Origin of the sequence: Pantanalinema rosaneae CENA516, from assembly GCF_050753385.1 — a bacterium.
Taxonomy (GTDB): Bacteria; Cyanobacteriota; Cyanobacteriia; order Leptolyngbyales; family Leptolyngbyaceae; genus Pantanalinema; species Pantanalinema rosaneae.
In genome coordinates this window covers 1-54736 of the sequence record NZ_JBLZFZ010000046.1, presented here as the reverse complement: position 1 = coordinate 54736, position 54736 = coordinate 1, and the positions used below count along the sequence as shown (strand labels likewise).

38 protein-coding genes are annotated in these 54736 nt (G+C 49.6%); 20 read left to right on the top strand and 18 right to left on the bottom strand.

Annotation, left to right across the window (positions count from 1 at the left end; all coding sequences use genetic code 11):
* Together ACN4EK_RS22800 and ACN4EK_RS22795 are read right to left on the bottom strand one after the other, a co-directional pair.
* The coding region (locus tag ACN4EK_RS22800; RefSeq protein ID WP_431660605.1) for a cobyrinate a,c-diamide synthase at window positions 1–722 on the bottom strand (722 nt) is incomplete at its 3' end.
* Window positions 723–798: 76 nt separating this feature from the next.
* A complete protein-coding gene (locus tag ACN4EK_RS22795; protein WP_431660604.1) occupies window positions 799–4377 on the bottom strand; it encodes a GAF domain-containing protein in 3579 nt (1192 codons plus the stop codon).
* A 167-nt stretch (window positions 4378–4544) separates the two neighbouring features.
* On the opposite strand from ACN4EK_RS22795, the gene purQ reads away from it, so the two are divergent.
* A complete protein-coding gene (purQ, locus tag ACN4EK_RS22790; RefSeq protein ID WP_431660602.1) occupies window positions 4545–5258 on the top strand; it encodes a phosphoribosylformylglycinamidine synthase subunit PurQ in 714 nt (237 codons plus the stop codon).
* A gap of 107 nt (window positions 5259–5365) precedes the next feature.
* Here the strand turns inward: purQ and htpG are convergent, their stop codons facing one another.
* Entirely contained in the window at window positions 5366–7423 is a 2058-nt protein-coding gene (htpG, locus tag ACN4EK_RS22785; RefSeq protein WP_431660601.1) for a molecular chaperone HtpG, read from the bottom strand.
* A 287-nt stretch (window positions 7424–7710) separates the two neighbouring features.
* Here htpG and ACN4EK_RS22780 point away from each other — a divergent pair, with 287 nt between their 5' ends.
* The 3 genes from ACN4EK_RS22780 to ACN4EK_RS22770 all read left to right on the top strand — a co-directional run bounded on the left by ACN4EK_RS22780 (window position 7711) and on the right by ACN4EK_RS22770 (window position 11467).
* On the top strand, window positions 7711–8724 hold the full coding sequence (locus tag ACN4EK_RS22780; RefSeq protein WP_431660600.1) for a response regulator: 1014 nt from the start codon (window positions 7711–7713) through the stop codon (window positions 8722–8724).
* A 101-nt stretch (window positions 8725–8825) separates the two neighbouring features.
* Window positions 8826–10208, top strand: coding sequence for a bifunctional UDP-N-acetylglucosamine diphosphorylase/glucosamine-1-phosphate N-acetyltransferase GlmU (gene glmU, locus ACN4EK_RS22775; RefSeq protein WP_431660599.1), 1383 nt, complete (start codon window positions 8826–8828; stop codon window positions 10206–10208).
* 101 nt (window positions 10209–10309) lie between these two features.
* Window positions 10310–11467 carry an SIS domain-containing protein gene (locus ACN4EK_RS22770; protein WP_431660598.1) on the top strand — a complete coding sequence of 386 codons (1158 nt, stop codon included), beginning with the start codon at window positions 10310–10312 and terminating at the stop codon, window positions 11465–11467.
* Here ACN4EK_RS22770 and ACN4EK_RS22765 read toward each other — a convergent pair.
* Complete coding sequence (locus ACN4EK_RS22765; protein ID WP_431660597.1) at window positions 11457–11708, bottom strand: hypothetical protein; 252 nt, start codon at window positions 11706–11708, stop codon at window positions 11457–11459. The genes ACN4EK_RS22770 and ACN4EK_RS22765 overlap by 11 nt on opposite strands.
* A 395-nt stretch (window positions 11709–12103) precedes the next feature.
* On the opposite strand from ACN4EK_RS22765, the gene ACN4EK_RS22760 reads away from it, so the two are divergent.
* On the top strand, window positions 12104–12598 hold the full coding sequence (locus tag ACN4EK_RS22760; RefSeq protein ID WP_431660596.1) for a DUF6364 family protein: 495 nt from the start codon (window positions 12104–12106) through the stop codon (window positions 12596–12598).
* Between the two features lie 70 nt (window positions 12599–12668).
* On the top strand, window positions 12669–13631 hold the full coding sequence (locus ACN4EK_RS22755) for an alpha-isopropylmalate synthase regulatory domain-containing protein (protein WP_431660595.1): 963 nt from the start codon (window positions 12669–12671) through the stop codon (window positions 13629–13631).
* Window position 13632: 1 nt separating this feature from the next.
* Here the strand turns inward: ACN4EK_RS22755 and ACN4EK_RS22750 are convergent, their stop codons facing one another.
* The 3 genes from ACN4EK_RS22750 to ACN4EK_RS22740 form a co-directional block, all read right to left on the bottom strand.
* Entirely contained in the window at window positions 13633–14499 is an 867-nt protein-coding gene (locus tag ACN4EK_RS22750; RefSeq protein ID WP_431660594.1) for a fructosamine kinase family protein, read from the bottom strand.
* Between the two features lie 46 nt (window positions 14500–14545).
* Complete coding sequence (locus ACN4EK_RS22745) at window positions 14546–15328, bottom strand: hypothetical protein (protein WP_431660593.1); 783 nt, start codon at window positions 15326–15328, stop codon at window positions 14546–14548.
* Window positions 15329–15433: 105 nt separating this feature from the next.
* On the bottom strand, window positions 15434–16729 hold the full coding sequence (locus ACN4EK_RS22740) for a M16 family metallopeptidase (protein WP_431660592.1): 1296 nt from the start codon (window positions 16727–16729) through the stop codon (window positions 15434–15436).
* A 273-nt stretch (window positions 16730–17002) separates the two neighbouring features.
* Here ACN4EK_RS22740 and fbp point away from each other — a divergent pair, with 273 nt between their 5' ends.
* The 4 genes from fbp (at window position 17003) to opcA (ending at window position 22637) form a co-directional block, all read left to right on the top strand.
* Entirely contained in the window at window positions 17003–18061 is a 1059-nt protein-coding gene (gene fbp / locus ACN4EK_RS22735; RefSeq protein ID WP_431660591.1) for a class 1 fructose-bisphosphatase, read from the top strand.
* A 24-nt stretch (window positions 18062–18085) separates the two neighbouring features.
* A complete protein-coding gene (gene tal, locus ACN4EK_RS22730) occupies window positions 18086–19231 on the top strand; it encodes a transaldolase (RefSeq protein ID WP_431660590.1) in 1146 nt (381 codons plus the stop codon).
* Window positions 19232–19669: 438 nt separating this feature from the next.
* Window positions 19670–21199 (top strand): glucose-6-phosphate dehydrogenase, encoded by a 1530-nt coding sequence (gene zwf, locus ACN4EK_RS22725; RefSeq protein ID WP_431660589.1) that lies wholly within the window; start codon window positions 19670–19672, stop codon window positions 21197–21199.
* Window positions 21200–21293: 94 nt separating this feature from the next.
* Entirely contained in the window at window positions 21294–22637 is a 1344-nt protein-coding gene (gene opcA / locus ACN4EK_RS22720) for a glucose-6-phosphate dehydrogenase assembly protein OpcA (protein ID WP_431660588.1), read from the top strand.
* A 13-nt stretch (window positions 22638–22650) separates the two neighbouring features.
* Here the strand turns inward: opcA and ACN4EK_RS22715 are convergent, their stop codons facing one another.
* Both ACN4EK_RS22715 and ACN4EK_RS22710 read right to left on the bottom strand, forming a co-directional pair.
* A complete protein-coding gene (locus ACN4EK_RS22715) occupies window positions 22651–23460 on the bottom strand; it encodes a DNA/RNA non-specific endonuclease (RefSeq protein WP_431660587.1) in 810 nt (269 codons plus the stop codon).
* 69 nt (window positions 23461–23529) lie between these two features.
* On the bottom strand, window positions 23530–24330 hold the full coding sequence (locus tag ACN4EK_RS22710) for a DALR anticodon-binding domain-containing protein (RefSeq protein ID WP_431660586.1): 801 nt from the start codon (window positions 24328–24330) through the stop codon (window positions 23530–23532).
* 381 nt (window positions 24331–24711) lie between these two features.
* Here ACN4EK_RS22710 and ACN4EK_RS22705 point away from each other — a divergent pair, with 381 nt between their 5' ends.
* Window positions 24712–25407 (top strand): Crp/Fnr family transcriptional regulator, encoded by a 696-nt coding sequence (locus ACN4EK_RS22705; RefSeq protein WP_431660585.1) that lies wholly within the window; start codon window positions 24712–24714, stop codon window positions 25405–25407.
* Here the strand turns inward: ACN4EK_RS22705 and ACN4EK_RS22700 are convergent.
* The 3 genes from ACN4EK_RS22700 to prfC form a co-directional block, all read right to left on the bottom strand.
* Window positions 25366–26409, bottom strand: a complete 1044-nt coding sequence (locus tag ACN4EK_RS22700) for an endonuclease/exonuclease/phosphatase family protein (protein WP_431660584.1) — start codon at window positions 26407–26409, stop codon at window positions 25366–25368. The two genes, ACN4EK_RS22705 and ACN4EK_RS22700, sit on opposite strands and share 42 nt — an antisense overlap.
* A 5-nt stretch (window positions 26410–26414) precedes the next feature.
* On the bottom strand, window positions 26415–28880 hold the full coding sequence (locus ACN4EK_RS22695) for a zinc metalloprotease HtpX (protein ID WP_431660583.1): 2466 nt from the start codon (window positions 28878–28880) through the stop codon (window positions 26415–26417).
* 79 nt (window positions 28881–28959) lie between these two features.
* The gene (gene prfC, locus ACN4EK_RS22690; protein ID WP_431660582.1) at window positions 28960–30588 is read right to left on the bottom strand and encodes a peptide chain release factor 3; all 1629 of its coding nucleotides are present in this window, start codon (window positions 30586–30588) and stop codon (window positions 28960–28962) included.
* Window positions 30589–30782: 194 nt separating this feature from the next.
* On the opposite strand from prfC, the gene ACN4EK_RS22685 reads away from it, so the two are divergent.
* Entirely contained in the window at window positions 30783–31133 is a 351-nt protein-coding gene (locus ACN4EK_RS22685) for a DUF4870 domain-containing protein (RefSeq protein ID WP_431660581.1), read from the top strand.
* A 349-nt stretch (window positions 31134–31482) separates the two neighbouring features.
* On the opposite strand, the gene ACN4EK_RS22680 is transcribed toward ACN4EK_RS22685, so the two are convergent.
* Window positions 31483–32094, bottom strand: coding sequence for a hypothetical protein (locus ACN4EK_RS22680; RefSeq protein ID WP_431660580.1), 612 nt, complete (start codon window positions 32092–32094; stop codon window positions 31483–31485).
* A gap of 810 nt (window positions 32095–32904) precedes the next feature.
* Here ACN4EK_RS22680 and ACN4EK_RS22675 point away from each other — a divergent pair.
* The 7 genes from ACN4EK_RS22675 (at window position 32905) to ACN4EK_RS22645 (ending at window position 43406) form a co-directional block, all read left to right on the top strand.
* The gene (locus tag ACN4EK_RS22675; RefSeq protein ID WP_431660579.1) at window positions 32905–34494 is read left to right on the top strand and encodes a CheR family methyltransferase; all 1590 of its coding nucleotides are present in this window, start codon (window positions 32905–32907) and stop codon (window positions 34492–34494) included.
* 147 nt (window positions 34495–34641) lie between these two features.
* Window positions 34642–35658, top strand: coding sequence for a chemotaxis protein CheW (locus ACN4EK_RS22670; protein WP_431660578.1), 1017 nt, complete (start codon window positions 34642–34644; stop codon window positions 35656–35658).
* 295 nt (window positions 35659–35953) lie between these two features.
* Window positions 35954–37414: a methyl-accepting chemotaxis protein gene (locus ACN4EK_RS22665; RefSeq protein ID WP_431660577.1), complete on the top strand. Its 1461-nt coding sequence runs from the start codon at window positions 35954–35956 to the stop codon at window positions 37412–37414.
* 37 nt (window positions 37415–37451) lie between these two features.
* Window positions 37452–39881 carry a hybrid sensor histidine kinase/response regulator gene (locus ACN4EK_RS22660; protein WP_431660576.1) on the top strand — a complete coding sequence of 810 codons (2430 nt, stop codon included), beginning with the start codon at window positions 37452–37454 and terminating at the stop codon, window positions 39879–39881.
* A gap of 40 nt (window positions 39882–39921) precedes the next feature.
* Complete coding sequence (locus ACN4EK_RS22655; protein ID WP_431660575.1) at window positions 39922–40941, top strand: pentapeptide repeat-containing protein; 1020 nt, start codon at window positions 39922–39924, stop codon at window positions 40939–40941.
* Between the two features lie 18 nt (window positions 40942–40959).
* Window positions 40960–42156: a chemotaxis-specific protein-glutamate methyltransferase CheB gene (gene cheB, locus ACN4EK_RS22650; RefSeq protein ID WP_431660574.1), complete on the top strand. Its 1197-nt coding sequence runs from the start codon at window positions 40960–40962 to the stop codon at window positions 42154–42156.
* Window positions 42157–42329: 173 nt separating this feature from the next.
* The gene (locus ACN4EK_RS22645; RefSeq protein ID WP_431660573.1) at window positions 42330–43406 is read left to right on the top strand and encodes a hypothetical protein; all 1077 of its coding nucleotides are present in this window, start codon (window positions 42330–42332) and stop codon (window positions 43404–43406) included.
* 80 nt (window positions 43407–43486) lie between these two features.
* On the opposite strand, the gene ACN4EK_RS22640 is transcribed toward ACN4EK_RS22645, so the two are convergent.
* Window positions 43487–44110 carry an HPF/RaiA family ribosome-associated protein gene (locus ACN4EK_RS22640; RefSeq protein ID WP_431660572.1) on the bottom strand — a complete coding sequence of 208 codons (624 nt, stop codon included), beginning with the start codon at window positions 44108–44110 and terminating at the stop codon, window positions 43487–43489.
* A gap of 454 nt (window positions 44111–44564) precedes the next feature.
* Between ACN4EK_RS22640 and ACN4EK_RS22635 the strand changes: the two genes are divergently transcribed.
* Complete coding sequence (locus ACN4EK_RS22635; protein ID WP_431660571.1) at window positions 44565–47582, top strand: GAF domain-containing protein; 3018 nt, start codon at window positions 44565–44567, stop codon at window positions 47580–47582.
* A gap of 7 nt (window positions 47583–47589) precedes the next feature.
* Here the strand turns inward: ACN4EK_RS22635 and arsS are convergent, their stop codons facing one another.
* The 4 genes from arsS to ACN4EK_RS22615 all read right to left on the bottom strand — a co-directional run bounded on the left by arsS (window position 47590) and on the right by ACN4EK_RS22615 (window position 54717).
* Window positions 47590–48732 carry an arsenosugar biosynthesis radical SAM (seleno)protein ArsS gene (gene arsS / locus ACN4EK_RS22630; protein ID WP_431660570.1) on the bottom strand — a complete coding sequence of 381 codons (1143 nt, stop codon included), beginning with the start codon at window positions 48730–48732 and terminating at the stop codon, window positions 47590–47592.
* Window positions 48733–48841: 109 nt separating this feature from the next.
* Window positions 48842–49489: a response regulator gene (locus tag ACN4EK_RS22625; protein WP_431660569.1), complete on the bottom strand. Its 648-nt coding sequence runs from the start codon at window positions 49487–49489 to the stop codon at window positions 48842–48844.
* A 69-nt stretch (window positions 49490–49558) separates the two neighbouring features.
* Window positions 49559–50740: a hybrid sensor histidine kinase/response regulator gene (locus tag ACN4EK_RS22620; protein WP_431660568.1), complete on the bottom strand. Its 1182-nt coding sequence runs from the start codon at window positions 50738–50740 to the stop codon at window positions 49559–49561.
* A 20-nt stretch (window positions 50741–50760) separates the two neighbouring features.
* Window positions 50761–54717, bottom strand: coding sequence for a PAS domain S-box protein (locus tag ACN4EK_RS22615; protein ID WP_431660567.1), 3957 nt, complete (start codon window positions 54715–54717; stop codon window positions 50761–50763).
* Window positions 54718–54736: the final 19 nt, after the last annotated feature.

Genomic DNA, 54736 nt, shown 5'->3' with positions numbered 1-54736 from the left:
AGATGTGTATAAGAGACAGGATGGGGGAAATGGGGGAGATCAGGAGTGGTTTTGAGCAGGGGGGTGAGAGCTGACCAGTCGAAGCAGGTTTCTCCCAAGTGAGCTAATTGGTCGATGACTGATTGTAAGTTGGAGAGTTCGGTGGTGGGAACGAGTCCGAGGTGGCGATCAGGAATCTGCACTCGATCGTCTCGCCGTAATACACCCAAAATTGGCATCTGTAACGGGGATAGGGCAGACTTGAGGATTTCTAAATGTCGATCGCTACCAACTCGATTCAACACGACTCCGGCTAACTGAATCTCTGGATCAAAAGAACGATACCCGTGGACTAATGCCGCGATTGAGTGCGACATTCGACTACAGTCCAATACGAGTAATACTGGCAGGTTTAACAAGCGGGCAACATGGGCAGTGCTGGCAAACCCAGGGCGATCGGCGGCTCCATCAAATAACCCCATTACCCCCTCTACCAACGCATAGGAAATATCCTGGATATGACGGGCAAAACACTGCTGCACATAGGCTTCAGAGGTCAAAATGGGATCAAGATTCCGACACGATCGTTGCGTCACATACTGATGAAACATCGGATCAATATAATCCGGTCCCACTTTAAACGATTGCACCGTCACTCCCCGACGGTTTAAACAAGCCAATAAAGCGAGTGTTACTGTGGTTTTACCAACACCGCTACGCTCACCGGCAACAATAATGGACATGAGTTAGCCAACAAACCATCAACATTAGATTTTGACACTACCGTATCCTACGACTAATTAAGCTTGGCTATTTCGATCAGTCGTCGGGATTGAAACTCATTCTGAAGTGCAGGATAAAGTTGGTTTGTCCAGGGACACTTTTAACTCGAATGGTAGCCCCCAAGCGTTCGGCTAACTTTTTGACTAATGCTAACCCAAGTCCAGTGCCACCGTGTTTCCAGGGGTCATGATTGGGAATGCGGTAAAACTTGTCAAAAATGCGATCGTACTCTGAAGGCGAAATCTCAATACCTGAATTGCTGATCACAATCTCTAACCCTGCTGGCACAGCCTGGGCAGCAATTGTAATCCTTTCTCCGAGAGGAGTGTATTTACAGGCATTATGCAGCAGTTCAGTCAAAATCCGTCTTAAGTAGGATAGATCTGTGATGAATGGCGGGAGATCTGTAGCAATGTGAATCATGAGTTGTTGTTGTTGCTGGTGAACTCGTTCAGTAAACGCTTCTGCCAAATGGGCAAGATAGAATTGTAGGTCGATGCTAGTGGGGTGAAGCGGTTCAATATCTGTATCAAGTCGAGCCAGATCCAGTAAATCATTAATTAAATCAATCTCTCGCTGTCCTTCCTCTCGTAGAACGTGGAAGTAGCGGTTGATCAGTGATGATTCATCCGCCAGGATACCTAGACGATTGAAGCTAATTTCCAACATCTGAGTTGCCAGTTTAATATTGGACATGGGAGTACGCAGTTCATGCGATACCGTACTGAGAAAGTCATCTTTTAGCTGATTGAGCCGCTCTAACTCCTGCACCTGGGCTTGGGCAGCTTGATACAGACGCGACTGGCGCAGGGCGATCGCGCATTGGACTGCCACCTGCTGCACTAGCCGAATTTCCTGCTCATTAAACATCTCATGGCAGGGTTTAAATAACCATAAATCGCCTAACACCCCTTCGTTATCCACAATCGGCATTGCCAGGATAGTTTGCCGCGGTTGTTCTGGTCGAACTAAATTCGCTCCAATTAAACTGAAGTGGCAATACTGCCCTTGAAACAGTTGAAGGTAGAGATTGGGATCAGAACTATCAGCAAAGGTACAGATAGTATCTTTAGCAATAAATCGAGCCTGGGTGTATTCGCATTTCACGGTAAAGACAGTGCGATCGCTGCTGTAAATGGTAGTATCGCAACAATCCGCTTGCATCGCCGTTGCTAATTCCTGCACCACATGCTGAAGAATTTTCTCTTCATCCAAGCTGTCACGTACCTGTTCAGTGATCCGTTTGAGAATAGCGGCAAAATCTAAGGCTTGCTGGAGTTGCCTCGTGCGTTCCTGTACTTGCCATTCCAGATCTGTATTCAGGGTTCGCATTTGCTGGTACAACTCAGACTGTTGAATCGCGATCGCCATGCGGGCGGCTAACTGCGTCATCAATTCACCCTCTAAAGGTTGCCAATTACGAGGAGAACGACACTGGTGGGCAATTAATAAGCCCCAGGTTTGGTCGGCACACAGAATGGGAACAACCAACTCGGCTCTTACCTGTAGCCGTTCCAGCAGGGCAATGTGACAGGAAGAAAATCCTACAGCATAGATATCTGAAACCACAGTGATAGAGTCGCTGTGATAGGCTTCTCCCTGGGTTTCAGCGAAATACGCATCAGTCATTGCCATCTCTTGCAGCGCGAACCATCCCAGTGCTACCGACTCAGCAATCACCCCTCCTGTCCAATCTGGATTAAAGCGATAAATCAGGACGCGATCGGTCTGCAAATATTGCCGCACTTCAGTCACCACCGTATGCAGCATCTGATCAAGATCGAGGGACTGCCGCATCTGTTGGCTGATCTGGTGTAGCACTCGTTCTTGCTCGACCCGTTGAAGTTTAGCCTGCTGCAATTGTTTAGACTTGGTAATATCCTGTTTGATCGAAATAAAGTGACTAATCTGGTTATGACGATCGCGCACAGGTGTAATCGTTTCTGCTTCGATGTATAGACTTCCATCCTTCCGGCGATTAATCATTTCGCCTCGCCACGGTTGCCCAGAAAGAATGGTTGTCCACAGGGACTGATAGAAAGCAGAATCCTGTTCCCCCGAGTTGAGCAGATGACCAGGATAGTGACCGATCGCTTCCGCAGGGGCATAGCCTGTCATGGCAGTGAACGCAGAATTTACCCATTCGATCTGCCCACGCTGGTCAGTAATCATAATGGCATCGGCACAGGCACTTAACGCTGCACTTTGTAAGCGCAGTTGCTCCTCTGTTTGTAGGCGTTTGCGGATATCTTTGGCGATCGCGAAACTATACTCTTCCCCAGCAAATTCGACATACCGGGCGGTCACTTCCACGGGAATTAATTCTCCAGTTTTGGTCTGGTGGTGAGAAATTAGAGTGAGGTGCTGCTGTTGTTTAATTAATGCCCAAACGTGCTCCCAATCTGCTTGAGGAAAATTCGGATCAATCTGCTCCAGTGTCATCGTTTGCAATTCTTCCCGCGAGTAGCCCAGGGAAGTGCAGGTTGTAGCGTTGACCTGACGAATGCAGGATTGGCGATCGATCCAGGTGGCAGAAACCCCCAGATGTTCCAGGGAAAGATTGGTTAGCCACAGCGACGTTTCCAACCGCTTCCGTTCACTAATATCAATACAAGACCCAATAAATCCAGCGAACTTACTATCAAGGGTAAATCGGGGAGTTCCCCGATCTAGCAGCCATCGATATTCTCCATCAGCTCGTCGTAGTCGATATTCCATTTCAAACGGCTGGTGTGCCTGAAACGCGGTTAGGTAAGTCTCTAAACAGGGTTGCAAATCGTCGGGATGAACGCCGTCTGCCCAGCCATTCCCCAGTTCCTGTGCCAGTGTGCGTCCAGTAAAGGTGAGCCAACTCTGGTTAAAGAAGTTACATAGACCAGTCACATCAGACATCCAGATCAGCACTGGGGCAGCGTCAGACATCACCCGAAAGCGGGCTTCACTCTCCCGTAATGTTTCTACCTGATAGCGATAGTGGCGATCGAGCAGGGCGATACAGTCAGAGGTGGCAGCAAGAATCTGCTCGTAACATTGCAGTAGCGGCATTGCACCAGGCGTAGGTCTGAAGTTGGATGGCTGTGGTTGCCAGGTAGCCTGCTGAATGGCGAACCCCAGATGTAGTGCTACCTGCCGTACATATTTCACCTCCCAGGATTGCCAATTACGAGGGCTCTGACAATGATGAACAATCAGCAATCCCCAAAGTTTACCCTGGCTGACGATCGGAACCACGAGATTCGCCTGTACCTGGAGCCGTTCCAGTAGTTGCACATGACAGGGAGCCAATCTGCTATTGTGTACATCGGTAATGCTGGTAATCTGTCCTTGCTGGTAGCGCTCAATCCAAGTGGTATTAAAGCAAGGGTCGTAGATCAGTTGTCCAACGATCGGTATCCAGTCTGAACCCACCGACTCAAAGGCAACGATGGCATCCTGTTCAGGTAGCAGACGATAGATCAGAACGCGATCGGCCTGAAGCATTGCCCTTACCTGATCGATCGCGACTTGAAGCAGATCGTCTAAGTTTCTGCCTTGCTGAATTTGCCAGGTAATTTCTGAGATGCTATCAAGCAGTCTTTCTAAAGACAGTTGAGTGGAGGTAGAGCCTGTAGACATTCCAGAATCCCAAGGTGCTGAGTAGTTTTTCTGACGCTATAGGTTATCATTCCTACAGCCAACAAATTTTTAACACGAATTAATCTATATTAAGGGAATATTCCTGGCTGGCGATCGGCGGAATCATTACCTGTTAGCATGGTTCAGTTGGCGTTGAGGCAACGGTTGTGTCGAATTCAGTCAAATTTGGGGTGATTGTGTTTCCAGGGTCGAACTGCGATCGCGATGTTGCCTATGTCACCCAAACGCTACTGCACCAACCGACTCGCATGGTCTGGCACGAGGATAGTGATCTGTCTGATCTGGATGTGGTGATTGTGCCGGGTGGCTTTAGTTATGGGGATTATCTGCGGTGTGGCGCGATCGCGCGGTTTTCTCCCGCGATGCGATCAACGATCGACCATGCCAACCAGGGCAAGTTAGTATTAGGCATCTGTAATGGGTTTCAGGTGTTGACTGAAGCCGGATTGCTACCCGGGGCATTAGTTCGTAATCGGGATTTGCACTTTATCTGCGATCGTGTTCCCATGAAGGTGGAGCGGCATGATTTGCCCTGGACGCAACAGTATCAGGCAGGGGCAGTGATTACGTTACCGATCGCCCACGGAGAAGGTAGCTATTATGCGGATGCTGACACCCTGGCAGAATTGGAAGCGAATCGGCAGGTAGTATTCCGCTATTGTGCGGTGGATGGCACAGCCGATCTACAAAGTAATCCAAATGGTTCTCTGAATCAGATTGCGGGGATCTGTAATCGGCAGGGGAATGTATTAGGCATGATGCCCCACCCTGAACGTGCGGCGGATCCGCAATTGGGGAATACTGATGGCATCAAGTTGTTTAAGGGATTGTTGTCAGCCGCGATCGCAATGGTCGTTTAAATGCAAAACAGGTAGAAAAGAATATTCTTCCCTACCTGAAACTGAATTAATTGATGCAGCGATCGATTTAGGGTTTACCTTGATCGATCGCTGATCTTTAGTTGGTTCTACTTTGCCCGATCTGTGAGGCTGGTCAGAACTTTATTCGATCGCTCCACAAAGGTCTTCATGCCTTCCGCATCAAAGCCTTTCTGTGCCATCAATGCCAGGTCATAGACATGATGACAAATCATATCCGACAGTTCGGCTGAGGGTGATTTGCCTTCGCTTTGAATCACTGCCCCTTGATTGATCGCAATTAAGTTCTGGATCAAGGGATGGGAGGTATTCACCAACAAAATGTGTTCCTCTGGGAACTGCACACTTTGCTGTTGCAAGAAGGCATTCATTTCCTGCATCCGGCGCAGATGTTCGGGTAGCAGGACGATCGCGGGGGGCGCACCTTGCGGATCAGTGGATTTGAGGGCTTCCGTCCGAATCGTCAGTTTCGGTTTGTTGAGGGCGGCAGTAAACAGGTCTTTGATCTGTTCGCTGCGGGTTTTGTTGGTAGCTGGATCAACAATTTCCGCTTCTTTCTCTTTATCGATCAGCGTATCATCCAAATCCGCATCGACCCGTGAGAACTTGACATCCGAGTGTTCCCGTTCCAAGAAGCTGACAAAGTGGCTATCGATGAAGGAGTCCAGAAACAGCACTTCTAAGCCCTGAGTTTTATGCAGTTCTACATAGGTCGCCTGGGTAACTTCATCAGTGCAATAAAACACCCGATTGGGATGCCGTTCTTTGTTGCGTTCTAGATACTCTTTCAACGTGGTGTAGGATTTCCCATCCAGGCTGGGACTGGGAGCCGCTTGATTAGTGTCCTGCCACACATCTCCTTCCGCCGTCTGCACTTCAACTTTGGGACTATCAGACTGAGCGCTGAGGTTAGCGGTTGTGCGATAGATCAGGATGTCTTCGACCTGTTTCTTGAATTTGTCGTCGTTGATCGAACCGAACTTGATGAACGTGCCCAGATCTTGCCAGCAGCGCACATATTCTGCCCGATCGTCCCGGTACAGTTCCTTCAGGCGATCGCCCACTTTCTTGGCAATATAGTCAGCGATTTTTCGGACAGTGCGATCGTTTTGCAAGAAGCTGCGGGATACATTGAGGGGGATATCACTACTATCAATTACCCCCCGTAAGGGTAGCAGAAACCGAGGAATCACTTCTTCACAGTTATCGCTGACGAAGACTTGATTGCAGAATAGTTTGATCTGCCCTTTGGTGACATCTACATCCGGTTTCAACTTCGGAAAGTAGAGAATGCCATTCACCACAAAGGGATAATCAGTATTCAAATGTACCCAGAGCAAGGGTTCTTCCTGGAACGGATAGAGATACCGATAAAACTCCAGGTAATCTTCTTTGGTGAGAGAATTGGGTGATTCTTTCCAGGGGGCTTTCTGCCGGTTAATTTGTTCTGGAGCTTTGGGTGCTTCGGCGGGAGCCGCTTCCGCTTCTCCTTCAGCCGGGGCTTCGGGTGGCGCTTCCTTCACCTCTAACTTGATCGGATAGGGCATGAAGTCACAATAGGTTTTGATCAACTGCCGAATCCGATAGGGTTCCAGATATTCCTGTTCTTCGTCCTGGAGTAATAGGGTGACGGTCGTTCCGCGACTTGTGCGGGTAGACTGACTCAACTCAAACTCGGTAGAGCCATCACACGACCAATGAACTGGCTGGGAATCAGGTTTGTAGGACAGGGTATCAATATCAACCCGTTGCGCCACCATAAACGAGGAATAAAAGCCCAAGCCAAAGTGACCAATAATTTGTTCGTCACCCGCCGCTTTATATTTCTCAACAAATTCCTCGGCACTGGAAAACGCCACCTGATTAATGTAGCGCTTGACTTCATCGGCGGTCATACCAATGCCAGTGTCGGCAACAGCTAAGGTTTTTGCCGCTTTGTCCAGGGTGATCACAATTTCCGGCTCACCCAGATCACCGGAATATTCTCCAGAATGCGATACCATTTTTAGTTTCTTGATGGCATCCACTGCATTAGAAACCAGTTCGCGTAGGAAAATCTCGTGATCGGAATAAAGCCATTTCTTGATAATTGGGAAAATATTCTCGGTATGGATGCTGATATTGCCTTTTTCCAGAATGTTTTCCATACAGATCTCGCCTCAGCTCGCTTAAAGATTGGTCAGAAGGGGGTCAATGACTGTTATCTATTGTAATGAGCAGGGCATTCTGATTCGTAGATACGGATCTCCCTACCTGTACCCCTTAATATCACTGTCGATATCGGTTCGCTCATCGTTAATCTCCGTAAAAAACCTGTTTTCTCAGTCATGCGAATTGCTCATACTAAAATAACTACGCTGCCGAAAAATCGACAGGATATGCTCCGTCAGGCTTTTTCAGGTACTTCTACAATTCATTGCATGAGGTATTCTCTGTGAACCACCTCGATTCAGACCGTCCAAGAGTCCTTGTTGTTGATGATCATCCTTCTAGTCGGATGACCGCCGTTGCCTTACTGTCCGTAGAAGGCTATGAAGTGTTGGAGGCCGACAGTGGCCCCGCTGCCCTGGAATCCGTAAATACCTGTAATCCCGATCTAATCCTATTGGATGTGATGATGCCGGGAATGGATGGATTTGAGGTCTGTCGGCGGTTAAAGCAGGATGAGCAAACTCGGCTGACCCCGATCGTGTTTGTCACTGCCCTGGACGATCGCCGCGCTCGACTGAAAGGGATTGAAGCTGGAGGCGACGACTTTTTAACCAAACCCTTTGATCAACTGGAACTATCCGCCCGAGTAAAATCCCTGATTCGGCAAAAGCGGCTGAATGAAGATCTGGATCATGCGGAAAAGGTACTGTTCTCGATCGCCCGAACGGTGGAAAGCCGGGATCCAAATACTGGCGACCATTGTGAACGGTTAGTCGATCGGGGCAAAGCCTTTGGCGAATTTTTGGGACTTTCCCGCACCGAAATTCGGGATTTAATGTGGGGCGGTTATCTGCATGACATTGGTAAAGTCGGGATTCCGGATGCGATTCTGCTGAAACCCGGCAAATTTACCCCCGAAGAATGGGAAACCATGCAGCAGCATGTGTTGATTGGCGAGAAGATCTGTCAGCCGCTGCGGACGATGCGTGGCGTGGTGCCAATTATTCGGCATCACCATGAGCGCTGGGATGGCTCTGGCTACCCAGATGGCTTAGTAGGTGAGGAAATTCCCCGGTTAGCCCAAATTTTCCAGGTGATTGATATTTATGATGCCTTAACCAGCGAACGTCCTTATAAGCGTGCGTTTACGCCAGAGGAAGCTCTAGAGATCATTGAGCAGGAGATGCAAAAAGGCTGGCGTAATCCTGAGTTAATTGCTCAATTTAAGGAGTTTATTCGGACTACCGAAGCGCCGGTTGTGCCATCCTCGCGGGAAGAAGTCGCTGTTAGCCGCTAGTCGTTTACCCGTAGATTCCCTAACCCTGGTATAAGTTATAGACGGAGATTCTGCCCAGTTAGGCAGGATGTTTGGATGGAAACTAACAGGCAGAGAGCAGCATGGTAGCAGTAGCAATATTGGCGGCAGGTAAGGGAACCCGGATGAAGTCGGATTTACCGAAGGTGCTGCATTCCCTGGGGGGACGATCGCTGTTGGAGTGGGTACTAAACGGCATTTCTGAGGTGCAGCCTGTGCGTCGTCTGGTGATTGTGGGCTACCGGGGCGAGTTGGTTAAACAGGCGTTGCTTCAAGCCGCCGATCGCTTACCGGCTGAACCAACCTTAGAATTTGTCGAGCAACCGGAGCAGTTAGGGACAGGTCATGCAGTGCAACAATTGCTACCCCATCTAGCAGGTTTCCAGGGAGATTTACTGGTATTAAATGGCGATGTGCCGTTATTACGTCCGCAAACCCTACAACGCTTACTGCAAACCCATCGAGAGCAGCAAAATCCTGCCACTATCCTGACTGCCCATCTGCCTGACCCCAAGGGGTACGGGCGGGTGTTCTGTAATAGCGATAATATCTTGCAGCAAATTGTCGAAGATCGGGACTGTAGTGCAGCGCAAAAGCAGAATCGTCGGATTAATGCCGGAGTTTATTGTTTCCGGTGGGCTGATTTAGCAGAGGTACTACCCAAGCTGACGGCAGACAATGACCAGAAAGAGTATTACATCACAGATGCGGTCAACTACCTGAATCCGGTGACGGTCGTGGATGTAGACGACTACCAGGAAATTCTCGGGATTAACGATCGCAAGCAACTGGCAACCGCTTACAGTATTCTGCAAACCCGGATCAAAGATGACTGGATGGCAAAGGGAGTCACCTTAATTGATCCGGCGACGGTGACGATCGATGATACGGTTCAACTTGCCCCCGATGTCGTGATTGAACCGCAGACCCATTTACGGGGCAAAACCGTGGTTGGGGCAGGTAGCCGGATTGGACCGGGTAGCCTGATCGAAAATAGTCAGATTGCCGCTAATACAACAATTATGTATTCGGTGGTGACAGATAGTAGCGTAGCGACAGGAACTCGGGTGGGGCCCTATGCCCATCTACGGGGACATGTGGAAACAGGGGCGGATTGCCGGATTGGGAACTTTGTCGAACTGAAGAATACCCAACTGGGCGATCGCACGAATATTGCCCACCTCTCCTATCTGGGGGATACCACCGCCGGAACTCGCGTCAATATTGGGGCGGGGACAATTACCGCCAACTACGATGGCGTGAACAAACATCGAACTCAGATTGGCGATCGCACGAAAACGGGGTCGAATACGGTACTGGTTGCGCCGATTACAATCGGGGAGGATGTGACGATCGCGGCTGGCTCCACGGTGACCGAGGATGTCCCGAATGATTGCCTGGTGGTTGCCCGGACCCGTCAAGTCTTGAAACCAGGTTGGCGATTGCAAGCAAAATCAGACGGCTAAATTCCCGGCTGGAAATCCTGCGTCTGTGGGATGTTTGAGCGCGATCGCCGGGGCACACTAAGGGTATGACTGATTCCCATCCTTGCTGGTAGCCGTTACTCGTGACATCCCAACCTATTTCATTTCGTGCGATCGAGCCGTCTGATCCCACTAGATTTCCGCATTTAATGTTGAAGGAAATTTATCAGCAGCCGGAGGTCTTGCGGACTTGCTTAGCGGCTTACTTGACGAGCGATCACAATGATCCGATTAACTTAAATCTACCGATCGAGCTTTACGCCGATCTAGATCAAATCCATTTAATCGCCTGTGGCACCAGCCGTCATGCTGGATTAGTGGCGCAACATTGGCTAGAACAAATTGCCGGAATTCCTACGCGCATTCGATCGGGATCGGAGTTCGTGTCGGCTCCATTACCGTTGACTGCCAATACACTTACGATCGCAATTACGCAATCCGGAGAAACGGCGGATACCTTAAAGGCATTGACGATCGATCAAACTCACCGCTCAGAATTAGGCGATCGCTGGCAGGCGCGGCAACTGGGCATTACGAATCACCCTGATAGTTCCCTGGCTCAATGCGTTAATCACACTCTGCTCACCTTAGCAGGGACGGAAATTGGGGTAGCGGCTACCAAAACCTTTACCACGCAATTAGCGGTACTGTGTTGCCTGATGCTGGATCTGGCAGGGCGACGAGGGGCGATCGCAAGTGACTCATTACACCAGTGGATTACGGCTTTAAAGCGATTACCGGATCAGATTGCCCTGATGCTGGAACAGGAGGACGCGATTAAGGAACTGGCGCAGCAGTTAGTCGAGTGTCGGCATTGTATTGTTTTAGGGCAGGGGGTGAACCGGGCGATCGCGCTGGAAGGAGCGCTCAAGCTGAAGGAAACCACCTACATTCATGCTGAAGGCTATGCCGCAGGGGAATTTCTACATGGGCCGATCGCCTTACTGGATCAGCAAATTCCTGTGATTGCGATCGTGCCAGAAGATAATAGTCAAGCGGCAGTGCTAGAGACTGCCCGTAAAGCTCAGATGTCTGGAGCTAAGGTGATTGGTATCGTCAGCGATCATTCAGTGCCTGCGGATCTATTTGAGGAATGCCTGGTTTTACCTGCGATCGCGAACGAACTCCTCTCACCATTTCTGACGGTAATTCCTCTACAGCTATTGGCTTACCACATGGCAGTGTTGCGGGGCTTGGATGTCGATCGTCCCCGCCATTTAACTAAAGCCATTACTGCCTGAGCCTGTAGGATGGGGAGGGTGAGTGATAGGTAGGGCGATCGGCTGTATTCAATATGCCTGTCAGTAGCATGATCGCGATCGCAATCGTGACGATCATCCAAAAAACATTCGGCATTTCATTGCCAATCTGACTAATATGATGCCACTGTTCGCAGACGCGGCAGTATTCCACATCCTGACGATCGGGATGAATCGTGATCTGACAGGGAGGGGTATGGCAATCTCGGAACGGACAGTTCATAGCATTCTCCTGAATCGGGCTGAAAATGGCAGCGATCGATCTTCCTCACTCACTGTGGCTGACCTCAGTGGTCGCCAAGCAATTGTTATGTATGACAGTGTATATCAATTTTATATACTTGAGTAATACTGGCAAGCCGTATTGTGGTATACAGAAATAAATTAGTAAACCAGTTATGGATTAGAAGTGGTGTCAGGAAGTCGGTGCATTAAGACGTTCTTCTGCTTGTGATTACCTGAGTTTCAACGGCTTTTAAGGTTTGATCCAGAATTGTAAATAAGTGATGAATCAATGGGTTGATCGCTATCTCTCTAGACAAGAGTTAGATACAATTGATAGCCGTGTAAAGCATATTTCGCTGACCTGTATATCACACGGAGTCCTTCGCAGCCGACATGGACAGAAAGCCAGAGAAAAAATTAGTCAGCTTCCGCTTACCTGAGGACTTGATCCAACAACTCAAGGAACGGGCGGATCAGGAGAATACGTCGGTTACAGAACTGGTTTGTCGATTTTTGAACCAGGGATTGCAAACCAGTACCGACGATCGCATTACTAAGTTGGAGGCAGAAATTCAAAAACTGCGACAGCAGCCCAGTCCAACCAACAATGTCATTCCTACTCCGGTGTATATGTTGCCGCCTAACCTGGTAAATCCTGATAGTGACAATGAAATCAAACAACGGATTGCCAATTTAGAGGCCCGGATGGAAAAGGTGGTCACAAGTGCCAGTAGTATCCCTGCGTATTTCGCCAAACTAGAGACGTTAGTTGAGGAGGTGCAAACGGTCTGTCAGGAAGCCCAATTGGGAACTGCCAATTCAACCACCACTCAAACGGTTTGTCCTGTTGATCCTTCGTCCTCATCACCCGATCATCCACCTGAATAATTGTTCGCCAAATTTGTGATGAGTAACTAGCCGATCTTGCTCTTACCCATCGATCAAAGGTATTTCACCTATGCCTCAGAGGGTTTCCTGCACTGCCCTGGTGACTGCCAACGTTTTTCAAAATGTGTTGGCAAGACATGATCCACGGTGTGAATATCACATCGATTTGCTGCGGCGGTTGGCTTTGCGATCCGTGAAATGGTACATGACGGAAATCGACTGGCGTATGGCACACAACTGCTGGACGCTATTTGGCGTAGAAGTGGATCAAGTGTGTGCAGCGGCTTACATGGGGATGTTGAATTTGATCCAACCCTGCCGCCTGGATCAGCAAATTCAAGAATTGTCTGGAAGTTATCAAATCAATTTTTATGATGCGCTGCGGTTAGCCTGTGCGATCGATCGCAATGTGGATGTGATTGTGACTCAAGAACCCCATCAATTTGCCCAAACGATCGAAGAACATTATCGGGTACAACGAGATGGCTATGTTTATGTCAGTATTCCTAGCTATGATGCCGAAACCGATGACCTGATTGAGATGCAGATTGGGGTGTTTGCGGTGGGTGCTTTTTTGCTGAGTTTGGATGAACTGGCACAGGATCGACAACCGAAGCCTCAGGGCTTTCAATATTTCCGCTTAGAGCAATTTGAGTTTTTAACTCGGCATGATGCTAATGCCGCCACTCTGACGCTACGTGATCCAGTGGGACAATTACTGACGATGACGGCGAACGGGAATAGCCCATTAGATGCAATTCAAGCGGCGATCGATCAAATTGTCGATCAGTGCTATCCCATCCCACTCCGGCGGATCATTCGGTTCTTGGTGACACCGGAAACATTGGTCGGAGCCGATTCACCCGTTGAAGTTGTGGTGGGAGTAGAGTGTGATGAGTTGAGGTTTGAAAAAAGTGCCCGGAGCGGCAACTGGAACCGAGCGGCGGCGGATGCTTACATTAAAGTAATTAACTCGATTTGCGAGCACTTGAAACTGCCAATCCCCGATCGCGAAGATCTGCGGCGGGATTAAATCACCTCAATAGCTGCTCGATCATGCGGTTGGCTTGCCCTTCGTAGCTGCCGCCGAACAGATTGAAGTGGTTGAGGATGTGATAGAGGTTATAAAGTATTTTACGCTGTTGATATCCGCCATCCAACGGAAACGCCTGGTTGTATCCCTGGTAGAAGGCGGCGGGAAACCCTCCAAACAGTTCGGTCATGGCGAGATCAACTTCGCGATCGCCGTAGTACGTGGCTGGATCGAAGATCACAGGTTCCCCAGTCTGGGTGACGGCAGCATTGCCTGACCACAAATCACCATGAACAAGAGACGGTGAGGGTTTATGGTCGGCTAATAATTTGGGGATAGCCGCTAACAACTGTTTACCTTTCGGGAAGTTGCCGCCTCGCTGTTGCCCTAATTGCAACTGATAGCCAATCCGGTGTTCTGTCCAGAATTCTGTCCAATCGGTTGTCCAGGGGTTAATTTGAGGCGTGGAACCGATCGTATTGTTTTGCTGCCAGCCAAACCCAGAATCGCTGGTATGACGATGCATGGCGGCTAGTTGATGCCCCATCGCTTCCCAGGCAGCAGTGCTATTCGCCCGACCAAGTTCCAGCCATTCCAGCACCAAATAGGCAGAATTTCCGGTGATCCCCCAGCAAATTGGTTGAGGGACTCGGATGGTTTGGGTGGCGACCATTTGCTCTAATCCGGTGGCTTCCGCCGTAAACATCGCTAATTGGGATGCCTGATTCAGTTTGACGAAATAGGTACGATCGCCATCCGATACCGCATAGCCAGAGTTGATGCACCCACCTCCGATCGATCGGGGATTGTTGATCTGAAACGGTTTATCGGTAACCTGGCTAATTTGCGCGGCAATGTCATTCCACATAATTTACTCAGGGCTGATTAGCTTCAGACATCAGCATACAGAACGATCAGGCTTGTTTGAAGAAGCGAATAATTTCGCGCACATGTTCCAGCATTTGCCCATCGGTGCTGAGTTGGGCGATCGCGGTCCGGGCTTCACGGGAGAGGCGATCGTGGTCAGCTTGGTTGGTGGCTTTCAAGTCCTCGTGGGCAGAACTGAGTTGACTTAAGTCCTGGCGGAGCGCTATGAGAGTGCGTTGTTGAGTAGCAACCAGACTATCGGGATGTTCAGCGTTCAGTTGATATTCCACCGTCTGGAGGTGATCGCTGAGTTGATGAACGCGATCGCGCAGTTCGACAATATCTTCGCGAGGATACTTAAAGGTTTGTCCAATGTTGCTCAATCGAGCAGCTAGATACTCATACAGTCCAATGGCGGGACGTAAAGCGGTTAATAATAAGGCGGCTCCAGAACTGTAATACCCGATCGCGCTGATTCCAGTCACGGCGAGTAAATAGAGTCCGAGTGCCGAAAATAGATGTAAGGCAATCGCTGCCCAGAGCGATCGTTGTGCCAGTTGTTGCACATAGCGAAGTTGTTGGCGATCGACGCTGATTCCGATCGTTTGGGATTCACTGGCTTCTGCTAACACCGCTTTAGCGCCGAAATGAATATTCCAGGGTACGGTCACGATCGCCAGCAACCACCAGAAACTAGCGGCACCAATCAGCCAATCGAGAAAATTTCCGGCGGGAATGTGCAGCCAGTGCAGGACGACGAATACTAATAACACCAGGATCGCCAGGACAAACGTAAAGCTGAGGAAGCCAGTCGTTTCGCGGGAATTCATACCAATGACCTGTAAGGGAACTCTACTTCCATCATGAACTCAGGTCATTCAGGCAACAGAATCCTGCTGTGGCAGTTCGCCAAGCTTCACGGAGTCGATCGCAGACTACGATTCTGGTTTGATTACGACAACGCCATAGACATCGGCAGATAAATACTGCTGGGCTGCCAGTTGTAAGGCATCTGCCTCGATCGCTTGAATGTAGCCGGGATAGTGCAGCGCTGGAGTCAGATCCCCTAACAGCGTGTGATAGTAGCCATAGAGTCCTGAGCGATCGCTGGGAGTTTCATTGCCAAAGATAAAATGATTGGCCACCCGCGTCTTAACTCTGGCGATCTCAGCAACAGTAATTAAGTCTTGCTGAAGGCGGCGAATATGATCCGCGATCGCGGCTTCCACAGTCGGGACATTTTCAGTCGGCAGTTGGGCTGAGATATAAAATGCCCCCTGATGCTGGTAAGTAATGTTACTAGCGGAAATATTCGATACTAAGCCGCGCTGTTCCCGCAAATCTTGCACCAGCCGGGAGGTACGCCCATGCCCCAGAATGGCAGCAATCATGTCCAGCGCATAGGTTTGTTCCAACAGGTTTAGTCCCGGAACCCGCCAGGTCATAATCAATCGGGCTTGTTGCAAACTGGGATCGGTGACTTCCCGCCGCATCGTGGTGGTAAAGGGAGCTTCGGGCAACCAGGAAAAATTACCCGGATGGCTGGGATGGTCTTTGCCTTGAGTCGCCTGGGTAAAGCTATCTTCGACAATCTGAATCAATTGCTCAACCGGGAGATTTCCCACTACAGCGGCAGTCATCGATCGCGGTTGATACCATTCAGCATGGAAATCCCGCATTTGTTGGGGCGTTAGGTGTTCGATCACCTCCGATGGACCGAGTACCTGGCGACGATAGGGCAACTGCTCAAAGGTGATTTCGCTAGTATGTTGGAAAGTGCGACGACGGGGATTATCCTGCGATCGGCGGATTTCTTCTAACACCACATGCCGTTCCCGCTCAAACCCATCATCGGGAATGCGAGGATTCATTACGACATCGACTTGCAGGGGAGCCAGATCCGCGAAGTCCTTAGGAGCAGTGGTGATGTAGTAGTGGGTGTAGTCCTGACTGGTGGCGGCATTGGTGACAGCCCCCCGTTGTTCGATCAAACGCTCAAATTCTCCACTTTGCAGACGATCGGTGCCCTTAAACACCATGTGTTCCAAAAAATGGGCCATGCCATTAATCGGATCGGGTTCTATGGCAGAGCCAACCTTGAGCCAAATATTCAGGTTAACGGCGGCAACGGGCATCTGTTCTGCCACGATCGTTAGACCATTGGCTAACTGATGGACTGTAGGTGCATTGAGAGGTTGGGTTACGGGAGTTTTGAGCAGGGTGGCTGTCATGCTATGCCCCAGAAAGGGTGTTCTTTACCCATCTTAACTCTATCCACCCTGGCAACTCGTATCTCTGATTGACCTTTAATCTATAGTTCATCTAAAGTTAGCCACCATTCTGAGAATGCCTCCCTAAGATAGAAGGTGGAATGCCGGGGGGATTAGACACTAAAGATAACCGTGAAGAAATCGCAATGAAACAAAGGTGATCCAATTGAGCGGGTCTGGATGGTTCGTTGCTATGCTCCGGATTCCCTGAGTTGTCTATCGGGAGGTTATATAGTGGTTGACGCTCACCCATCGCTAGACCATGAATACGCTCTGGATCGTGACTGTACGACCTTGGCGCGTCATGTTCTTCAGCAGTTACATAGTTTTGCCCCAGATGCTCAAGATTTGAGTGCCTTAATGAATCGGATTGCGCTGGCGGGTAAGCTGATTGCTCGTCGCCTCAGTCGCGCAGGTCTGATGGAAGGGGTATTGGGCTTTACGGGGGAGATGAATGTGCAGGGCGAGTCCGTCAAGAAGATGGATGTTTATGCCAATCAAGTGTTTATTTCCGCGTTTAAGCAAAGCGGCTTGGTCTGCCGGTTGGCATCCGAAGAGATGGAAAACCCGTATTACATTCCAGAAAACTGTCCGATCGGGCGGTATACGCTGCTTTATGACCCGATCGATGGTTCTACAAATCTGGATATTAACAGCAATGTAGGATCAATCTTTTCCATTCGGCAACAGGAAGGGATGGATACCGATGGAGCCGCCCAGGATCTCTTGCAAGATGGTCATAAGCAACTGGCAGCAGGTTACATCCTGTATGGACCCAGTACGATGCTGGTCTATTCAATGGGGCGAGGGGTACATGCCTTTACGCTTGATCCCAGCTTAGGCGAATTTATTCTATCCAACGAGGATATTCGGATTCCTGAACACGGCCCGATTTACAGCGTCAACGAAGGCAATTTCTGGCAATGGGATGAGTCGATTCGGGACTACATCCGCTATGTGCATCGGCATGAAGGCTATACGGCTCGCTATAGCGGCGCTCTAGTCGGGGACTTTCATCGAATTTTGTTTCAAGGGGGGGTGTTTCTCTATCCTGGGACGGTGAAGAAGCCAGAAGGGAAACTGCGGTTGCTCTATGAAACTGCTCCGTTGGCGTTTCTAATTGAGCAGGCAGGGGGACGCGCCAGCACTGGGACGCAAAATATCATGGATGTGGTTCCCGAAAAACTACATGCCCGCACCCCATTGATCATCGGTAGCCCAGAGGATGTGGCGTTAGTGGAATCATTTATTACCGAACGGGCACGGGAACAGGAAGAAATTGCGCGGCGCTAGCCATTTATTGACGGAGCAAGAATTATGACGACAAATCATTTAGCTGAGATTGGAGCATTAGGTCAAAGTATCTGGATGGATAACCTGACCCGCGATTTAATTCGATCGGGTGACTTAAAGCAAATGATCGACACTCGATCGCTGCGGGGGATCACCTCGAATCCGGCGATATTTGAAAAGGCGATCGCGGGCAATGCGATTTACGACGACGCGATCGAAGCGGGGATGCGAGCCGGAAAACCCCTGCAAGACATCTACGAATCGCTGATTTTTGAAGATATTCGCCATGCCTGCGACATCTTTGCTCCGGTGTACGAATCTTCGGGTGGCTTAGATGGCTATATCAGCATCGAAGTACCGCCGATTATTGCCCGTGACACCCAAAAGACGATCGAGGAAGCGCGACGCTATTATCGAGAGATCGGCAAACCCAATGTCATGATCAAAATTCCCGGTACTGCTGAAGGATTACCGGCGGTGGAGCAGGCAATTAGTGAGGGGATCAATGTCAATGTGACGCTGCTGTTCTCCGTACCCAGCTATGTTGAAACCGCCTGGGCGTATATTCGGGGTTTAGAAGCTCGGGTGGCAAAGGGTGAAGATATTAGCAAATTGGCATCGGTTGCTAGTTTCTTCCTCAGTCGGATTGATATCAAGATTGATGATTTGATCGATTCCCGATTAAAACAGGGGTCGCCCGATCAGAATGTGCGAGCCAAACTGGAAGCGATTAAAGGAAAAGTAGCGATCGCTAATGCAAAAATCGCGTACCAGGAGTATAAGAACATCATCCAGAGCGATCGCTGGCAAGCTCTGGTCGCTAAAGGAGCCAATGTGCAACGTCTCCTCTGGGCTAGCACCAGCACCAAAAACCCGAACTACAGCGATGTTATGTATGTAGATGAACTGGTGGGTCCAGAAACCGTAAATACCTTGCCACCTGCGACGATCGAAGCCTGCGCTGACCATTGTGATGTGGCAAATCGGATTGAGTCCCATGTGGATGAAGCCTATCGCTTAATCGAAAGTCTCAAAGACCCGGAGGTGAATATCGATCTCGATTGCATTATGGATGAACTGCTGGCTGAAGGAATCGACAAATTCATTCAACCGTTTGAATCCCTAATGCAATCCCTGGAGAACAAAGTCAAACAGTTAGCTACGGTCTAAGGAAGTTTAAACAGGTCGGATCTGTCATGATCAGCATTCAACGATCCCCCTACCCCCCTTAACAAGCTACCGTGGGCACACAAGTGATTAAACCTAGCCAAAGTCCTGACGAACCGCCCCCCAGCCCCCAATTCTGGGAGAGCCAAACCCGTTCAAAGTCCGCCAAAATTGGGGGCTTAAAGCCCTGCGGGCATACCAGAAAAGGGGGCTAAAAGGATGCAAACGAAGTCAGACTCGACTTGTGTGTATACCATAGCCCTTAACAAGGGGAACCGAGCCACTCAAAGTCCCCCTTGTTAAGGGGGACTTAGGGGGATCTCAAAGTTTGCTTCTGCTAATCTCTCAGCAAGGAATTAGATTAAGTTATCTCTTCCTTACCTTCCCCATTTCCCCTAACTCCCTTACTCCCTCCCCCATCACTCACTCAACTAGCTACTTATGGTCACTCTGCTCGAAAATCCGTTACGGGTTGGCTTACAACAAGACCGCGTACCTGAACCCCAAATTCTGGTGATTTTTGGGGCATCGGGTGATCTGACCCAACGAAAACTGATTCCCGCTCTGTATCAAATGCGGCGGGAGCGACGTTTACCCGCTCAATTTACGGTAGTGGGAGTGGCGCGGCGAGAATGGAGCCACGATTTTTTCCGCGAACACCTGCGGGAAGGCGTAGAACAGTTCGGCAGCGGTCTAGGGGCTGAGGCAATCTGGGAAGACTTTGCCAAAGGAATTTTTTATTTCCCAGGAGACATCGATCGCCAGGAAAGCTACCAGCAACTTAAAGCCTTTCTCAGTGAACTGGATGCCCAACGCGGCACATTAGGCAATCGCGTCTTTTACCTATCCGTTGCCCCCAAGTTTTTTGGCGAAGCGGTGCAACAACTGGGTGCCGCCGGGATGTTGCCAAATCCTCACAAACAACGGATTGTGATTGAAAAACCGTTTGGGCGGGATTTAGGGACAGCTCAAGCCCTGAATTATGTCGTGCAAAATGTTTGTACCGAAGAGCAAATTTATCGGATCGATCACTATCTCGGTAAAGAGACAGTGCAAAACCTAATGGTATTTCGGTTCGCGAACGCCATTTTTGAGCCACTCTGGAATCGCCAATTTGTCGATCACATTCAGATCACAGTGGCAGAAACCGTAGGGCTAGAGGGACGGGCAGGATACTACGAAACCTCCGGTGCCCTGCGGGATATGGTACAAAACCACATCATGCAACTGTTCTGCTTGATTGCGATGGAACCCCCCAGTGGGCTGGACGCGGACAGCATTCGCAATGAAAAAGTAAAAGTCCTGCAAGCCACCCACCTAGCCGATCTCCATGACATCAGCTTTTCTGCCATCCGGGGACAATACACCAATGGTTGGATGAAAGGGAAACCTGTACCGGGCTATCGAGAAGAGGAAGGGGCATCGCCGGAATCGACGACACCCACCTATGCAGCTCTGAAGTTGTATATCGACAACTGGCGCTGGAAGGGAGTACCAATTTACATGCGGACGGGTAAACGAATGCCCCGGAAGCTGACGGAAATTTCGATTCAGTACAAGGAAGTGCCGTTCCTGATGTTTCAATCGGCGGCGAAACAAGTCAGTCCCAATACGTTGGTGTTAAGGATTCAACCCGATGAAGGCATTTCGCTGCGGTTTGAGGTGAAAACACCGGGAAATTCACTCCGTACCCGATCGGTGGATATGGATTTCCGCTATGACACGGCCTTTGGTCAACCCAATACCGATGCCTATAGTCGCCTGTTAGTGGATTGTATGTTGGGCGATCAAACCCTGTTTACCCGAGGTGATGAAGTTGAAGCGTCCTGGCGCATTCTTACCCCTTTACTATCCGTTTGGGATGCACCAGCACCACCCGAATCGATTCCGCTATATGAAGCGGGAACCTGGGGTCCTGTCGAAGCCGAATTGTTGCTGAACCGGGACGGTCGAAACTGGCGCAGGTTGTAAGGCAATGACTCTGGGCGATCGCCCTGCGGCTAATGCCGACGCATTCTATAGTTCAGACTGCTAACCTTCACTATTACCGACGAGTTACTAACCTATGACCACCACTCCCCTTGTTGCCCTGCAAAAACCCAAAGATATTTCCCTGGATGAAATTGAGGCTGAACTGAGTGCGATTTGGCATAGCCAGAGCGGTGAGAAAGGCACACCGGTTGCCACCAGAGCCTCAACCTTTAGCATGGTGATCTATGAGCCAGAGGAGTTTCAGCAGTTGCTAGCTGTGCTGGGCTTTTATAAAGGTGCGATCGATGGCATTCACGGCCCTATCACCAAAGAAGCGGTCGAACTGGCTCAGAAAGCTTATGGGCTGAAAATTAATGGTCGGGTTGACCATGAAACCCTGGCTCGCTTGCGGCAAGAAGTAGCTGATTTGCCGCCTGAACGCCTGAAGATTACCAATCCGAACATGCGGGGCTTCAGTGTCAGTGAAGCGATCGCGGCTCAAAATCCCTGTCGCATTATTACCCTATGTCCTACGTTGGGGGCAGATGAGGGGGTAACGGCGGAAGTGTCGGCCTATTGCCCAGTCCAAAAAAGTGGCAAAAGTAATTTAATTTGCTGCGAATATATTACCCTACGCGGTACGAAAGCCGCGCTGAATCGAGTGGGGGATCTGGTGACATCGCTGATGATTCCGGATTTACCTAAGTTTGTCTGGTGGAAGGCAACTCCAAATCCAGAGCAAGAGTTATTTAAACGCCTGGTTGATCAATGTCATTGTTTGATTTTAGATTCTTCGTATCACAGCAATCCGGAGTCAGAGTTTGTCAAGATTCAGGAGTTGGTGAACTCCAATACCTATGTGGCTGATTTGAATTGGCATCGTCTGTCCGTTTGGCAAGAGTTGACGGCTTCTGCCTTTGATCCGCCAGAACGGCGATCGGCATTAGTGGAAGTAGACCAGGTGACGATCGATTACGAAAAAGGCAATGCAGCTCAAGCGTTAATGTTCCTGGGTTGGCTGGCAAGTCGCCTGGGTTGGCAACCAATTTCCTATACTGAGTCCGGTGGAGATTATGACCTGAAACACATCACCTTTACTGGACATAACAGCCGCAAAATTGAAGCCGAACTCGCGGCGATTCCAACGGCCGATCCCGGTGAAATTATTGGTGATTTAATTGGTCTACGACTGGCTTCTACTAATTTGCAAGCGGACTGCTGTACCATCCTCTGTTCGGAAACTACCGGGTGTATGCGGATGGAAGCGGGGGGTCGCGCCCAGGAAGCCCGAACTGAACAGGTAACGGCTTCTAACGATCAAAAGGCGGAATTCCTCTTAAGCCAACAATTACAACGCTGGGGACGGGATGTGTTGTACGAAGAGAGTTTTGATGTGGCCGTACAAATTGTGCAATTGCGCGGCAAGAGCAATCAATAGGTAACTGTCCTTTCTATTCTGCCTGATCTATCCGACTCTCCAATGCCCGTTGGATCTCGGTTGATACATTGGAGAGAAAGTCGTAGCCGGTGGCGGTTTCTAATTGATCTACGCTGACCCGAAACGATCGCCAGTTGCGTTCCCGAATGCCCTGATTATTGGGGATATCCACTGCAATCACGCGGGTCGCATTGGTAATGGCATCAACTCCCAGCCCCGGACGATCGAGTACGACAATAATCTTCCAGGTACGGGCAGGCACTTCCACGCGATCGCCCGCGATCAGTTTCTTCCTACCATAGCCCCCGGCAATGATGTAAAGCTCTTTCCGCTGCTTGACCAGATCTCGACAATAGCTCTCCAGTTCTTCCCAGGGTCCCTGATTGTTGTCCGGAGCCTGCGGCATGATGTTGGTCATCAAAAAGGTGGCAGAGTTGTCGATCGGTGTCGCAGTCCGATCAGCCGATGGGGTTAAATGACCGCGATCGAATCCGGTATTGATGTAGTCTACGGGAGTCACCCGATACCAATCTTCCGGCAGAGTAAAGTCAGGACGGAAATCATTCCGACGCGGCACAGCCCCGAGCCAATCTCGATTCAGTTGCCAACTGACCCAATTGGCTCTGCCCTTCTGACTGTTGTAGGACAAGGCATACTGGGGTTTTTCCATCAAGTAATTATCCGATGCGCCAGTGCTGGGAATAGCTTTACTAGGATTGCCTAACATGAGATGAACACTCGTGCCTGCGGGGGGTTTGAGCAGTGTGCAGCCTACCGCCAACACCAACAACACGATCAAGCCTAACCATCCTCGTTTTGCCATCTTCTTCTCACTGTCTGCGATCGTTCCCAGTGCCATTATCAGCGATGTCTGATCGATCGCCCGATCTCGTTACAATTCCGTAGGCGCTGGAATTCCCAGGCTGTTTAACAAACTTTGCAAGACCTGTTGCGTGATCCACAATAATCCCAGGTGGGCGGCTTGGCGATCGCGAGCCTCGGAACTGCGATCGCCCCAGATGGGATAGGCACGATGGGCAGCCTGAACGCTTTGAGCCAACTGTTCCGCTTGCTGCATCAGCAGTTTAGAAGTCAGCGATCGCGCCTCAGCCCACTGGTCAAATACCGTACAGATCTGGCTAATTAATTGCCGTTCCGCCGCCTGGTGCGGGTATAACTGCCCGGTGGGAGTCAGCCAACCCAGGGGATAGGGTTCCAGCCATTGCCAGCCGGACGGATCAGGTGCAGAGATGTGTAGGGTGATCAATCCAGTCCGATCAGCCAGTCGGAGGAGGGAGCAACAACGGGCGTGGGCGTATTGCCAGGGGAAGGGGTTGGTGGATAGGGGAGATGGGGGAGGTAGGAGAGGTAGGAGAGGGGGCATCAGGTGATTGAGCCAGACGGCGATCGCACGATCGTGAATTTGGAACAATAGATCCTGGTTTGTCGTCACCTGGACGGTGATTCCCTGCCAGATCGCGGCTGAGTGATCGTTCGGATTCCAGTCCTTGCCATGCTGGTGATTGATGATTTGGGCAAGTTCAGTAGCAACTTCAGTAGCAGCTACTCCGTACTGAGGGGCGATGCGGTGAGCGATCGCGGACAAATACAGGATTTCTATCGGGTGACGAATCCGCTTCAGTGGCGGCAGGTTGACCGCAACAGCCTGATCTTTCGAGGTAGAATCACGCACTGCCCAGCCCGGAATCCTAGATTTTTCCTGAAGATCACTCTGGAGGCTAGTGATTCTTTGTAGTATAATTCTTGACAGCGCTCTGGCTGTTGGGTTGGTATAAGACAAAGTAGTCTACACTTTACGGCTAAAGTTGCTTAGGATTTCGGGATACTTTGGTTCTGGTTAAACGCTGGCTTCACGATTTCTCCTCCTAGAACCCCATTTTCATTCCTCACGTTGCTAAGATTGCTCATGAAAATGTCAAGTCTATGTCAGAGACGTGAAGTTAAACTAGTGCTACCTGCGTGTATCTGGCTTACACTGAGTCTACCTTCCTAGCCAACTTTTTAGCTGAGAGTTGATTCGCCCCCTCTAGTCCACCCCTAAAGCCCCAAACTTATGTATTCAGTATCTTCCAATACTTCAGAGGCATCTCGTCCTTTTCTCACCTGGCAGCGCATCATTGACTGGTCACAGGAACATTATCGGGTGCGTACCTTTGCCAAGGATGAAAAAATTCCTGCCCGTCCTGGGCTACTGTATCTCGTCCAACGGGGAGCTGTGCGGCTGGTAGGGAGTGCCCAAACAAATGCCACAGGCAGCAATTCTTCCCGGTTAGCCCGAATTAGTCCCGAAGAGGCGTTTTTAGGCTTTGTTGGGGCGGGTCAACCCTTTGAAATTGTGGCTCAGTCTCCGTTCACCCTTCAGAGTTATGCCCATGTAGACCAGACCTCCGTACTTTGGATGTACTGGCATGATCTGGATAACTGGCCCCATTTCCGGCGGGAAGTGATGGATGCCTTCCGGCATCAGCATCAGCGTAAACTGCTTTGGCTCAGTACGTTGGGGCAACGCCGCACGATCGATCGCTTGCTTGGCTTCTTGACCCTGTTAATTGAAGAGTTTGGCGAACCTTCCGATCAGGGATATTGCCTGCCCTTTCCCCTGACCCATGCCCAGATTGGTAGCGCGATCGGATCTACGCGGGTAACGGTGACTCGGTTAATGGGTAAACTGCGGCAACGGGGTATGATTCGCACCCAGGGCGATAATTTAATCTGTATTCCTTCCGATTCCTCCCTGAATCGAGCTTAGATACAGTCGCAATTTTACCTCCAGGGGTAGATGGTCAGAACCAATGTCATCCCCGATCGCTCGGTCTGTCACAATCAATGACTGACTATGTAAACAATGGTCGATCGCAATCCGGAATAGCGGTGGCCAATGGGCATTCCAGGTTGGTTGTAGCCCAAAGCTCTGTTGAGAGTTCAGCAATTGACTGTCCTGTAACAATTGGCGGAACCGTCCTGACCAGGGAGTGGTATTAAAGTCGCCAATCATCACCACTTGCCGTCCTTGCTGAAGCTGTTGCTGACTCCAGGCGGCTCCTGCTGTCAATTCAACCTGCTGAAATGCCGATGTTTCTGCATTGCGGGGGCGGGTGGCTTGAAAACTTAACAGGGCGATCGAGTGTCCTGCCCAGGTAATCACTGTCTCCAACATCGGACGCGCCGAATCCGCCGGGAGGTGAATGATCTGAGTCCTTTGTACTGCGATCGCTGCCATTGATTGCCGATTTAATAACAACGCACTGCCATGACTATTGTCACGAGGTACGGCAGCGACGATCTGATACTGGTACAGACCTGCTTGCAACTGAGCCAGACTGGTCGGCGTGACTTCAATCAGCCAGATTAAATCAGCCGTTTGGGCATTGATATAGGCGATCGCCTGCCCCATGTGTTCCGGCTGCTCCCGATCCAGGGTGAGATTAAGCAGGTGGAGAGTCGGCTCTGAGGCTAATGTTCTAACCTGATGGGCTGGTAGAAATAAGGGAGCAAATAGCCCCAGGTTAAGGAACAGTGGCAGAACCCAGATCAAGCTCCAGCGTTGCCGCCGCCAGCCACCCAGCAGCAAAGCGGCTAGCAACATCCAGCAGTATTGCGGACGGGGATGATCCAACAGTTCCCACCCCCACCACCAGCGTCCCGCACAGCCTAAGATCGTCGCGATCGCCGCCAGACCTGCTAACCCATAGATCCCCCCCCTGACGAACTTGAACCAACGTGGGCGATCGACGGAAAACCCGGTGATCATGCTTATCAGTGACCACCTCGCAAAATTAAATAGATGCCCAGGAAGCAGGTCAGTCCCCCCAAGATGGACGACCAGATCGGGTGATAGCTCCGGTGAACCCGTCCTCCCACCGTTCGGAGCATATCCACATCAATCCAGGGGGTTGCTCCCCGCCGAAACCATCCTGTGACCACCACATCTTGAGGAATCAGGTCAGTGGGACGAATCGGTTGAGCTAATAGGTTCCCAGCCGGCCCCCAAACGGGAGTGCCGTGTAACTTGACTAATCCCGTCGCGGTTTGTAGCAGTAGGTCCTGATTGGCACCATTGTTCAAGCGGGTCTGCCGCCCTAACAATTTGCCTTCGAGCCGAATCGGTGACTGAGCAATCGGTAGGCTCTGAGGTTGGGTCAGCAAACTCACCAGGGAAGGAGGCTGAGTGGAGGAGCGCAGAGAGGGCGGGGGCAGTTCCGGAAACAAGGGGTTGACTCGAATAAAAGTTCCTAAACCAAAGCCGATCAGGGTTAAACCGACCAGCGTTGCTTGATCACTATAGAGCCAGGAAATCTCACTGATACTGAGACGATCGCCAATCCAGCCCACAATCCACAAGAGCGCTGCAATTCCTGCCCCAAAGAAGGCTCCAAAGAATGGCGCTCCTTGCAACCATAATGTGCGCCACTGTTGACCGGACAAGACCGTAGATTGTTTGACGGGAGTCAGTGAATCTTTGCCCCAATCCAGTTCGGGATCTAACCCCCAATGACGGGCATAGAGTGTGAGGAGATACAAGCGATCGCCGGTCGGGGGATGGGATTGACTGATCGATAGCCAGCTAGCAAAGGGATTGAGGCGATCCCACTGCATCACCGACTCTAGCCGCACATAGGGGTACAAACTACCTAACGGCAATGCCATCTGGTAACTCAAGGGAGACGCTAACTCAAACCCTTCCAGTAAATAGCTAGTCTGCTGCTGGTGCTGAATGGTTTTACTGGTTGCGATCGCCAGTTTCAGGAGTGCCCGGACATAGCCATTGGGATTCCCGGTCAGTTCGGCAGCTACGCGATCGCTGTAGTACACCCGCCGTCGGGACAACCATAGCCCGAACCAGCGAAGACACCAGTACACGCCGTAAGAGATGCCTGCTCCCAATCCCGCGAGGCTACGAATGATCGGAGTTTGACTGCGATCGCCGGACTCCGCCAGTACCCGATAGAGTGTATAGGGCAATTGCATCAAGGTCGTGATTAACGACATTAAGGGCACTGTCCAGTGGGCTAGATGCCCAACCTCCCCGGCATAGAGCGTCGCAATCTCATCATCGCTCAAGTGTTCCAGTAGTCCCTGACTGACCACAATCCGCGTCACCCAGGGCAGACAACCATAGCTAAAGATGATCGGTTCCTGAGCCGGTAGAATGCCTAGGGCAGGTAGGGGTAAATTGCGTTTGCGGCAGAAGCGGAACAACGATGCCGATGTCTCTGGACTATAGGAGCCCAGTTGACTGAGCGATAGCAGTCTCAAGCCATACAGAGCCGTTAATAAAGCATCTAATAGCCAACGAGAGGCAATCAATAGTATCCCCAGGAAAATGACGATCGACCAGACCGGTGGCTCCGACATTTCTCGCTGGAAGTAGAGATACGGCAGTTTAGTTAAGGTAATTGCCCAACCCGTAGTCACCCAATAAATCGACTGTTGCAATGCCAAAAATATGCCGATCGCCGTGATCACCTGGATCAGCACTAACCGCCAGATTTTGATCTTGCCCAGCGATTTCGCTAACTTTGCTCGCCCCGCCTGCCGCCAAACGGGTTGATAGAACGAGGGGGGAGCGTCGATCGCGTCCGGGGTCGGCTCTGGTTCAACCAGGGGCTGGCGAACCGCAGCAGACTGAGAGAAGCCCGCCGATCGCGGCGATTGCGTCACTGGCAGATCGATCGGTGGCAACGGTGTTTCAGCCATAGTCTCCGGAGTTTCTGGTACTTCAGGAGTAACTGGCGGCGGCGATGCTAACGGTACGAATCCGGTTAAGTCGGCACTCACTTCGGCGGCAGGAGGGGGCGGGGTTGCCTCTGGATCGAACGGCACAAATCCCGTTTGGTCAGCATTGACCGTCGGCACATCGGGGCGTGGATGATAGCTCGCGATCGTCACATCCGATAAATCCGATGGGGCATTGGTCTGTCGTTTACGGAGCTTAGCTAATGTTGTGGCGACCCATTCCCGCAATTTGGGGTTGGGGCTGGTTTGCAGCGACTGACACAATGCGGTTGCCTCGGTGAGCCGACCACTACGGGTGTAGGCAACCACCAATCCCATCTGTGCCTGTATTGTGAGGGGATGCTCTGCCGTAGTCGCTAATCCAGCTTCCAGCAACCGGATGGCAGTCGCATAATCTCCTTGCTTATAAGCAGCCAACCCCGCCTCCAGGGTGGCAGTTCGGTCAGCGTCCATTTCCGGTGACGACGACTCAGGAAAAGGCGGCATATGCAATTCTCCTGATTATGAGAACGATAGGTGTCAACCTGACGATCGTTTGACACCCTAGAAACCTTTCCAAGATACTTTAGGATGCCGTAGGTTCTCTCCCTGAAACTACGGGGGCGATCGTGTTCAGTTGTAACCCAGGGTGGTCTGCCTGTACCTGATGCAGGTTCCACTCATTGCGGAATAATAACACTGGACGATTCCAGCTATCCTTCACCGTTACGGTATTAAACAAGCGTCCAACTTTTTCTAAAGCGTCCCAACCGCCGACTACCCAGCGAGCCACGTTATAGGGCAAGAGTTCCAGGTTCGTTTCTACCCCATATTCATTTTGCAGCCGGAATTGCACTACTTCAAATTGCAGTTGTCCAACCGCCGCCAGAATCGGGTCGCGTTTGCCTTCATCAGCGGAATACATAATCTGTACTGCCCCCTCTTCCTGTAACTCAGACACCCCTTTACGGAAGGGTTTGAATTTGGACGGGTTAGGATTCTTCAAGTAGGCGAAGAGTTCCGGTGAGAAGCAAGGAATGCCTTCGTACTCCAATTTTTGCCCGACATAGATCGTATCCCCGATCGCAAACATACCTGGATTGTTCAAACCAATCACATCCCCCGGATAGGCGGCATCAATTACTTCTCGATCCTGGGCAAAGAGTTTTTGCGGACGAGATAGGCGCACTGTTTTCCCTGTCCGAGCATGGTTGACCACCATATCTTTCTCAAATTTCCCGGAGCAAACCCGCACAAACGCCACGCGATCGCGGTGTTTTGGATCCATGTTGGCTTGGAGCTTGAACACGAAGCCAGAAAACTCAGGATAGCTTGGCTCAATTACCCCCTGGGTACTGTCATGCACTCCCGGCTTCAGGGCGTAGTCCAAAAAGGCATTGAGGAACAGTTCTACCCCAAAGTTGGTCATGGCACTGCCGAAGAATACAGGGGTCATTTTGCCGTGATGCACCAGATCGAGGTCTAACTCAGATCCCAATTCCTCCAGCAACTCCAGGTCATCCTTGAACTGGTAGTACAGGTCTTGTTCCAGTAATTCTTCAATCCGGGGATCCCCCAGATCAATTACCGTATCTCTGGCTTCCCGCTGTCCGTGTTCACTGCGTTCAAATAAGTGGATTTGCCGCGATCGCCGATCGAAGACCCCTTTAAACCGATCACCCATGCCGATCGGCCAATTCACCGCATAGGTGTGGAGTCCCAACTCCTGCTCAATTTCATCCAGCAGTTCCAGGGGTTCCCGTCCGGGGCGATCGAGTTTGTTGACAAAGGTAAAAATTGGCAGTCCCCGCATCCGGCAGACTTCAAACAATTTGCGCGTCTGGGGTTCCAAGCCTTTTGCTGCATCAATCAACATCACCGCATTATCGGCGGCGGCAAGGGTGCGGTAGGTGTCCTCACTAAAATCCTGGTGTCCCGGTGTATCCAGCAAGTTGATCTGACACTGTTGATATTCAAACTGCAATACCGTGGAGGTGATGGAAATTCCCCGTTGTTGTTCCATTTCCATCCAGTCCGAGGTGGCATGACGTTGTGCCCGTCGGGCTTTCACAGCCCCCGCCTCATGGATCGCGCCTCCGTACAGCAGCAGTTTTTCGGTCAATGTCGTTTTCCCCGCGTCGGGGTGCGAAATAATCGCGAAATTGCGACGACGATCGACTTCAAGTTGCAGTTCAGTCAACAGATCACTGGACATACGGGATAGCGGTAAAGGACACGAACAGATCGGGAAAACTCCTTATCTATACTAAGCTAATCTACTACCTGCCCTGGAAACCTCCCCTTTTGTAGTACGGTTATTTCTTCCTTTAAGTCATGAGGGTTCGGAAGTCAATATGATAGCGTCATAATGAAGGCAAAAATGGCTAATCCAGCAAAGGAGAATGCTTCATGTATGACTCTGGTTCCTATGATCTCGACAAGCGCAAGCTCTTATCAGCACTGTGTCATGGTTCCATCTTCATTAGCCTGCTCGGAGTATCCGTTGGGATTCCCATTGCCATTCTGTTCGTATCCGAAGATCCGGTTGTGAAGGCAAATGCCAAGGAAGCGCTCAACTTTCACTTTAACGTCTGGCTTTACGGCATTATCTTTGGGGTACTGACGATCGTGCTGATTGGGTTTCCACTGTTAGCGATTCTGCAAGTGATCAACGTAGTGCTGCCCGTGTTCGCGATTCTGCACACCCTGTCAAAGCCCAACGATCCGTACCGCTACCCGTTTATCTTCCGGCTGTTGTAATCTACCTAGTTGCTTACAGACAGAATTCAGAGGGTCGCCGACTCAATTCCCCTGAATTCTGTCTGCCGCTATTTTAAATACAAAAGTGCCCCGTAGTTGGGGTGCTACAGGGCATTGAGGTACAGTTAAACGCTTGATTAATAGTGTGCCGAAGATTAACAGCTAGAGGCATCTACCCTGTGACGATTTCTTGATTGTCCTTGGAATCGAAGGATGGTAGCGGAGAGGAGCGTATCCGAAACTGAAACCGGCCCGCGATCGCTGACTCTAGCCCTTAAGCTGAAATGAAGACAAACCTCATGCACTAGCACAGGCAGCCAACGGCTGCTTTTTTATTACGTGGCAGTGTTTAACCAACTACTGCGATCCAATGCCATAGGGCGATCGCCGCATAGTAACCTTCATGGTTAAATACCCAGTACACCATCCAGCCGATCGCCAAGCCAATTAAAGAAGCCGTTGACAATAGCCAAAATGCCTGCCATTCATCTAACCCTAACGTTTGAATATCCAGCCTTGCCAGGGATTCAGCCGCCATAATCAACAGAATTTGAATAAATACGTGCAGCCAGAACAGCATCACAGCCGCCAGACTTGCCATCATGCAAATGGTTAAGAACGCCACAGTGTCCGATCGAAACCAGTGGGTAATGAACCGGGTAAAGCTGGTGAGCGGCGACATAAACAGAACAGACAATAGAAAAATCCAGCCAACGGTCATGATGATGCCCAATAGATTCCGTTGCACCGCGAGTTCGATCACGGCGAGGCAAGTGTAGTGATGTAAATCAGTTATTGGCTCTCGCAGAGCAATTATGCGTTCTAACAACGGACAGACCCATCCAAGTTGGCTGAGTCGGGGGGCACTGGGACTCGATAGATACCAGCCAAACACGGTGTATGAGATCAGCAGTAGGGTCAATGACTGCAAGGGATACTTTTTAGAGGCTGATGGTTGCATACGCCAGGGACTCCTGAAAATCAAGCCGTGTGAGTAGCAACCTCTATTTTGACCAGAAATGTCCCGGTTGGTACTCACGACCAACGGAAGGGGAACTCAACATCATCCCCAGCCCCAATTATTTTATGATAAAAGAAAAAATGAGATCGGGAAACCTGAACCCTAATCCTACAGATCAGAGTTCAGGCGCTTTTGGACCTAATCACGATTAAACCAAGCCGATCGTGCAAATTTTGTGCAATTCTGCCCATGCCACCAAAGACTTAATTAAAAGATCAAGATTCCTGTTGTTTAGCAAACCTATCTAAAGCTAGTTCAATTTTTATATCCAAACTAACGTGTATTCCAGATGACGTTAACTAAATTTAGTCCCTCATTCCGACTAACGGGATTGAGTATATCTAAATAATTAAACTTATATTATTTTTTATTATTCTCTCCGTGTTCCCATCCAGACTAGCAACGGGTTACCAGCGATCGACCTGCTAGGATTGCAGATGCAACAGTTTGTGAATCATGGGAACCTGAGGTTAGTCTACAGTGGACAGTGCAATAGGAACGGTGAGGATTTAGAGAACCATTGTCGAATGGCACTGACTTAAGGACACGCTTAACTCTGATCGCCCCCTTTTCTGGTATGCCCGTAGGGCTTTAAGCCCCCAACTTTGGGGGACTTTGAGGTTCGGCTCCCCCAGAATTGGGGGTTGGGGGGCGGTTCGGATTGTTATTTCAGTGACATTCAACCATTGTCCTCCTCCGATCACACTGTATCCTTCCCCCAATGACCGCCTTTGCCAATCGGCTTGAGCTATGGACAGCTTCGTTATTCCCAAAATTATTGCCCTGATTGTCAGTGTCACGGGTCTGCAAATTCGTGAACGCGATCAGGAATTACTCCAACGGAAGCTCCGCACTCGGATGCGAATGATTGGGGTCACGTCATTTGAAGAGTATTACCAACGCCTCCAGGCATCAGTAGCATTTTCGGACGATCGCATGGCTCAACCTCAAGCGATCTCCAGTGAGCAAGAGTGGCGTGAGTTATTGTGTTTATTGACCACGACTGAAAGTTACTTTTTTCGCGATAAGGGGCAGTTTTTGCTGTTAAAAGAACAGATATTGCCAGAAATTATTCGGACTAAACAACAATTAATTCATCAGCCATTCAAGAGCAGTTCAGCAACGCCAATTTCAGAAAAACCTGCTTTACGTGTGTGGAGTGCTGGATGTTCTACTGGGGAGGAAGCTTATTCGATCGCCATTCTGCTACAAGAATTAATTCCTAATTGGCAGGATTGGCATTTATTAGTATTGGGAACCGATATTAACCAGACTGCGATCGCGGCGGCTCAACGGGGATTTTATAGCCACTGGTCATTTCGCGATCCCGATCCATCCATCCGTAACCAGTATTTTCGGGAACATCGGGATGGTTGGGAAATTATGCCTAAACTTCGAGAGATTGTCAGTTTTCAATACGGTAATTTAGTCCAGGATTCAATTCCTAATATTACTCAAAGTCTCCATAATATAGATTTGATTGTCTGTCGCAATGTGTTTATTTACTTCGATCCTCACGCGATCGCGACAGTGCTAAAAAAATTCTATAACACTCTATTACCCCAGGGTTATTTAGTCACCGGACACACAGAACTATACGATCAGGATATTGATCAATTCCAGGTACGGGTATTTCCCCAGTCCGTTGCCTATCAAAAAGCTCAACCAGCTATCCCCCAACCCACCATTAGCCAACCTGACCCACTCAATCTGATTGCCCCTGTTCCCTCCTCGCCGGTTCTGTTACTCGAACAGCCACGCATCGATCACGCCGCCCCTTGCCATCCCGCTCCGTTAACCCATGGATGCGATCGCCTGACCAGTGTGACTGAAACCACCCCAACCAATTTAGCCACTATTTTCGCGCAGGCAGAACAGCTATTTGCCAATAAAGCCTATTTAGCCGCTTTAAAGATGGCAGAGCAGGTGATGGTCGTCGAACCCAATCATTTCCAGGCTCATTGTTTAACGGCTCAAGCCTATGCCAATTTAGGGGCATATTGTCAGGCAGAACAGGTCTGTCGTCAAGCGATTCAAATTAATCCATTAGCGATCGATCCCTACTACTTAATGGCTCAAATTGCGGAGGAAAAGGGAGATCTGGAAGGGGCAAAATTCATGCTCAAACGGATTATTTATCTTGACCCAGGTGCAGTTGATGCTTATTTAGAATTAGGCAGTTTGTATGAGCGAGAAAGGAATTCCGATCGGGCACGCAAAGTATGGGCTTCCGTGTTAGATGTGATTCAGCGACTTGATACCAATGCCTTCATTAATCGCAATCAGACCCTGACAGTGAGCGAAGTCCGTCAGCATGTTGAACGGTTAATTAACCAATAAACTCTCATTGGAGCCGGATCGCCTGACTGGTTTTATTGGAACTTTTGCTACATCCTATGAATTTTTGTCGCTTTTAGAGCGCCTGGGAATGGGTAGGGAAAACTGCAAATAGAGACCCTTTAGCAATCCACTTCAGTGGGTGAACGTATGTCGCCCCAACCCTATTTAATTTTTCAGTCCAACCATTCGCGCTACGGCATTGCCGCGTTGGCTGTGCAAGAAGTGTTTTTCCTTCCTGCTCTGAAAGCGATCGCTGAAGCTCCGGCTGACGTGGTTGGCGTATTAAATTTGCGCGGTGAAATCTTACCGGTTATGGACTTCAATCGCCGCCTGGGATATGCGCCCCAACCCTACCATCTCAGCGATAGCGTGATTGTGATCAAGTACCAAGATTTCCACCTGGGCATGATTGTGAATCAGATCAACGAAGTGCAAATGCTGGATATCACAGAAGCCAACTTAGATCTGACCTACGGACGGAAAACTGCCCCCTTAACCCAGCGATTTATTCAACAGGTACTCAATGTTGGTAACGATATTATTACCGTGTTGGACACAGAGCAACTGGTGCGCTACTCCGATCAAACTGTCATCTCTGAAGCGTACCAGGTTGATCCTATGCAGGGATTTGCCCCCGATGCAACCGCCCAGGAACAACTGATCTTTCAACAACGGGCAGAGAACCTGATTACTCAATCGACTACAGAAGATGCGACGGATTTGTTGCCCCTGGCGGTCGTGGGATTGCAAGGTGAATATTTTAGTTTGGGTCTGGAGGTTGTCCACGAGTTTACGGATGTCCAGAAGATCACGCCGATTCCCTGCTGCCCACCTCACATTGTCGGCAATATCAATCTCAGAGGCGAAATTTTGACGCTAGTTGATATTAGTCAGGTATTGAATTTACCCACCAATCAAATTGGCATTAGACCCAAGGCGATCGTGGTTCATTTAGATCATGTGGTGGTTGGCATCACTGTAGATGAAGTTTTGGATGTGGTGTATGTCCACCCGACCACAATTAAACCTGTGCCAGCCGCCGTCTCAGCTACTCACGATGAATATCTCCAGGGAATTGTGCCATTCCAAGAAAACATCATGAGTATCCTGGATTTATCCAAAATTTTATCTAAGGGAAATTTAATTGTTGATGAAGAGGCTTAACGGCAAATGTGCCGATCTGGATAAAAATCAGACCGTTGAGAACCATGAGTGTAGAGTTCTATGAAGACAAATTTTAAGCTCAGTCGTGTTGTCCAGCCAGGATTCAGTTCGGTATTTATCGTGATCGTGGTAGTAGGCATCGTTTCCAAATTCGCCAACGATCGCTGAATTGAGGCGAACCAGTGGGTAGCCCATACCGACAACATAGAAGCTGATTTACTTTATGTTCACTAATTTATGAGATTAGACCTCACTACTAGTACCAGGTCTGTTAACAAGGGGAGAAGATAACATTATGTCTAGTCGAACTCAAGCTTGGAAACTACGGTATTGGATTATCTTAGGCTATTGCATTCCGATCGCGCTGACGGCTCTATCCTCTGTTGTTGTATTCTCTTCTGTCCAGATCGTCAAAGAGAAATCAGTTGAGTTACAACACTCTAGCAAGGTGAACCAAAAGATCAATGATCTAAAAACAGATGTGCAGATCCGTTCCAGATCAATGCGTGGATACTTGCTTCAGAAAGCACTGGGTTCGGCAGAAACCTACAGAGAGACAAAATTGCGTCTCGGAGAAACCATACAAAAGCTGGATAACATCATTCGAGATCCGCAACAAAAGCGAAATTTACAGCAATTTTTGCCATTGCTCCAAGATATCCAAACGCTAGATCAGGAACTATTCGCTCTGGTTGATCAAGGTAAACCAGCCCAGGCAAGAGAGTACTGGAAAAGCATTAATGAACGTGAACGCATGATCGCTATATCCAGAGTTCTGGATGACATGGTTAACCGAGAAACTGAGATTGTTCATACCGCAGAAATCGCTGGACAGCAGGCATTAGAAAACCTATTAGTCACCATTTTGACAACTACTGGATTATCGATCGGGATTGCGATCGGTTTAGGTACCTGGATTATTCGTAAGATTGTGCAGCAAATTAACCAGTCTGCCACCGCCATTTCCAGTTCCACCAATGAAATCGCGGTCAGTGTAGAACAACAGGAACGTACAGCCAATCAACAGGCTGTCTCCGTGAATCAAACCACAACGACGATGGATGAACTGGGGGCATCATCCCGGCAATCGGCTGAACAAGCAGAAGCGGCGGCAACCGGAGCCCGTCAGGCACTCACCTTAGCGGATGTGGGCAATAATGCAGTGGCGCGATCGATTGATGGTATGGCAACGTTAAAGAACAAAGTTGGGGCGATCGCGGCACAAATTTTGCGCTTAAGTGAACAGACCAGCCAGATTGGCAGTATTTCGGGCTTAGTCAGTGATTTAGCCAATCAGACCAATATGCTGGCACTGAATGCGGCAGTCGAAGCGGTACGAGCCGGAGAACATGGTAAAGGCTTTTCTGTGGTTGCCAGTGAAATCCGCAAATTAGCCGACCAAAGCAAAAAATCGGCGGAGAAAATTAACCTCCTGGTTGCGGATATCCAAACCGCCATTAATTCCACGGTGATGGTAACAGATGAGGGCACAAAGACGGTGGAAGAAGGAGTGAAAATCGCCCAACAAACGGCGGAATCCTTCTCTGGCGTAACGGACGCAGTCAATAATGTCGTTCTGAATAGCCAACAGATTTCTCTGAATGTGAAACAACAAGCGATCGCTATTCAACAGGTGGTTGATGCGATGAATGCACTCAATATCGCGGCGCGAGAAACCGCTAATGGAATGGGTCAAGTCCGAATTGGGACGCAACAGTTGAATGAAACCGCCGCTAATCTAAAGGCGAGTGTATAACACATGGGCTTAAATGCATGGCAAGAGGATAGGAGCAATGAGAATTGATGATGAAGAACTGCGTGAAATTTTCAAAGTCGCTAGTGAAGAGCATTGGCAAAACCTGGATCAAGGCTTGCTCCATTTGGAAAAGTATCCTGCTGATCAAGCTACGCTAGAAGCATTGATGCGGGAAACCCATTCCCTCAAAGGGGATGCCAATATGCTGGGGTTAAAGGACTTAGGGACATTAGCTCACCAAATGGAGCATATTTTAGGCAGGATTAAACGGGGAGAGGAGACGTTTTCTGCCCAGTTGGGCGATCGCCTCAGTCATGGTTTGGTCGCGATTCGTAAACTGATTGACGAAGCGGTTACTGGAGAATCAGCAGGCGTAAATGCCTTTTATGTGCTGGCAGAGTTGATGGGGGCAGGTGGGAGTTCGGTTGAGCCGGTATCGTCTGAAGATGGGGGAGGTAGGGAAGATGGGGGGGAGGCAACGATCGCGGCGATCGGGAGACAGCCGGAGGTGATGGCGGAAGTTACCGGAGTCGGATCAGAAGTAGGGTTAGAACCGATTGCTGTGGCTACGAATGGTCAGTCGGTGGCGGCGATCGTTGAGTCTGCTCCGGAGGATCTCGTCACGCTGAGGCAAATGGATACTCCAGCAACGACACTCACTTTTATCGCTCAACCCTCTGTGGAGTCTATTGCACCATCAAAAACTCCAACGACAACTTCAACGACAACGACAACGGATTACCATATTGAAACGATTCGAGTTCCCACTCGCAGTTTGGATGAGTTGATGACTCAAGCTGGGGAACTGACCGTCAATAAGATTCGGATTGCTCATCGGCTCGGAGAAGTAGAAGCGATCGCGAATTTGTGGGAAGAACGCAGTCGGGATTTACTCCGACATCAATATAATGAAACTCATTTAGAACAATTTAGTACCTTAATTCATCAATTACGGCGATCGCTGGCGGATGATACCGCGCGGTTAGAGCAGATCAGCACCAACCTGGAAGAGGAAATTCGTACATTACGGCTATTGCCTCTGGCGACCCTATTTAATTTGTTTCCTCGGTTAGTCCGGGATTTGGCACGACAGGAAGAAAAACAAATTGAATTAGTCATTGCCGGTGGAGAAACGAAAGCGGACAAACGAATTTTGGAGGAGATGCGCGATCCGCTGATGCATATCCTCCGGAATGCGGTTGATCACGGGATTGAACCGCCCCAGGAACGGCAACGCCAGGGTAAACCGAGCACTGCCACAATTCAGCTACGTGGCTATCAAACTCCTACCCATGTTGTGATTGAGGTGAGTGATGATGGACGGGGATTAGACCTGGAGAAAATTAAACAAACCGCCCTTAAACGGGGAATTTGCAGCGAAGAAGATTTAGCGACAATGTCTACCAGCCAAATCCAGACGTTAATTTTTGCCCCCGGATTTTCTACCCGCACGTTAGTAACGGAAGTCTCAGGGCGGGGCGTGGGTCTGGATGTGGTGCAAACCCATGTCGATCGCTTAAAGGGGGCGATTCAGGTGGAATCACTGCCCGGTCAGGGGTGTACGATTCGTTTGCAACTGAGTATGACGCTGGCGACGGCTCATGTCCTAATTGTGTCGGTTGGCGGGGAATCCTACGCTATTCCCGTGGAGGCGGTCGAAACGGCTTGCCTGGTTCAAACAGATAGCATTTTCACGATCGAAGGTCGGGATACCATTCTGCATGATGATCAACCGGTTTCAGTGGTTCATCTCGCTGAGATTTTGGAGTTACCTCCTCCACCTCTGCCCAAACTCGGCAATTCACCAACTACATTTGCCTGCTTAATTCTCAAGGCGGGACTGAAAGTTGGCAGCCAGTCGGTGCAAGAGAATGCCAATACTCGATTAGGGGTATTTGTGGATGCGTTAGTGGATGAACAGGATGTAGTCTTGAAACCGCAGAGCCAATTACTCAAGCGGGTACGAAATATTTCTGGAGCAACCATTTTGGGGACGGGACGGGTTTGCATGGTCTTGAACCCGATCGATTTGTTTAAGTCTATGCGTCGCCTGTACCAGGGACATCCGACTAGAGCTTCGTTCCAAGCCGTTGAATCCACTCGCAAACTGGCGGTTTTGTTGGTGGAAGATTCGATCGCCACCCGTACTCAGGAAAAACGCATTTTGGAATCGGCGGGATATGAGGTGGTGACTGCCGTGGATGGCTTAGATGGCTTGAATAAACTGCAATCACGATCGTTTAATGCCGTCATTTCAGATGTGCAAATGCCCAATTTAAGTGGTTTAGAATTAACCGCCCAGATTCGCCAACATCGGGAATATAACGAGCTACCGATTATTTTAGTGACAACACTGGCGAGCGAAGATGATAAACGCCGAGGTGCAGAAGTTGGTGCCAATGCCTATATCACGAAAAGTAGTTTCAATCAGGAGGTGCTGCTTGAAACCTTACGACGTTTGATTTAAGCGGGAAGAGGAAATTTCAATTTACAAATAAGGATGTGCTATGGATGTCAATGAATTAATTAAGCGTTATCAAGCTGGAGAGCGAGATTTTTCTGGGGTGAATCTAGTTGGAGCTAATTTAAGTGGAGCTAATCTAGCGGATATTAATCTGACCGAAGCCTCCCTGGGTTCTGCTAATTTAAGTCGAGCCAACCTGACGAATGCCAATCTTAACCATGCCTTTCTCTACAGTGCCGACCTCAGCTATGCCAAATTAGGAAATACAAGCTTAAACAATGTTGATCTAACTAAAGCAAATCTATCGGGCTGTTTTTTAGTCAACGCTGATCTAACCGAGGCTAAGATTAGTGGTGCGACTCTGAAAGGGGTAAATTTGCGACAGGCAAATCTCAGCCGCGTCAATCTATGTGGAGCCAATTTAAGTGACATTAACTTACGATCGGCAAATCTGACTGATACCAACCTCAGTTGGACTAATTTAACCGGAGCCAGGCTCAGTGGAGCCAATTTGTCTGGGGCAAAATTGTTGGGAACTAAATTAAACCGCGCCTTTCTCAATGGGGTTGATCTGAGTGGAATGGATCTGGATGGAGCCGATTTAAGTGAAGCCAAACTGAGTGGAGTTAACTTTACTCAAGCAAACCTAGCGGTAGCCAATTTAAGTGATTCCTACCTGAGAGTCGCCTTACTCATCCAGGCGAATTTACATGCTGCCAACCTCAGTCAAGCCTCGTTGATTCGAGCCGACCTGACCGGAGCTGACCTGAGCAAAAGCTTTTTAGAACAGGCAGACTTAACGGAAGCAAACCTGCAAGGAGCCAATCTCAATGGTGCTAAACTCTATCATGCCAAGTTAATTGGAGCTTGCTTGAAAAATGCTTATTTATGGGCAGCTAAATTGGAACGGAGCAACTTGGAACGCGCCAATTTAGCGGGAGCAAAACTGCAAGGAGCCAACTTAGCTGGAGCCAGCTTAATCGATGCCGCGTATGACGCAGAGACAAAGTTTCCCACTGAGTTAAAGCCAGTCACTTCATCGGTTCAGTTCGCTCGCAATTAAATCTTTGTAGGAAAGATTTTGGGTCGTGAAAACAATCCACGCTATCCTCAAAATACTCTGTTTTTCTTCGTCGATCGCCACGACGAAACCATAGGTGTTGGCATGGTAAGTTACCCCATTCGTGTGCTGTTGGTTGAAGACTCTCCCGTGGCTTTAACCATCCTCAAGCGTATTTTCGCCAGTTCGCCGGAGGTAGAAGTGGTGGGAACTGCTCGGAATGGCATCGAAGCCCTGGAACTGATTCCTCAAGTGAATCCTCAGGTCATTTGCACCGATCTGCACATGCCTAAAATGAATGGGCTTGAACTCACACAGGAAGTCATGGCACGCTATCCTCGTCCCATTCTAGTGATCAGCACGTCAGTTCAAACCGAAGACACGCAAACTGCCTTTCAATTACTGGAGGCAGGGGCATTAGATTTGTTTCCAAAACCACTAGCCGGTCTGCCGTCAGAATATGAGCAGATGAAACAGGATCTGATTACCCGAATTCGAGTGTTGGCAGGAGTTTCTGTCTTCACCCAACATCGATCGCGATCGTCCGCCAAACCTGCCCCTGCAACAAGTTACCCCGATCGGGCAAACCATCAGCCAGCCCATTTTCCAACCCTGGCATCAGCCGCGCCTGTGCCGATCGGTGATATCCGGCTTCCCCGCATCTTGGCAATTGGCGCTTCTACCGGCGGGCCCCAGGTGTTATATAACCTCCTGTCCCGCTTGCCAGCCAACTTCCCCTTACCCATTCTCTGTGTCCAACATATTAGTGAAGGATTTCTCCAGGGCTTAGTGGACTGGCTCAACTCCGGTTGTGCATTATCGGTGACGATCGCGCAGCCGGGAATCTTACCCCTACCGGGCACAGTGTACTTTGCCCCAGAACGAGTCCATCTAGAAGTTAATCATCAAGGTCGATTTACCCTGGTCGATACTCTACCGGTTGATGGTCATCGCCCCTCGGTCACCGTTTTGTTTAAATCGGTGGCGACCTACTACCGTCGAGCCACGATCGCGGTATTGCTCACGGGCATGGGACGGGATGGGGCAGCGGGAATGCAAGCGATCGCCCAAATGGGTGGAGTTACGATTGCCCAGGATGAAGCCAGTTGTATTGTGTTTGGCATGCCGCGAGAAGCGATCGCCCTAGGGGCGGCTCAACATATCTTACCTGCTACTGACATTGCTCCCTGGTTGTTGAAAAGACTACAACCGGCATAACGGCATTTGATTAGCCTGAATGAATAAAAATCTGAGGTTCTTCCAAAAGAGGGAGAATTTTTTATGGCATTTGACAGACGGTAAAAAAACTAGATGCCGATTAAATATTATGCAGGGTAACAATGTGAGTTTCAACACCAGTAATTAAAACAGGGATAGGAGAGAAGATTATTATGGCAAGTCGGTTTTTCTCAACCACGATCGCGCTGACATGTTTGAGTGCTTTAATAGGCTCACCCGCATTGGCACAAACGGAACTTAGACCGATCGCTCAGCAAAATACCCAGCAGAACTCTGCTGCACCACAAATTGATAGTTTTACCGTTGAGCCAGTGAGTCAATTGAGCCCTGGAACAGAGTTAACTTTTACGTTGCAAGGTACACCGAATTCCCGCGCTAGTATGACGATCGGGAATCTTGCCCGCAATCTGCCTATGCGAGAAGTTGAACCGGGAGTATATGAAGGACGGTATGTGATTCGGACGACGGACTCGCTGACAGCGGATACAGTGGTGCGAGCCAATCTACAACGGGGCGATCAAATTACCAGTGCCCGACTACCCCAATCGTTAACGGCGGCTACTGGCACAAACACCACCCAAGGCGCTCAATCGGGGAATCAATCGACCCAAGCTCTGGCAATCAATAGCTTTAGCGTAGACCCGGTACAACAGCCAGATCCCGGTACGGTACTGAACTTCACCTTAACGGGTACTCCCAATGCCAGAGCCACGTACTCGATCGAAGGCATTACCTACAACCAACCGATGCAGGAAGTGTCGCAGGGCAATTATCGGGGGCAATATGTAATTCGGCGGCAGGATGATTTCTCGAATGTCAACAATCGGGTGACGGCTAGCCTGCAAGCTGGCAATCAAGTTGCCCGAGCGCAATTGGATCGCAACCTATTCGCCAGTAGCGGCACAACCAACCCCAATACAACTCAACTGCCTTTAGAAGTGCTGAGTCCGCAAAATAACAGTCGAGTTGGAGGGACGGTGGAAGTGCGGGGACGGAGTTTGCCCAACACTACGGTAGACGTAAATGTGGAGGCAAGCACCTCATTAGCGGGAGTTGTTGGTCTCAATCGCAACGTGTTTAATCGCACTATTTCCACCGATGCCCAGGGGAATTTCAGCTTTAGCTTCCGTCCGATCGTGCCGGTTCCAGGAACTCGCTATAACGTTAGTCTGAGTGCCACCAATGGCAACCAGCGCAATGAACAAAGCCTGGTACTGATCCAGCAATAACAGGCTTTCACTCCAGGTGATCTCATTGAGATGGCTGTAGGCATGATGTTGTCCTACAGCCACTTTTGTCTTAGCGGCGATTATTCCCAGCCTAAGGGCGGCTCAACGATCGTTTGTTCCGCTTTCCCCGTTCGGACACCCGGTTTGTTCACAATCTGGATACTTGTGGCTTGCAACCCATTTTTACCCTCGGTTGCCGCGAATCGTACCCCTGTGCCCACTTCCAGGCGATCGAAATCTCCGTGTAGCACACTATGGCGATGGAAATAAATCTCTTCCCCTTCTAGCGTCTTAATAAAGCCGTAATCCGCTTCTGGATATAATGTGGTGACTAACGCTGCCGTTTCCTGGATGCCGCTACCCTTAGCCTTTTCGCTCTCCCGTTGTTGCCGAGTTAATTCTTTTAGCTGCCGTTCTATTTTGCTGAAGGCATCCCGAATCACCGTATCAATATCGGGATACTGAGTGCGATCGCCAGGATGACTATCCGCTACTAACTCATGGTTAGGTGGTACGGTGAGATCAATTCGGACGCGAAATGGTGAACCCTGTTTAGGGCGATCGTGAATTTTTTCCAGGACAATTTGGCAGTTACTAATGTAGTCACATAAGCGCTCTAGTCTGGCAACCTTCTCGTGAATTAATGCTTCGATCGCAGCCGTTTTCTCAACATCTCGGTAAGTAATCTCTAGTGCTACTTGCATCTCCTATCTCCTGATCATCTGCTCTGATTTAACCGCTATAGGCAACAACTGAGATCTAAATCGATATCATGTTGGGGCTAGAAAAAGTAATTTTTATCCTCTTACAGTGCCCATCCATTGCTGATTTAGCGCTGTTAAATCTATCTCCACTTCACCTTGCTCAAGACACCGGGGAAAAACCTCAATCTCAGGTTATAGATATTGACTGACGATTGGGCCATGATAGAAGGCTAGTATCTATGATCAAATTCAAACTCCCGTAATAATGGGTTGGCTCTAGGGACTCGTCACAGGTCATCAGCCAGTATTCAGCTATATGTTGTTGAGAGATAATACAACTCAATGACTAATTGTTACAGTTCTTCAGTGAAAAGATAAATTAACTACAAACATGGGTATTTAAAAAATATTGGGTTGTGCTATTAATCGCGATCGTGCCGCAAGTTCGCTAGTTATGAAAACCGTGTTTCCCGATGATGAAGTCGAGAGATTGGCAACGCTCTATCACTATCACATCCTTGATACTGAGCCGGAGCCTGTCTTTGATGACCTCAGCTACCTAGCTGCCCAAAGCTGCCAGACCCCGATCGCCTTAATCACGTTGGTCGATCGGGAACGAGTCTGGTTCAAATCTCAACTCGGTATCTCGCTGACAGAACAATCTCGCGATCGCGCCTTTTGCGCCTATACCATCCTGCAAGCTCAGCCATTGATTGTGGAAGATGCACTGGCAGACGATCGATTTATCGAATTTCCGCTGCTGGTAGAGGAGCGACCCATCCGGTTTTATGCGGGAGTTCCTTTAATGACATTGACGGGGATGCCGTTAGGAACCCTGTGCGTTATGGACTATATCCCTCGCCAGCTCACCCCCAAGCAAATCACTGTCCTGGAAGTCATCAGTCGTCAGGTCATCCATCACTTAGAGGCACGACACTCCCAAGAACGGGCATTAGTGCCCCTCTCGGGCGTTAATTCCTATGCCTTGCAAACCGTCTGTGCCGTCAATGAACAACTTTGTCCCGAGCAGGATTTACGGCAAACCCTGAAGGATTTAGCTGATTTTAAATTTGCCCTGGATGCGTCTTCGATCGTTGCCATCACTGATCACAAAGGAATGATTCAGTACGCTAACGATAAATTTTGTGAAATTTCTGGGTACAGCCAGGATGAACTATTGGGACAAGACCATCGACTGATTAATTCGGGCTACCACCCTAAACAGTTCTTTCAACAACTTTGGCAAACCATTTCTCAGGGTAAAGTTTGGAAAGGTGAACTGAGAAATCGGGCGAAGGATGGCAGTATTTATTGGGTTGATACCACGATCGTCCCGTTTCTGGATGCCCAGGGTCACCCCTATCAATACATGGCGATTCGTAGCGATATTACCGATCGCAAATTAGCCGAAGAATCGGTGCGGCAACAAGCTCGGCGGGAACGTTTAGTGGCAGAAATTGCCCAACGGATTCGGCAATCGCTGGATCTGAATCAAATCCTTGATACTACGGTGTCTGAGGTGCGGCACTTTCTGCAAACCGATCGCGTGTTAATTTTCCAATTTGAGTCAGACTGGAGCGGTGTCGTTGTTGTGGAATCTGTGGAGCCGACCTGGCAACCGATCTTAGGGGCAACGATCGCAGATTCTTTCTTTAAGGATGCCACCCGGCGGCAAGCCTATGAACAAGGACAGATTCAAGCCGTTACCGATATTCATACCTCGGGCTTAACCCCCTGCCATATCGATTTATTAGCTCAGTTTCAGGTGCGGGCGAACTTAGTAGTGCCCATTCTGCAAGAGCAAACCCTGTGGGGACTGTTGGTGGCTAACCATTGCTCTGCCCCCCGTGTATGGCAACCCTTAGAAATCAATTTATTGAAACAGTTAGCCACCCAAGTAACGATCGCGATTCAACAATCCCAACTCTACCACCAGGCTCAATTAGAGTTAGCGGAACGGCAATCCGCAGAACAGAAAGTGCATGAGCAGGCGGCATTATTAGATGTGGCAACGGATGCCATTTTGGTCTGCGATCTGGATCACCATATTTTGTTTTGGAATAAAGGAGCAGAACGACTTTATGGTTGGCAGAAACAGGAGGTGCGGGGCAGTTCGGTTAACGAAACACTGTATCTAGACACTCCCGCGATCGCCCAGGAGATATACCAGATTGTCTATGAACAAGGAGAATGGCAGGGAGAATTACAGCATGTCACCAAGGTCGGTAAAGAAATTACTGTGGAAAGTCGCTGGACTTTAGTGCGGGATGCGTTAGGAAAACCCAAAGCCATTTTAATGGTCAATACTGACATCACTCAAAAGAAATTATTAGAGCGACAATTTTTGCGATCGCAACGGATGGAAAGTATTGGTACTCTGGCGGGAGGCATTGCCCATGATTTAAATAATATTCTGGCTCCAATTCTGATGTCAGTCCAGCTATTAAAACTACAATTTCCAGAAGGACAGGGACAACAATGGTTAGAAATTGTCGAAAGTAGTGCTAGACGCGGTAGTGAGTTAATTAAGCAAGTTTTATCTTTTGCGCGAGGACTAGATGGAGAGCATGGAATTTTACAAATTCGCCATTTAGTCACAGAGATTAAAAAAATTGCCGAAGAAACTTTTCCCAAATCCATGCAAATTTGTACGAATCTTTCACGGGATTTATGGGCTATTTGTGGGGATGCCACTCACTTACATCAGGTGTTAATGAATTTATGCGTGAATGCCCGTGATGCCATGCCTAATGGGGGCACTCTCTGTATTGCGGCGGAGAATTTGTTTGTGAATGAGACGGATGCTCAATTACATATTGATGCCCGTATCGGCGCGTATGTTGTGATTACGGTGACAGATACAGGCGTTGGGATTGCACCTGACATCCTCGATCGCATTTTTGAGCCATTTTTTACCACGAAAGAAGTGGGCAAAGGTACAGGCTTAGGACTTTCGACCGTGATTGGCATTATTAAAAGCCATCAGGGCTTCATCACCGTCTCCAGCAAGTTAGGGAAAGGTACGCAATTTAAGGTATTTCTTCCTGCCGTGGAGGAAGCCAGCGCTGACTTAGAAGCTGAACTGGAGTTGCCTGCCGGAAACGGAGAACTGATTCTGGTCGTTGATGATGAAGCACCGATTCGGGAAATAGCCAGGAATTCCTTGAAAACCTATAACTATCGGGTTTTGACTGCCAATGATGGGGTAGAAGCGATCGCCCTCTATGCCCAATATCGGGATGACATCCGGCTGGTATTAGTGGACATGATGATGCCCCTGATGGACGGAGCCAATACGATCCGAGCCTTGAAAAAGATTAATCCTCAGAGCAAAATTATTGGATCAAGTGGCTTAGTCTCCAGTCTGCCGTTGCCCGAAGCCAAACTGATCGATGCCCAAGCTTTTCTGCCCAAACCTTACACCATGCAGGAACTGTTACAAACTATCCATAATTTGCTTCAAGAGGATTAACGCTGGCTTATTCCGCGATCGCCCCGCCACAGGAACTACCAGCCCCCGCCGTACAACCAAAACAATGCCGTCCGGTGATAATTTGGCGTTGCTTTAGCGTGTGATAATCAAAATCCCGAATATGGAGAGGAGATTGGTGAGCCGATTGACACTCTAGATCGAGCATTTGATTAAAGTCACAATCAAATAACCGCCCATCCCAGGACACCGACAGCGTATTGCGGCACATCAGCCCCGCGATCGTCGCTGGGTTAAACGCATTCACCAACCGTTCCAGGTAAGCTTGTAAATTCCCCGATTGCTCTAACCACTCCAAATATCGCGATATTGGCATATTATTCAGCGCAATCAAGCGATCGAAGGTAATGCCATGATGCTTGAGTAAGCCAGCTTTCCATTCTTGTTCCAGGCTGGCTTGATGACTGGCAAGAAACGCTCCCACGGGATTACTCACTAACGTCAGCTGCCGATCGGGATCTCCCTGTCCATAGCCCACCGCATTTAACCGTTGTAACGCTGCGATCGATTTTTCAAATGTGCCATCCCCCCGTTGGGCATCGGTATTTCGTTGGCGATAGTGGGGCAAGGAGCAAACAATCTCTACCCCCTGTGCCGCTAACCAGGCAGGCAAATCCTGCATCGTCGGTAACAGCAACACCGTGAGATTGCAGCGATCGATCACCCGTTTACCCCGGAATACACACTGCTCGACCAGATAACGAAAGTGGGGATTCAGTTCCGGTGCGCCCCCGGTTAAATCTACTGTATGGGCAGGAGTCTGATCTAACGCTCGCAGACAGGCTTCTATCGTGTCACGGCTCATTACCTCCTGGGTGCGATCGGGCCCCGCATCCACATGACAATGGCGACAGGTCATATTGCAGAGTTTGCCGACATTAATCTGAAAAATCTCTAATTCAGCCGGTTGCAGCTCTAACCAATTGTGGGCAGCGAGGGTTGCCTGAAAATTGCCCTGGTGAGGTAGCCCTGCCAGATCAACGGCAGCTAAGGTCGATTGCTGATAGTGACTGGAGGCTAAAGGCGATTGTCGCCGCTTCAGAGACACGGTGGGTTTTGGGCCTGCCGCCGGATGGTTGAGATCCAATGGTTCAATCAGTTCTGCCAGCGATGGCTGGATTTCTTTAGACATAGAATTGCTTGGCGATGAACACTCAACGTTAACCGTAGCGCAACCGCCCTCAGAAAACAGCGAGGTGAGGCAGGAAAAAGTGGCTATGACGATCGTCTATGATCGCCACTCACACTAATCCCGATCGCAGTGCCACCACGGCTGCCTGGACGCGATCGTCCACCGATAGTTTATTCATAATGCCCCGCACATGGGTTTTGATCGTATTGGGGCTGAGATAAAGAGCTTCGGCAATTTCAGTATTATTTTTACCTTCCACCAAAAGTTTCAGGACATCCAACTCCCGTTCCGTTAAATCGCCAATCGGTCGATCGGGTGCCGGTGGTTTTAAGTTTTCCATCACCAACCGGGCAATCTGCGGATCGAGATAGGTAGCACCTGCCTGAGCCGCCGCGATCGCCACCAATAGCTGATCAATACTGGCACCTTTGACACAATAGGCATCGGCTCCACTCGCCAGGGCTGCCAGCACCTCGGTTTCAGCCGTATGGGAGGTCAACATGACGATGCGTACTGAAGGCAACTGCTGCTTAATCTGCTGCGTCGCGGCAATGCCATCCAGTCGGGGTAGCCCAATGTCCATAATAATCAGATCGGGTCGGTGAGTCAGAGCCGAACGCACTCCCAGATAGCCATCTTCGACAATTTCGACCACTTCAAACTGCGGCTGAGAGGATAGCATCCGCTCTAATCCCAGTTGGATCATGGGATCATCTTCCACCACCAGAATTTTTAAGGATGCAGCCGTTGAGTCCATAAGCGAGTCCGCGACAGTTGACACAATTTTATCTCAGGAGACAAATTAACCCATGCTGAAATACTAATATTAACGGCATAATGGTAGCGTAAACCAAAATCGTGACCCTGCACCAGGAGTGCTATCAACCCCAATCTCGCCACCATGAGCCGTAATAATCTGCCGACATAGATATAAGCCCAAGCCCAAGCCTACCGTTCGGCGGGTCGTTTGCCCCCGTTTATACAGGTCAAACATCATGGCACATTGGTCAGGTGGCATCCCTTCCCCATCATCTCGCACCGTACAGCAAATCATCTTGGCGGGGTGGTGTTGCTCTGGCGAGGATGGCTGCCCCAGCATAAGTTCCGCCGTCAGCGTCAGGGTTAAACCGGGAGGATTGTGCTTAAGCGCATTCATCACCAGATTTTCATACACGCGCCACAGTTGATTGGGATCGGCGTTCACAGCCGGTAAGTCAGGTGGAATGCAAGTATGTAACGTCGCTTCATTTTTCAGCAGCAGCGTTTCCCAGTCCGCCGTGATCTGATGTACCAGGTCAGCAATCTTTACAGGTTGTAGATGTAAGGAAACGCCAGCAACTTCATTCGCCTGAGTTTCTAGCAGGGAGTTAATTAACGTCAGTTGTCGATCGTGACTTTGGATCATGCGTTGCAACACCGATCGCGGCACTATCACACTTCCATCATTTCGTTCCGCCTCCTCCAGCAAACTTTGTAACACCATTAAGCCACCCGTCACCGGATTACGCAGATCATGGGAAACCGCATGGAGAAATACTTGTAGCGCCTCTTGAGCCTTCTGACGATCGTGGATTTCCTGTTGTAATTGTTGATTTTGTGCCTGGAGTTGATCCTGGAGTTTTTGAATTGCTAAATGAGTTTGAATCCGAATCAAGACTTCATCGATTTCAAAGGGTTTGGTGATGTAATCCACGGCTCCCACCTGAAATCCCTGTACCTTATCAAAGGTTTCGGTCAGCGCCGTCATAAAAATCACGGGAATTGCCTGAGTCGTAGGATTTGCCTTCAGCCGCCGACAGGTTTCAAATCCATCAATTCCGGGCATCATCACATCCAACAAAATCAAATCCGGTTGAGCATAGAGAATTTGCGCGATCGCGCTTTCGCCATCTTGCGCCACCCGTAACTTGTAACCCGAATCGCGGAGTGCCGCTACTAAAATGTTTAAGTTGGTGGGATTATCATCAACTAACAAAATTACGCTGGCGGATAAGGCTTCAGATTTCATAGGTATGGGTAGATCAACGGTTATTGATGGGAAGGATTCTGACTGACCTGTTGCACCTGAAGTAACAACTCCTGAATTTGATTAACTTGAAAAGCTTGCGCCAATCGATAGACCTGAGAGGTCAAGGGGGCTAATTCCGGTTGAGCTTGTTCGATCTGCATTGCCCGTTCTTGCAGTTCTAGCACAGCCCCCATTCTGGCAAGCTCTAACAATTCTGCTAACACTATCGGTGCCGGGTAAGTTGAGAGGGTAAGCACGATCGCAGCAGCTGGTGCTTCGCGATCGTCAGTGTCAACGCTGACTGCCTCTAGCTCAATCGCTGGTTCCGTCTCATATTCCCATTCCAATGCCAGCAATCGCTCCAACATCGCCAATAATTCCTTCACCCGAATGGGTTTCGACAGGAAGGCATCGCACCCCACATTTAAACTTGCCTGTTGATCATGTTCAAAGGCACTGGCAGACGCTGCAATAATCACAATATCCTGCGTCTCTGGCGATCGGCGTAACCGTCGAGTTGCCTCAAACCCATCCATCACGGGCATCACCAGATCCATAAAAATTATATCGGGTTTGAACTGAGCCGCTTTTTCCAGGCTATCTAACCCATTCACTGCTTCAATTAACTCAAATCCCAGGGGCGCTAACAAATTTACCAGAACGGCTCGATTCTCTGGTCGTTCATCTACGACCATTACCGTCCGTCGTCTACCGCGATAACCGATAATCTCCCGCGATCGAGGACGAGTCGGATCACGCCACCCCGGTGCTGCCACAACGTCTAACTCAAACCAGAAGGTACTCCCTTGCCCCAAAACGCTACTCACCTGCAATTCGCTTGCCATCATTTCTACCAGCTTGCGACTAATCGATAAGCCTAATCCTGTGCCTTCATACATGCGGCGACGATCGCCTACCTGTTGAAAGGGCAGGAAAATATCGGCTAGATCCTCAGAGGCAATGCCGATGCCGGTGTCTTCGATTTGGAAGCGGAGGCGGGAGGGGGAAGATGAGGGAGAGGGGGGGATTATGCCGACTTTGAAGGCAACGCCGCCGTGATCGGTAAATTTGATCGCGTTACTGAGCAGGTTAATTAATACTTGGCGCAGGCGTTGTTCGTCACCGCGAATCGCCGTGGGTAAGGCAGTTAATTCTTCGTAAATGAAGCTGATGCCTTTTTGTTCGGCTCGGAGATGGAAAATATCGGCGATCGCTTTCAAAAAGTTTGGTAAATGAAATTCGTTGAGATGCAGTTCCAGGCGACGGGCTTCGATTTTGGATAAATCCAGGACATCGTTGATCAAGGTCAGGAGATGTTCGCCACACTGGTAAATCGTATCAATGCCTTGATGGAATGAAGCAGGCAGCGTTTTAGTGCGTTTGAGGATTTGGGCATAACCCAGAATGCCGTTGAGGGGAGTACGCAGTTCGTGGCTCATGTTTGCCAGGAATTCGCTTTTGGCGCGGTTAGCCACTTCAGCCGCTTCTTTCGCCTGTTGCAGTTCAACTTCGGCTGTTTTGCGATCGGTAATATCGCGCACGACCCACACCACCGATTCCGTATCAATCGGTGAAACACTGGCACTAAACCAGGTCAAGCGATCGCGAATAGTAAGACAATATTCGGCTTTCACGGTTTGTTGGGTTTGGAGCGCTTGGCGCAGATACCCCATAAAGGCAGTAGCGGTTTCGGCTGGCAAAATGTCGTACAGGGTTTTGTTGAGGGTTTCGGCGATCGGTCGATATAACAAGCCCGTTGCTTTAGGCGTGAAGATTTTCCGACAGCGTCCCTGGATGTCCCGCACCAGCACCAGATCTTCCATCGCGGCAAATAACGCCCGCATCTCTGCATTGGCCGCCTGTAACGCCTCCTCTGCCCGTTTCCGCGCTGTACCATCGGTTGCGACCGACAGAATTTCGATTAATTGTCCCTGGTCATCCCAAATGGGTTTGTTTGCCCAGGATAACCAGACGCGATCGCCATTCCGCCGAGTATTCTCGTTTTCATTCACTAGATAGTGTTCCGGATTCGTGCAAATATCCTGAATGAGTTCCTGCAAGTCGCGCCCGGAGGTTTCCGTCAGAGGCACGATCGTGCCAATAATGTTTTGCCCCAGAATTTCGGTGGCTGGGTAATCAAAGAAGCGCTGTCCATAGTCATTCAGGAATAGCACCTGTCCGGTGGCTGACCAGCGAATGATAATGCAATTGGCGGTTTGTACTAAGTCACGATATTGAGCTTCACTCGCCTGTAGGGCTTCACTGGCAAGCTGCCGTTCCAGTTCTGCCTGTTTACGGGCTGTGATGTCATTGCTAACAAACAGGACGCAGGATTGCCCATCTAATTCAATCACTTCCGCCGATAATAAAACTGTGACTGTTTCACCCGTTTTTTTCTGAAAATCGATTTCCAAGTTATGGATCATGCCATCTCGGTGTAACTGCTCCATCACCTGATTTGTATCATTGGGATGCACCTGAAAATTCAACTCTTCTACGGTCTTGCCAAGCACTTCAGATGCCGTATAACCAATCAATCGCAAATGACTATGATTGGCTTCTAAAATTCGCCCTTCCTCCAGTGTGATCAATAGAAACGGTACGGGTGACGATCGAAAGATTTTAGAGAACTTATCTTCCGACTGCCGCAGGGCGATCGTGCGTTCTTCGACTCGCCGTTCCAGTTCCGCTTTAATCGCTTCTAAACCGGCAAACGATTGATGTAATTGTTCTGCCATCCAGTGAAAAGCTTGCGACAATACATCTAATTCCTGAATATGAAAGGTGGGCATGTCCTGAGTCAGCCGACCTGCTGCAAACTCGCGGCTAATTCGACTGAGGCGCAGAATGGGTTGAGTAATCCAGGCAGTAGTAAGAATCCCCAGCCCGATCGCACCCGCTAATGCCAGGAGTGATAGGATAAGCGTCAGGCGTTGACTGGAGACTAACTCCGGCATAAAGTCGGATTCTGGAACGACAACCACAATCAACCAATCCAATCTAAATTGATCGCGGTAAGGAATCACTTGAGCAAATAAGCGATCGCCATCCACAGCAAAATTCAGTTGTTGACTGGTTTGAATGGTTTGTAGGGTGGGAAACTGTGCCGCTAAATACTCTCCCGTCCGCCGGATCAACACATGGGGGCTGTCTCGCACCAACCAACGGCTCCCACTCTGAAGCGATGGATTACGGACAGGCAACGACATATTCACCGATGCCGCCACCAGATTGCCACTCCGCTCCAGAATGAACACCTGTCCCGACCGACTAATCTTAAAATTCCGCAAATAGTCACTAATCAACCGCAGGCTGAAATTAACCGCCATCACCCCTTGCAACTCTTGCTGAGCATCATAAATCGGTGTGGCAGCCGTAATGCCCAATTCCCCGGATGGCATAAAGGTATAGATCGGACTCCAAACAGCCTGTTTCGCCTGTACTGCCGCTTGATACCAGGGACGGGTACGCGGATCGTAATCATCGATCGCCTGTAATTCAGCTTTCTCACCCTGCGGATCTAACTGATAGAGCGATCGCCGCAACGGCTGTTCTGTCATAAACAAGTCGAGCGTTTTGCGCTTATGCGATCGATACACTCCTACAAAATCACCCGTAGCACTCCCAAAGGCAATATCTCGCACTGTCTGAAACCGTTGCATCTGTTGCCAGAAGTGACGTTGTAGTTGTCCCGGTTCCTGAGGATTCAATTGTGCCAATTTGACTGCATCTGTATTCAACTGATTGATCAATTGCGGTACAGATAGGTAAGAGTTGAGATACAAATGTACCCGATCGCCCACCTCTTGCATCAACTGATGGGAACTTGTCTCCAGGCTCTGTCGCTTCCCCTGCCAGGACAGCCATTCAATTAACCCGACTGTGCCAACGATTAGCACCGCAAATGGCAGAATCAGGATTAACCGCAGGGGCAGTTTTCTGGGCATGGGGGAGGTGGGGAGCTGTCTCTTATACACATCTCCGAGCCCACGAGAC

Coding starts and splice junctions, on each gene's coding strand:
- ACN4EK_RS22795 (WP_431660604.1), bottom strand. CDS start 4,377: ATGTCTACAGGCTCTACCTCCACTCAACTGTCTTTAGAAAGACTGCTT.
- htpG (WP_431660601.1), bottom strand. CDS start 7,423: ATGGAAAACATTCTGGAAAAAGGCAATATCAGCATCCATACCGAGAAT.
- glmU (WP_431660599.1), top strand. CDS start 8,826: ATGGTAGCAGTAGCAATATTGGCGGCAGGTAAGGGAACCCGGATGAAG.
- ACN4EK_RS22765 (WP_431660597.1), bottom strand. CDS start 11,708: ATGAACTGTCCGTTCCGAGATTGCCATACCCCTCCCTGTCAGATCACG.
- ACN4EK_RS22760 (WP_431660596.1), top strand. CDS start 12,104: ATGGACAGAAAGCCAGAGAAAAAATTAGTCAGCTTCCGCTTACCTGAG.
- ACN4EK_RS22755 (WP_431660595.1), top strand. CDS start 12,669: ATGCCTCAGAGGGTTTCCTGCACTGCCCTGGTGACTGCCAACGTTTTT.
- ACN4EK_RS22750 (WP_431660594.1), bottom strand. CDS start 14,499: ATGTGGAATGACATTGCCGCGCAAATTAGCCAGGTTACCGATAAACCG.
- ACN4EK_RS22745 (WP_431660593.1), bottom strand. CDS start 15,328: ATGAATTCCCGCGAAACGACTGGCTTCCTCAGCTTTACGTTTGTCCTG.
- ACN4EK_RS22740 (WP_431660592.1), bottom strand. CDS start 16,729: ATGACAGCCACCCTGCTCAAAACTCCCGTAACCCAACCTCTCAATGCA.
- tal (WP_431660590.1), top strand. CDS start 18,086: ATGACGACAAATCATTTAGCTGAGATTGGAGCATTAGGTCAAAGTATC.
- zwf (WP_431660589.1), top strand. CDS start 19,670: ATGGTCACTCTGCTCGAAAATCCGTTACGGGTTGGCTTACAACAAGAC.
- opcA (WP_431660588.1), top strand. CDS start 21,294: ATGACCACCACTCCCCTTGTTGCCCTGCAAAAACCCAAAGATATTTCC.
- ACN4EK_RS22715 (WP_431660587.1), bottom strand. CDS start 23,460: ATGGCAAAACGAGGATGGTTAGGCTTGATCGTGTTGTTGGTGTTGGCG.
- ACN4EK_RS22705 (WP_431660585.1), top strand. CDS start 24,712: ATGTATTCAGTATCTTCCAATACTTCAGAGGCATCTCGTCCTTTTCTC.
- ACN4EK_RS22700 (WP_431660584.1), bottom strand. CDS start 26,409: ATGATCACCGGGTTTTCCGTCGATCGCCCACGTTGGTTCAAGTTCGTC.
- ACN4EK_RS22695 (WP_431660583.1), bottom strand. CDS start 28,880: ATGCCGCCTTTTCCTGAGTCGTCGTCACCGGAAATGGACGCTGACCGA.
- prfC (WP_431660582.1), bottom strand. CDS start 30,588: ATGTCCAGTGATCTGTTGACTGAACTGCAACTTGAAGTCGATCGTCGT.
- ACN4EK_RS22685 (WP_431660581.1), top strand. CDS start 30,783: ATGTATGACTCTGGTTCCTATGATCTCGACAAGCGCAAGCTCTTATCA.
- ACN4EK_RS22680 (WP_431660580.1), bottom strand. CDS start 32,094: ATGCAACCATCAGCCTCTAAAAAGTATCCCTTGCAGTCATTGACCCTA.
- ACN4EK_RS22675 (WP_431660579.1), top strand. CDS start 32,905: ATGGACAGCTTCGTTATTCCCAAAATTATTGCCCTGATTGTCAGTGTC.
- ACN4EK_RS22670 (WP_431660578.1), top strand. CDS start 34,642: ATGTCGCCCCAACCCTATTTAATTTTTCAGTCCAACCATTCGCGCTAC.
- ACN4EK_RS22665 (WP_431660577.1), top strand. CDS start 35,954: ATGTCTAGTCGAACTCAAGCTTGGAAACTACGGTATTGGATTATCTTA.
- ACN4EK_RS22660 (WP_431660576.1), top strand. CDS start 37,452: ATGAGAATTGATGATGAAGAACTGCGTGAAATTTTCAAAGTCGCTAGT.
- ACN4EK_RS22655 (WP_431660575.1), top strand. CDS start 39,922: ATGGATGTCAATGAATTAATTAAGCGTTATCAAGCTGGAGAGCGAGAT.
- ACN4EK_RS22645 (WP_431660573.1), top strand. CDS start 42,330: ATGGCAAGTCGGTTTTTCTCAACCACGATCGCGCTGACATGTTTGAGT.
- ACN4EK_RS22640 (WP_431660572.1), bottom strand. CDS start 44,110: ATGCAAGTAGCACTAGAGATTACTTACCGAGATGTTGAGAAAACGGCT.
- ACN4EK_RS22635 (WP_431660571.1), top strand. CDS start 44,565: ATGAAAACCGTGTTTCCCGATGATGAAGTCGAGAGATTGGCAACGCTC.
- arsS (WP_431660570.1), bottom strand. CDS start 48,732: ATGTCTAAAGAAATCCAGCCATCGCTGGCAGAACTGATTGAACCATTG.
- ACN4EK_RS22625 (WP_431660569.1), bottom strand. CDS start 49,489: ATGGACTCAACGGCTGCATCCTTAAAAATTCTGGTGGTGGAAGATGAT.
- ACN4EK_RS22620 (WP_431660568.1), bottom strand. CDS start 50,740: ATGAAATCTGAAGCCTTATCCGCCAGCGTAATTTTGTTAGTTGATGAT.